This window comes from Pseudonocardia zijingensis, from assembly GCF_042657305.1.
Taxonomy (GTDB): domain Bacteria; phylum Actinomycetota; class Actinomycetes; order Mycobacteriales; family Pseudonocardiaceae; genus Pseudonocardia; species Pseudonocardia zijingensis.
Genome location: NZ_JBHSKO010000006.1, coordinates 115,344 through 171,600, shown reverse-complemented (window position 1 = coordinate 171,600; position 56,257 = coordinate 115,344). Strand labels below are relative to the sequence as shown.

55 protein-coding genes and 2 pseudogenes (2 of these 57 only partly in view) are annotated in these 56,257 nt (G+C 72.3%); 27 read left to right on the top strand and 30 right to left on the bottom strand.

Annotated features, from left to right (window positions below; translation table 11 throughout):
* The 7 genes in view from ACFPL3_RS14995 to ACFPL3_RS14965 are tightly spaced (at most 53 nt apart) and all read right to left on the bottom strand, a layout consistent with a single transcriptional unit that may run on beyond the window.
* Window positions 1–434 carry the beginning of an ABC transporter permease gene (locus ACFPL3_RS14995; RefSeq protein ID WP_343941744.1) on the bottom strand. The gene continues 574 nt to the left of window position 1, outside the view, so only the first 434 of its 1,008 coding nucleotides appear in the window; it begins with the start codon at window positions 432–434; its stop codon lies off the left edge, out of view.
* On the bottom strand, window positions 431–1,969 hold the full coding sequence (locus ACFPL3_RS14990) for a sugar ABC transporter ATP-binding protein (protein ID WP_343941745.1): 1,539 nt from the start codon (window positions 1,967–1,969) through the stop codon (window positions 431–433). Before ACFPL3_RS14990 ends, ACFPL3_RS14995 begins: the two co-directional genes overlap by 4 nt.
* Window positions 1,970–2,022: 53 nt before the next feature.
* Entirely contained in the window at window positions 2,023–2,895 is an 873-nt protein-coding gene (locus ACFPL3_RS14985) for an SIS domain-containing protein (RefSeq protein ID WP_343941746.1), read from the bottom strand.
* A complete protein-coding gene (locus ACFPL3_RS14980) occupies window positions 2,892–3,830 on the bottom strand; it encodes an NAD(P)-dependent oxidoreductase (RefSeq protein WP_343941747.1) in 939 nt (312 codons plus the stop codon). Before ACFPL3_RS14980 ends, ACFPL3_RS14985 begins: the two co-directional genes overlap by 4 nt.
* The gene (locus ACFPL3_RS14975; protein ID WP_343941748.1) at window positions 3,827–4,801 is read right to left on the bottom strand and encodes a shikimate dehydrogenase family protein; all 975 of its coding nucleotides are present in this window, start codon (window positions 4,799–4,801) and stop codon (window positions 3,827–3,829) included. The genes ACFPL3_RS14980 and ACFPL3_RS14975 overlap by 4 nt, the downstream gene beginning before the upstream one ends.
* The gene (eda, locus tag ACFPL3_RS14970) at window positions 4,798–5,439 is read right to left on the bottom strand and encodes a bifunctional 4-hydroxy-2-oxoglutarate aldolase/2-dehydro-3-deoxy-phosphogluconate aldolase (RefSeq protein ID WP_343941749.1); all 642 of its coding nucleotides are present in this window, start codon (window positions 5,437–5,439) and stop codon (window positions 4,798–4,800) included. Before eda ends, ACFPL3_RS14975 begins: the two co-directional genes overlap by 4 nt.
* Complete coding sequence (locus tag ACFPL3_RS14965) at window positions 5,439–5,993, bottom strand: glucose-6-phosphate isomerase family protein (RefSeq protein WP_343941750.1); 555 nt, start codon at window positions 5,991–5,993, stop codon at window positions 5,439–5,441. Before ACFPL3_RS14965 ends, eda begins: the two co-directional genes overlap by 1 nt.
* Before the next feature lie 193 nt (window positions 5,994–6,186).
* Between ACFPL3_RS14965 and ACFPL3_RS14960 the strand changes: the two genes are divergently transcribed.
* The 3 genes from ACFPL3_RS14960 to ACFPL3_RS14950 are packed head-to-tail and all read left to right on the top strand — an operon-like array spanning window position 6,187 to window position 9,370.
* Window positions 6,187–6,918: an SDR family NAD(P)-dependent oxidoreductase gene (locus tag ACFPL3_RS14960; protein ID WP_343941751.1), complete on the top strand. Its 732-nt coding sequence runs from the start codon at window positions 6,187–6,189 to the stop codon at window positions 6,916–6,918.
* Window positions 6,915–8,411 carry a xylulokinase gene (gene xylB / locus ACFPL3_RS14955; protein ID WP_343941752.1) on the top strand — a complete coding sequence of 499 codons (1,497 nt, stop codon included), beginning with the start codon at window positions 6,915–6,917 and terminating at the stop codon, window positions 8,409–8,411. Before ACFPL3_RS14960 ends, xylB begins: the two co-directional genes overlap by 4 nt.
* Window positions 8,408–9,370, top strand: a complete 963-nt coding sequence (locus ACFPL3_RS14950) for a phosphotriesterase family protein (protein WP_343941753.1) — start codon at window positions 8,408–8,410, stop codon at window positions 9,368–9,370. Before xylB ends, ACFPL3_RS14950 begins: the two co-directional genes overlap by 4 nt.
* On the opposite strand, the gene ACFPL3_RS14945 is transcribed toward ACFPL3_RS14950, so the two are convergent.
* From ACFPL3_RS14945 to ACFPL3_RS14925, 5 genes and pseudogenes are all read right to left on the bottom strand, one after another.
* On the bottom strand, window positions 9,357–10,148 hold the full coding sequence (locus tag ACFPL3_RS14945; protein WP_343941754.1) for a GntR family transcriptional regulator: 792 nt from the start codon (window positions 10,146–10,148) through the stop codon (window positions 9,357–9,359). The two genes, ACFPL3_RS14950 and ACFPL3_RS14945, sit on opposite strands and share 14 nt — an antisense overlap.
* Window positions 10,149–10,165: 17 nt before the next feature.
* Window positions 10,166–11,182: a zinc-dependent alcohol dehydrogenase family protein gene (locus ACFPL3_RS14940; protein WP_343941755.1), complete on the bottom strand. Its 1,017-nt coding sequence runs from the start codon at window positions 11,180–11,182 to the stop codon at window positions 10,166–10,168.
* A 203-nt stretch (window positions 11,183–11,385) separates the two neighbouring features.
* A pseudogene (locus ACFPL3_RS14935) lies at window positions 11,386–11,562 on the bottom strand (3,4-dihydroxy-2-butanone-4-phosphate synthase); the annotation flags it as partial.
* Window positions 11,563–11,583: 21 nt separating this feature from the next.
* Entirely contained in the window at window positions 11,584–12,804 is a 1,221-nt protein-coding gene (locus ACFPL3_RS14930; RefSeq protein WP_343941756.1) for an MFS transporter, read from the bottom strand.
* Window positions 12,801–12,977 carry a hypothetical protein gene (locus ACFPL3_RS14925; protein WP_343941757.1) on the bottom strand — a complete coding sequence of 59 codons (177 nt, stop codon included), beginning with the start codon at window positions 12,975–12,977 and terminating at the stop codon, window positions 12,801–12,803. Before ACFPL3_RS14925 ends, ACFPL3_RS14930 begins: the two co-directional genes overlap by 4 nt.
* A 306-nt stretch (window positions 12,978–13,283) precedes the next feature.
* Between ACFPL3_RS14925 and ACFPL3_RS14920 the strand changes: the two genes are divergently transcribed.
* Entirely contained in the window at window positions 13,284–13,748 is a 465-nt protein-coding gene (locus tag ACFPL3_RS14920) for an ABC transporter substrate-binding protein (protein ID WP_343941758.1), read from the top strand.
* Here ACFPL3_RS14920 and ACFPL3_RS14915 read toward each other — a convergent pair.
* The gene (locus ACFPL3_RS14915; protein ID WP_343941759.1) at window positions 13,682–14,329 is read right to left on the bottom strand and encodes a TetR/AcrR family transcriptional regulator; all 648 of its coding nucleotides are present in this window, start codon (window positions 14,327–14,329) and stop codon (window positions 13,682–13,684) included. The two genes, ACFPL3_RS14920 and ACFPL3_RS14915, sit on opposite strands and share 67 nt — an antisense overlap.
* 197 nt (window positions 14,330–14,526) lie before the next feature.
* Here ACFPL3_RS14915 and ACFPL3_RS14910 point away from each other — a divergent pair, with 197 nt between their 5' ends.
* The 10 genes from ACFPL3_RS14910 (at window position 14,527) to ACFPL3_RS14865 (ending at window position 26,117) form a co-directional block, all read left to right on the top strand.
* Complete coding sequence (locus ACFPL3_RS14910; RefSeq protein WP_343941760.1) at window positions 14,527–15,474, top strand: cyclase family protein; 948 nt, start codon at window positions 14,527–14,529, stop codon at window positions 15,472–15,474.
* A 13-nt stretch (window positions 15,475–15,487) separates the two neighbouring features.
* Window positions 15,488–16,522 carry an LLM class flavin-dependent oxidoreductase gene (locus ACFPL3_RS14905; protein WP_343941761.1) on the top strand — a complete coding sequence of 345 codons (1,035 nt, stop codon included), beginning with the start codon at window positions 15,488–15,490 and terminating at the stop codon, window positions 16,520–16,522.
* Window positions 16,523–16,544: 22 nt separating this feature from the next.
* A complete protein-coding gene (locus tag ACFPL3_RS14900; protein WP_343941762.1) occupies window positions 16,545–17,417 on the top strand; it encodes an enoyl-CoA hydratase-related protein in 873 nt (290 codons plus the stop codon).
* A 20-nt stretch (window positions 17,418–17,437) separates the two neighbouring features.
* Window positions 17,438–19,780, top strand: coding sequence for a CaiB/BaiF CoA transferase family protein (locus ACFPL3_RS14895; RefSeq protein ID WP_343941763.1), 2,343 nt, complete (start codon window positions 17,438–17,440; stop codon window positions 19,778–19,780).
* Between the two features lie 5 nt (window positions 19,781–19,785).
* Window positions 19,786–20,937 (top strand): CapA family protein, encoded by a 1,152-nt coding sequence (locus ACFPL3_RS14890; protein WP_343941764.1) that lies wholly within the window; start codon window positions 19,786–19,788, stop codon window positions 20,935–20,937.
* Between the two features lie 33 nt (window positions 20,938–20,970).
* Window positions 20,971–22,095, top strand: a complete 1,125-nt coding sequence (locus ACFPL3_RS14885) for a 2-hydroxyacyl-CoA dehydratase family protein (RefSeq protein ID WP_343941765.1) — start codon at window positions 20,971–20,973, stop codon at window positions 22,093–22,095.
* Window positions 22,092–23,381 (top strand): 2-hydroxyacyl-CoA dehydratase family protein, encoded by a 1,290-nt coding sequence (locus ACFPL3_RS14880; RefSeq protein WP_343941766.1) that lies wholly within the window; start codon window positions 22,092–22,094, stop codon window positions 23,379–23,381. Before ACFPL3_RS14885 ends, ACFPL3_RS14880 begins: the two co-directional genes overlap by 4 nt.
* A complete protein-coding gene (locus tag ACFPL3_RS14875; protein ID WP_343941767.1) occupies window positions 23,378–24,319 on the top strand; it encodes an amino acid ABC transporter permease in 942 nt (313 codons plus the stop codon). Before ACFPL3_RS14880 ends, ACFPL3_RS14875 begins: the two co-directional genes overlap by 4 nt.
* Window positions 24,320–24,381: 62 nt before the next feature.
* Window positions 24,382–25,164, top strand: coding sequence for an amino acid ABC transporter ATP-binding protein (locus ACFPL3_RS14870; protein ID WP_379589203.1), 783 nt, complete (start codon window positions 24,382–24,384; stop codon window positions 25,162–25,164).
* 38 nt (window positions 25,165–25,202) lie between these two features.
* Window positions 25,203–26,117: a transporter substrate-binding domain-containing protein gene (locus ACFPL3_RS14865; RefSeq protein WP_343941769.1), complete on the top strand. Its 915-nt coding sequence runs from the start codon at window positions 25,203–25,205 to the stop codon at window positions 26,115–26,117.
* A gap of 50 nt (window positions 26,118–26,167) precedes the next feature.
* Here the strand turns inward: ACFPL3_RS14865 and ACFPL3_RS14860 are convergent, their stop codons facing one another.
* Window positions 26,168–27,304, bottom strand: a complete 1,137-nt coding sequence (locus ACFPL3_RS14860; protein WP_343941770.1) for a CapA family protein — start codon at window positions 27,302–27,304, stop codon at window positions 26,168–26,170.
* A gap of 48 nt (window positions 27,305–27,352) precedes the next feature.
* Between ACFPL3_RS14860 and ACFPL3_RS14855 the strand changes: the two genes are divergently transcribed.
* Together ACFPL3_RS14855 and ACFPL3_RS14850 are read left to right on the top strand one after the other, a co-directional pair.
* Window positions 27,353–28,552 carry a 2-hydroxyacyl-CoA dehydratase subunit D gene (locus ACFPL3_RS14855; protein WP_379589202.1) on the top strand — a complete coding sequence of 400 codons (1,200 nt, stop codon included), beginning with the start codon at window positions 27,353–27,355 and terminating at the stop codon, window positions 28,550–28,552.
* Window positions 28,549–29,748, top strand: a complete 1,200-nt coding sequence (locus ACFPL3_RS14850; RefSeq protein WP_343941771.1) for a 2-hydroxyacyl-CoA dehydratase family protein — start codon at window positions 28,549–28,551, stop codon at window positions 29,746–29,748. Before ACFPL3_RS14855 ends, ACFPL3_RS14850 begins: the two co-directional genes overlap by 4 nt.
* A gap of 39 nt (window positions 29,749–29,787) precedes the next feature.
* On the opposite strand, the gene ACFPL3_RS14845 is transcribed toward ACFPL3_RS14850, so the two are convergent.
* A complete protein-coding gene (locus ACFPL3_RS14845; protein WP_343941772.1) occupies window positions 29,788–30,369 on the bottom strand; it encodes a TetR/AcrR family transcriptional regulator in 582 nt (193 codons plus the stop codon).
* Window positions 30,370–30,443: 74 nt separating this feature from the next.
* Between ACFPL3_RS14845 and ACFPL3_RS14840 the strand changes: the two genes are divergently transcribed.
* A complete protein-coding gene (locus ACFPL3_RS14840; RefSeq protein WP_343941773.1) occupies window positions 30,444–31,139 on the top strand; it encodes an alpha/beta hydrolase in 696 nt (231 codons plus the stop codon).
* Window positions 31,140–31,175: 36 nt separating this feature from the next.
* Here the strand turns inward: ACFPL3_RS14840 and ACFPL3_RS14835 are convergent, their stop codons facing one another.
* The 6 genes from ACFPL3_RS14835 to ACFPL3_RS14810 are packed head-to-tail and all read right to left on the bottom strand — an operon-like array spanning window position 31,176 to window position 36,993.
* Window positions 31,176–32,093, bottom strand: a complete 918-nt coding sequence (locus ACFPL3_RS14835; protein WP_343941774.1) for an LLM class flavin-dependent oxidoreductase — start codon at window positions 32,091–32,093, stop codon at window positions 31,176–31,178.
* Window positions 32,093–33,079, bottom strand: coding sequence for a cyclase family protein (locus ACFPL3_RS14830; RefSeq protein ID WP_343941775.1), 987 nt, complete (start codon window positions 33,077–33,079; stop codon window positions 32,093–32,095). Before ACFPL3_RS14830 ends, ACFPL3_RS14835 begins: the two co-directional genes overlap by 1 nt.
* A complete protein-coding gene (locus ACFPL3_RS14825; RefSeq protein ID WP_343941776.1) occupies window positions 33,079–34,434 on the bottom strand; it encodes an MFS transporter in 1,356 nt (451 codons plus the stop codon). Before ACFPL3_RS14825 ends, ACFPL3_RS14830 begins: the two co-directional genes overlap by 1 nt.
* Window positions 34,435–34,463: 29 nt before the next feature.
* Window positions 34,464–35,207 (bottom strand): HpcH/HpaI aldolase family protein, encoded by a 744-nt coding sequence (locus tag ACFPL3_RS14820; RefSeq protein WP_343941777.1) that lies wholly within the window; start codon window positions 35,205–35,207, stop codon window positions 34,464–34,466.
* Window positions 35,204–36,109: a cupin domain-containing protein gene (locus ACFPL3_RS14815; RefSeq protein WP_343941778.1), complete on the bottom strand. Its 906-nt coding sequence runs from the start codon at window positions 36,107–36,109 to the stop codon at window positions 35,204–35,206. Before ACFPL3_RS14815 ends, ACFPL3_RS14820 begins: the two co-directional genes overlap by 4 nt.
* Window positions 36,109–36,993 carry a DUF6282 family protein gene (locus tag ACFPL3_RS14810; protein ID WP_343941779.1) on the bottom strand — a complete coding sequence of 295 codons (885 nt, stop codon included), beginning with the start codon at window positions 36,991–36,993 and terminating at the stop codon, window positions 36,109–36,111. The genes ACFPL3_RS14815 and ACFPL3_RS14810 overlap by 1 nt, the downstream gene beginning before the upstream one ends.
* A gap of 150 nt (window positions 36,994–37,143) precedes the next feature.
* On the opposite strand from ACFPL3_RS14810, the gene ACFPL3_RS14805 reads away from it, so the two are divergent.
* A complete protein-coding gene (locus ACFPL3_RS14805) occupies window positions 37,144–37,926 on the top strand; it encodes an IclR family transcriptional regulator (protein WP_343941875.1) in 783 nt (260 codons plus the stop codon).
* Window positions 37,927–38,131: 205 nt separating this feature from the next.
* Here the strand turns inward: ACFPL3_RS14805 and ACFPL3_RS14800 are convergent, their stop codons facing one another.
* Together ACFPL3_RS14800 and ACFPL3_RS14795 are read right to left on the bottom strand one after the other, a co-directional pair.
* Window positions 38,132–38,863 carry an IclR family transcriptional regulator gene (locus ACFPL3_RS14800; RefSeq protein ID WP_343941876.1) on the bottom strand — a complete coding sequence of 244 codons (732 nt, stop codon included), beginning with the start codon at window positions 38,861–38,863 and terminating at the stop codon, window positions 38,132–38,134.
* Between the two features lie 156 nt (window positions 38,864–39,019).
* Window positions 39,020–39,976, bottom strand: coding sequence for a phosphoglycerate dehydrogenase (locus ACFPL3_RS14795; RefSeq protein ID WP_379589199.1), 957 nt, complete (start codon window positions 39,974–39,976; stop codon window positions 39,020–39,022).
* A 369-nt stretch (window positions 39,977–40,345) separates the two neighbouring features.
* Between ACFPL3_RS14795 and ACFPL3_RS14790 the strand changes: the two genes are divergently transcribed.
* The 5 genes from ACFPL3_RS14790 to ACFPL3_RS14770 all read left to right on the top strand — a co-directional run bounded on the left by ACFPL3_RS14790 (window position 40,346) and on the right by ACFPL3_RS14770 (window position 45,441).
* Window positions 40,346–40,954, top strand: coding sequence for a tripartite tricarboxylate transporter TctB family protein (locus ACFPL3_RS14790; RefSeq protein WP_343941781.1), 609 nt, complete (start codon window positions 40,346–40,348; stop codon window positions 40,952–40,954).
* Between the two features lie 69 nt (window positions 40,955–41,023).
* Window positions 41,024–42,475 carry a tripartite tricarboxylate transporter permease gene (locus ACFPL3_RS14785; RefSeq protein WP_343941782.1) on the top strand — a complete coding sequence of 484 codons (1,452 nt, stop codon included), beginning with the start codon at window positions 41,024–41,026 and terminating at the stop codon, window positions 42,473–42,475.
* A gap of 55 nt (window positions 42,476–42,530) precedes the next feature.
* Window positions 42,531–43,538 carry a tripartite tricarboxylate transporter substrate binding protein gene (locus tag ACFPL3_RS14780; RefSeq protein ID WP_343941783.1) on the top strand — a complete coding sequence of 336 codons (1,008 nt, stop codon included), beginning with the start codon at window positions 42,531–42,533 and terminating at the stop codon, window positions 43,536–43,538.
* Window positions 43,539–43,561: 23 nt separating this feature from the next.
* A complete protein-coding gene (locus tag ACFPL3_RS14775) occupies window positions 43,562–44,230 on the top strand; it encodes an RraA family protein (protein WP_343941784.1) in 669 nt (222 codons plus the stop codon).
* Window positions 44,227–45,441 (top strand): Ldh family oxidoreductase, encoded by a 1,215-nt coding sequence (locus tag ACFPL3_RS14770; RefSeq protein WP_343941785.1) that lies wholly within the window; start codon window positions 44,227–44,229, stop codon window positions 45,439–45,441. Before ACFPL3_RS14775 ends, ACFPL3_RS14770 begins: the two co-directional genes overlap by 4 nt.
* 271 nt (window positions 45,442–45,712) lie before the next feature.
* On the opposite strand, the gene ACFPL3_RS14765 is transcribed toward ACFPL3_RS14770, so the two are convergent.
* Window positions 45,713–46,612: a LysR family transcriptional regulator gene (locus ACFPL3_RS14765; RefSeq protein ID WP_343941786.1), complete on the bottom strand. Its 900-nt coding sequence runs from the start codon at window positions 46,610–46,612 to the stop codon at window positions 45,713–45,715.
* Window positions 46,613–46,735: 123 nt separating this feature from the next.
* Between ACFPL3_RS14765 and ACFPL3_RS14760 the strand changes: the two genes are divergently transcribed.
* The 3 genes from ACFPL3_RS14760 (at window position 46,736) to ACFPL3_RS14750 (ending at window position 50,150) form a co-directional block, all read left to right on the top strand.
* Complete coding sequence (locus ACFPL3_RS14760; protein ID WP_343941787.1) at window positions 46,736–47,614, top strand: NAD-dependent epimerase/dehydratase family protein; 879 nt, start codon at window positions 46,736–46,738, stop codon at window positions 47,612–47,614.
* A gap of 201 nt (window positions 47,615–47,815) precedes the next feature.
* Window positions 47,816–48,742 (top strand): DMT family transporter, encoded by a 927-nt coding sequence (locus ACFPL3_RS14755; RefSeq protein WP_343941788.1) that lies wholly within the window; start codon window positions 47,816–47,818, stop codon window positions 48,740–48,742.
* A gap of 37 nt (window positions 48,743–48,779) precedes the next feature.
* Window positions 48,780–50,150, top strand: a complete 1,371-nt coding sequence (locus ACFPL3_RS14750; protein WP_343941789.1) for an amidohydrolase family protein — start codon at window positions 48,780–48,782, stop codon at window positions 50,148–50,150.
* 187 nt (window positions 50,151–50,337) lie between these two features.
* On the opposite strand, the pseudogene ACFPL3_RS14745 reads toward ACFPL3_RS14750, so the two are convergent.
* From ACFPL3_RS14745 to ACFPL3_RS14730, 4 genes and pseudogenes are all read right to left on the bottom strand, one after another.
* Window positions 50,338–50,496 (bottom strand): annotated as a pseudogene (locus ACFPL3_RS14745) (SAM-dependent methyltransferase); the annotation flags it as partial.
* 136 nt (window positions 50,497–50,632) lie between these two features.
* Complete coding sequence (locus ACFPL3_RS14740) at window positions 50,633–51,448, bottom strand: citryl-CoA lyase (RefSeq protein WP_343941790.1); 816 nt, start codon at window positions 51,446–51,448, stop codon at window positions 50,633–50,635.
* 27 nt (window positions 51,449–51,475) lie between these two features.
* On the bottom strand, window positions 51,476–53,008 hold the full coding sequence (locus ACFPL3_RS14735; RefSeq protein ID WP_343941791.1) for a class I adenylate-forming enzyme family protein: 1,533 nt from the start codon (window positions 53,006–53,008) through the stop codon (window positions 51,476–51,478).
* Window positions 53,005–54,345: an MFS transporter gene (locus ACFPL3_RS14730; protein ID WP_343941792.1), complete on the bottom strand. Its 1,341-nt coding sequence runs from the start codon at window positions 54,343–54,345 to the stop codon at window positions 53,005–53,007. The genes ACFPL3_RS14735 and ACFPL3_RS14730 overlap by 4 nt, the downstream gene beginning before the upstream one ends.
* A 90-nt stretch (window positions 54,346–54,435) precedes the next feature.
* Here ACFPL3_RS14730 and ACFPL3_RS14725 point away from each other — a divergent pair, with 90 nt between their 5' ends.
* On the top strand, window positions 54,436–55,251 hold the full coding sequence (locus ACFPL3_RS14725) for an IclR family transcriptional regulator domain-containing protein (RefSeq protein WP_343941793.1): 816 nt from the start codon (window positions 54,436–54,438) through the stop codon (window positions 55,249–55,251).
* Window positions 55,252–55,289: 38 nt separating this feature from the next.
* Here the strand turns inward: ACFPL3_RS14725 and ACFPL3_RS14720 are convergent, their stop codons facing one another.
* Both ACFPL3_RS14720 and ACFPL3_RS14715 read right to left on the bottom strand, forming a co-directional pair.
* The gene (locus ACFPL3_RS14720) at window positions 55,290–56,096 is read right to left on the bottom strand and encodes a TIGR03084 family metal-binding protein (protein ID WP_343941794.1); all 807 of its coding nucleotides are present in this window, start codon (window positions 56,094–56,096) and stop codon (window positions 55,290–55,292) included.
* Window positions 56,093–56,257 carry the end of a CaiB/BaiF CoA-transferase family protein gene (locus tag ACFPL3_RS14715; protein WP_343941795.1) on the bottom strand. Its footprint extends 2,367 nt past the window's final position, so the window shows 165 of its 2,532 coding nt (coding positions 2,368–2,532); its start codon lies beyond the right edge, outside the window; it ends in the stop codon at window positions 56,093–56,095. Before ACFPL3_RS14715 ends, ACFPL3_RS14720 begins: the two co-directional genes overlap by 4 nt.

Sequence of the window (56,257 nt, the reverse complement as noted above, 5' to 3'; positions counted from 1 at the left end):
AGCATGCCGAGCGTGACGATGAACGGCTCCAGGTCGCGGAACGCGACGAGGAACCCGTTGACGGCCCCCAGCAGCGCTCCGACGCCCAGCGCCACCAGCACCGACACGAACACCGACGACCCGCCGAACAGGCCGGCCGACAGCACGCAGGCCAACCCCAGCACCGAACCGACGCTGATGTCGATCCCGCCTGACACCACGACGATGAACTGCGCCAGCGCGACGATGCCGATCACGGACATCTGCAGCACGAGGTTCTCGAGGTTGCGCGTGGACAGGAACGCGTCGGAGAGCATCGCCGCGACCACCACCAGCGCGACGAGGATGAGCAGCGGGTACTGGCTGCGCAGCCACACCCCGCCCCGGCCCGCCCACGCCCGCGGCACCGCGCCGGCGGCGGGGTCGCTGCGGGCGGTCTTCTCGGTGACGGTCATGCGGCGTCCCCTCCCTGGGCGGCGTCTTCTCCCGGCGCCCCGCCCAGTGCGGCGCGGATGAGGTCCTCGGTGGTGGCCTGCGCGGCATCGAGCTCGGCGACCAGCCGGCCGTCGCGCAGGACGAGGACGCGGTGGCACAGCAGCAGGGCCTCCTCGGCCTCGCTGGTGACCACGAGGACGGCTTTGTCCTGCTGGGAGAGGCTGTGGATGATCTCGTAGATGTTCAGGCGGGCACCGACGTCGATGCCCTTGGTCGGCTCGTCGAGCACGATCACGTCCGGGTCGGCGGCGAGCCACTTGGCGAGGCAGACCTTCTGCTGGTTGCCGCCCGACAGCGCACGCGTCGGCGTCTGCGGGCCTCCCTTGACCTGGAACCGCTCGATCAGGTCCCGCACCTGCGCCCGCTCGTCGCGGCGGCGCACCACGCCGGCCGTCGCGAGCCGCGGCAGCGTGACGAGGCTGAGGTTCTCGGCGTTGCTGAACTCGGCGACGAATCCCTCGCGGCGCCGGTCCTCGGTGAGGTACGCGACGCCGTACCGCAGCGCGGCGCCGGGACTGCGCATCGTCACCGGCCGGCCGGCGATCTCGACGGTGCCGGCGCGGGGCTGCTGCCGGCCCGACACCGAGCGCGCGACCGAGGAGCGGCCGCTGCCGACCAGCCCGTAGATCCCGACGACCTCGCCGCCCCGGACCGCGAACGACACGTCCGTCGCCGAGCCCGCGTGCAGGCCACGCACGGCCAGCGCCGGCGGACGGCCCGCGGCGCGGTGCGCGGGCGGGCGCTCCAGCGCCCGCACCCCCTCGCCGATCATCAGTGTCGTGACCTCGGCCGGGTCGGTGTCGGCGGTGCGCAGCACCGTGACGAGCCGGCCGCCGCGCAGCACGGCGATGCGGTCCGAGAGCGCGAACACCTCGGGCATCCGGTGCGAGACGAACACGATGGCCGTGCCCGCGGCCTTCTCCGCGGCCACCATCTCCTGCACGTCGGCGAAGTGCTCCTCGGTCGTGGAGGCCGTGGTCTCGTCGAGGATCAACACCTTGTGCGGCGTGACCCGGGCGCGGGCGAGGGCGAGCATCTGCCGCTGCCCCGGTGCGAGGGAGCCGGCGAGCCGACCGGGGGCGACGTCGCCGAGGCCGACGTCGCGCAGGGCCTGCCGGGTGAGCTCGTCGTCGCCGCGGCGGGCGAGCGACCACGGCCGGATGTCACGCCCGGAACGCAGCCGGTAGAGCCACACGTTCTCGCCCACGCTGAAGTCGTCGACGATCAGCGGCTCCTGGTGCATCAGCAGGATCCCGGCGCGGTCGGCCTCCGCGGGGTCGGCGACGGGCTCGGGGTGGCCGGCAACCCGGATCTCGCCGGCGGTGGGCGCCTCCTGACCGGCCAGCAGCCGGGCGAAGGTGGACTTGCCCGCGCCGTTCGCTCCGCAGATCGCGAGGACCTCGCCCGCGCGGCCGTCGAGGTCCAACCCGGTCAGCGCCTGGACGCCCGGGTAGCTCTTGCTCACGCCGCGGGCCGAGAAAACGACGTCGTCCACTCCCTGCACCTCCTCATGCCCCTCGGCCATCGCATACCTGTAATGACAGGATGTCAAGTCACGTTCCGGCTGCCATCAGCGCTTCCCCGGAAGACCGACAGGGCCTCCTTCATCTCCCGCAGCCGCTCCAGGTGCGCCGGACCGCGGCGCACCGCCACGGCCGTGGCCAGGACGTCGACGAGCACGAGTCCGGCGAGCCTGCTGACCGTCGGCGTGTAGATGTCGGTGTCCTCGAAGGTGCGCAGGACGATCGCGACGTCGGCGAGGTCGGCGAGCGGGCCCGGCCCGCCGGTGACGGCGATGACCGCCGCACCGGCCCGCTTCGCGCGCTCGGTGACCTCCAGCACCGACGTCGTGCGCCCGGTGTTGGAGATCGCCACCACCACCTCGCCCGGCCCGCACATCGCCGCGGCCATGTACTGCTGGTGCAGGTCGACGGGAGCCGTGCACGGAACGCCGAACAGGACGGCGTGCTGCAGGGCGTCCTGGGCGATGATCCCCGAGGCCCCGAGGCCCACGAAGTGCACCGACGTGGCCCGCACCAGGGTCTCGACGGCGGCGGCGACGGCCGCGGTGTCCAGCGAGCGCCGGGTGCGGTCGAGGCTGCTCAGCGTGTGGTCGAAGATCTTGCCGGCCATCGCCTCGACCGGGTCGTCCGGCTCGATCGCGGAGTGCGTGACCGGTATGCCCACCGCCAGCGACTGCGCCAGCCCCAGCCGGAACGCCTGGAACCCGCTGAAGCCCAGGCCGGTGCAGAACCGCATGACCGTCGGCTCGCTCACGCCTGCGGTGTCGGCGAGCCCGGCCATGCTCATGTGCACGACCGCGGCGGGATCGGCGAGCACCGCCGCGGCGACCTTGCGCTCCGAGGGGCGCATCCGGTCCTGCCGACCGGTGATGAGCTCGAGCACGGACTCGTCCGTCATGCCGGCACCTCCGTGAGCGCGGCGAGGAGGTTCTCCACGGCCTGCGCGGTCGCACGCCGCACGCTCGCCCCGGTGAACCCGCCGACGTGCGGCGTCGCCACGACGCGCTCGTGGCGCAGGAGCGGGGTGAGCTCGGGGGGTTCGGTGTCGAACGCGTCGACGGCGTAGGCGGCCAGCCGCCCGTCGTCCAGTGCGGCGAGCACGGCGACGTCGTCGACGAGGGCCGAGCGGGCCGTGTTGACCAGCACCGTCCCCCTGCGCACGCCGGCCAGCCGGTCCGCGTCGAGCAGCGGGCTGCCGTCGGCGGCGGGCGGGGCGTGCAGCGTGATGACGTCGCAGGACGTCAGCAGCGCGTCGAGCGCCACGACCGGGACGGGTGCGGTGGCCGGGTCCACGGCCGGGTCGACGCCCACGACGTCGGCACCCAACCCCTGGAACAGCCGCGCCACGCGCCCACCGATCGAGCCGAGCCCGACCACGCCCACGCGGCACTCGTCCAGCTCGCGGCCCCGGTGGCGGTCCCAGCCGCCCGCCCGCAGGGCGGCGGCCGACCACGGGACGTGCCGGAGCCCTGCCAGTGCGAGCGCCAGCGCCAGCTCAGCAACGCCCTGCGCGTTCGCGCCCTCCGCGCGCACCACCCGGATCCCCGCGCGGGCCGCGGCGGCCGCGTCGATCGCGTCGGTGCCCGATCCGTTGCGGCTGATCACGCGCAGGTCGGTGGCCGCGGCCAGCACCCGCTCCCCGATCGGCTCCACCCCGGCGAGCCAGCCGACGCAGCCGGGCACGAGCGCGAGCTGCTCGGCCTCGCTCGGCGTGCGGCCGGCAGGCCCCGGCACGAGGGCGAACCCGGCGGCCCGCAACGGCGCCAGCTCCGCGACCCCGTCGAGCCCGACCGAGGTGAGCGACCGCGGGGTCACGAGCACGCGCGCGGTCACCGCCGGACCTCCGCCGCCAGGCGCCCCAGCTCGGCGAAACGCGGTCCCGAGGTCGGGATCTCCACCTGGAGGACCTCGGCGATCACCCGGGTCCAGCCGTGCAGGAAGTACTCCCAGCCGTCGTGCACGCGGACCCCGGCGCGCCGCGCCTGGTCGAGGAAGACCAGCTCGCCGCGGTAGTTGAGGTCCCAGGCGACAGCACCGGCCGGGAACCGCGCGGCATCCGTCAGCGGTGATCCGGGCGCATCCTTGCCCAGCCCGGTCGCGTTGACGACGAGCGAACCCGGGGCGAGGCCGGCGAGCAGTGCGTCGTTCTCCGGTGCTCCGTCGACCGGCACACACTCCACGGGCACGTCGGTGCCGAGCTCGTCGTGCACCCGGCGCAGCGCGGCGAGCCGGCCGCGGTCCGGGTCGGTCACGACGATCCGCGCCGGCCGGTCGGCCCCGCGTTCGGGGCGGGTGAGGTACCAGCTGATCGCGATCGCCGAGCCGCCCGCGCCCATGACGAACGCGTCGGCCGGGCCGGCCACCGAGCGACGCTCCAGGAGGATCGACTCCAGCGCGAGCCCGGCCGTGATCGGGTCCGTCGCCGACGCCACGAGCGCGCCGTCCGGTTTGGCCAGGCAGCTCACCTCGCCCATGAGCCGCGCGAGCGGGTCGACCTCGGCGAACAGGTCGGTGCACGCCGCGTACAGGTCGATCTTGTGCGTGGTGACGAGGGCGCCCGCGCTCAGCGGGTCGGTGGCGAGGAACTCCACGATCCGCCGGTAGGCCTCGCGCGGCGCGTGCAACGGCAGGTCCACCCCGACCAGTGGCACGTCCCCGAGTCCGAGCGCCCGCGCCCAGCGCGGGAACACCGTGCGGATCGACGAACGCCCGGTCGTGACGCCGATGAAGTACAGCGTGGGCCGCTCGGCCGGGCGCGGCAGCTCGCCCGGAGCGGGGTCGAGCGCCGTGGGGTCCGCCGTCACGGCCGCAGCTCCGCGGCCGCGCGGGCTCGCTCGGCGATCGCGTCCCAGCGGCCGGCCGAGATGTCCGCCCGCGGGGCGATCCAGGTGCCGCCGACGGCGAAGACACCAGGCAACGCGAGGTACTCGGCGGCGTTCTCCGGTCGCACCCCACCCGTCGGCATGAACCGGGCACCCGTCCACCCGAACGGCCCGTCGAGCGCCTTCAACGTCGCGATGCCGCCGTAGGCGCCGGCCGGGAAGAACTTGATGTGCGTGGCCCCCGCCTCCAGGCAGGCCCCGACCTCGCTCGGGGTGACCGCACCCGGCACGAACGGCAGCCCGGCCTTCTCCGCCGCGGCGACGCAGGCGCTCGAGAACCCGGGCGACACGCCGAACCGCGCGCCCGCCTCGGCAGCCGAGGTGACCATGTCCGGCGTCAGCAGGGTGCCCGCACCCAGCAGGAAATCCGGAAGCTCCGCGGCGATCGCGGCCACTGCTTCGCGGGCCGCCGTCGTGCGGAAGGTGACCTCCACGACCGGTAGGCCGGCGTCGGCGAGGGTGCGGGCGAGCGGCACGGCGTCCGCGGCGTCGTCGATCTCGACGACAGGGACGACCGCCAGCGCCTCGATCGCGGCGAGCACGTCGGGTTCGGGCGCCATCAGGCCGCTTCCTTCCGGTAGCCGATGTGGTCGGGGTTGGAGCGGGTGGTCCAACCCCCGGCCCCGTCGTCGACGACGAGCTGGGCCATCCCGCCCGCCTCGGCGATGAGGGCGTAGTCCTGACCCGCGTCGGCGGGGTAGCAGAACAGCGTCACGAACGGCTCGTCGCCGGTGTTCACGCTGCGGTGCACCCAGTGCCCGGGCACGTGCACGGCCTGGCCGGGAGCGAGCGGGACGGCGCGACTGCGGCCGTCCAGTGCCTCCATCAGCAGCACGCCCCGGCCGGACAGGCAGTGGTAGAGCTCGGCGCGGTCGGCGCGCGCGTGCAGGTGACCGCGGGTCACCGCGAACTCGTCGCCGTAGCGCCCCGGCAGGAGGGTGCTCGTGCCGACGATCAGGGCGCCCGGTCCGTCACCGCTGCGGTGCTCCTCGACGCGGTAGACGAGGTGGTCGGCGCCGCGCTCGGCCACGGCGTCGCCGAACATGCGCTCGTCGCGGTAGACGCCGACCATGTCGCCGAGCCGCTTCTCGTAGAAGCCGGTGCGGCCGGTCATGGCTCCACCTGGATCAATCGTCAGCGCACCGGGCTCGGGCACCTGGGACGTCATCGGGTCGCTCTCCTTCATCGTCGTGTAGTTCTACTACACAGATTCGCCCATCGGAACCCTCGATTCCACGCCGTCTTGCGCATTCGGCACCTGTTGGGCTAGTACTACTACATCACACGGCCGTGAGGGAGATCGAGCGATGACCAACCGCTTCGAGGGACGGCGGATCGCCGTCACCGGGGCCGCCGGGGGTATCGGCCTGGCGATCTGCGAGAGCCTCGCCGCGCAGGGTGCGCAGGTGCACGGGCTCGACCTGAAGGGGCTCGACGCCCTGCCCGCAGGCGCCACGGGCCACGAGACCGACCTGACCTCCGAGGAGTCCGTCGCCACCACCGTGCGCGCGCTCTACGCCGACGACGAGCGCCCCGTCGACCTGGTGAACTGCGCCGGGATCGTCGAGGACAACGTCGCGGCCGAGGACATGCCGATGGCCGAGTTCGACCGGATCATGGCCGTGAACCTGCGCGGTGTGTTCCTCACCTGCCGCGAGTTCGGCCGCGAACTGCTCGCCCGCGGCGGCGGCGCGATCGTCAACATCGCCTCGATGTCGGGCAACGCGATCGTCAACTTCCCCCAGCGCCAGAGCGTCTACAACACCTCGAAAGCCGGCGTCAGCGCGCTGGGCCGCTCCCTCGCCGTCGAGTGGGGCCCGCGAGGCGTCCGGGTCAACACCGTCTCCCCCGGCTACGTCGACACCCCGCTCAACGCCCTCAAGACCGACATGCACCCGCAGTGGCGGCGCGAGACCGTGCTCGGCCGGTTCGCCCAGCCCGCCGAGATCGCCAAGGCCGTGGAGTACTTCCTGAGCGAGGAATCGGCCTTCTGCTGCGGGGCCGAACTCCTGATCGACGGGGGCTTCTCGCTCCGATGAGCAGCTTCATCCTCTCCCACGACCTGGGCACCACCGGTGACAAGGCGACGCTGGTCGACGCCGAAGGGCAGGTCGTCGCGGCGGTCACCGCGACCTACGACACCGACTTCGGCCCCCGCGGCAAGGCCGAGCAGGACGCCGAGGCGTGGTGGGGGGCGGTCTGCACCGCCACCCGACAGCTGCTCGAGCAGGTGCCCGGCGCCCGCGACGGTGTGGCCGGCGTGAGCTTCTCCGGCCAGATGATGGGTGCGGTGCTGCTCGACGCCGCCGGCGAGCCGGTGCGCCCGGCGGTCATCTGGGCCGACACCCGCTCGACGGCCCAGACCGACCGGCTGCTCGAGCGCGTCGGCATGGAGGCGGGCTACCGGATCACCGGGCACCGGCTCAATCCCACGTACTCGCTCACCAAGGTCATGTGGGTGCGCGACACCGAGCCGGAGGCGTTCGCGCGCGTCCGCCACGTCGTGCTCGCCAAGGACTTCGTGGTGCGCCGCCTCACCGGAGCCCTGGTCACGGACCCTTCGGACGCGAGCAGCACCAACGCATACGACCAGTCCGCCGGTACCTGGTCGGCGGAGCTGATCGAGGCGGCAGGCCTGGACCGGGCGCTGTTCCCCGAGGTGGTGCCGTCCACCACGGTGGTCGGCACCGTGACGACCGACGCCGCCACGGCCACCGGCCTGCGCGCGGGGACGCCGGTCGTGCTCGGCGGCGGTGACGGCCCGATGGCGGCCCTCGGCGCGGGCATCATCGACGCCGCGTCCGGCGCCTACGCCTATCTCGGCTCGTCGTCGTGGGTGTCGCTCGCCGCCGACGCACCGCTGCACGACCCCGGGATGCGCTCCATGACGTTCAACCACGTGATCCCCGGCCGGTACGTGCCGACGGCCACCATGCAGGCCGGCGGGGCCTCGCTGCAGTGGATCATGGACGTGCTGGCACCCGGCGAGGACGGGCGCTACGAGCGGCTGCTCGCGGCCGCCGACGGTGTCACCGCGTCCGAGGACGGGCTGTACTTCCTGCCGCACCTGCTCGGCGAGCGCTCGCCGTACTGGAACCCGCGCGCCCGCGCGGTGTTCGCCGGGCTCGCCCGCCACCACGGCCCCGAGCACATGGCCCGCGCCGTGGTGGAGGGGGTGGCGTTCAACCTCTACACGGGGCTGCTGGCGTTCGTGGAGAACGGCGCCACCATCGAGCGGATGGACGCCATCGGCGGCGCCGCCAACAGCGCGCAGCTGCTGCAGGTCTTCGCCGACGTCTGGGGAGTGCGGGTCCGCAGGCGCACCCTCGTGGACGAGGCCACCGCCCTGGGTGCCGCCGTGGTCGGCGGGGTCGGGGTCGGGCTCTACGACGACTTCTCCGTGGCCCGGCGGATGTCGGAGCAGGCGGCGCCGCGTGAACCTGACGCCGCGGCGCACGAGCGCTACCTCCGCACGCACGCGGTGTTCCTCGACGCCTACCGGCGGCTGGAGCCGTGGTTCGAGAGCCTGTGATCCGCACCGTTCTCGGCGACGTCCCCGCCGCGCACCTGGGCCGGTGCGACTACCACGAGCACCTGTTCCAGGTCTCGCCGCTGCTGCCCGGCGACGAGCTGGACGACGAGACCGCGAGCGGCGCCGAGGCCGCGGCGCTGCGGGCCGCAGGCGTCGACGCGATGGTCGAGGCCACCCCCACCGGCCTGGGCCGCCACCCGGCGGGTGTCGCCCGGATCAGCGCCGCGACCGGCCTGCACGTCGTGCACACCACCGGCGCCCACCGCACCGAGCACTACGGGGGCGGGCACTGGCTCACCGGGTGCCCGGAGGCCGAGCTCGTACGGCGGTTCACCACGGACGTCCGCCACGGGCTGCCCGCGGTGGACGCACGGGACCGCGGCCCCACGGCGATCGGCCCCGGCGGCACGCCGGTGCGGGCCGGGCTGGTCAAGGCGGGCGTCGGCTACTGGCGCATCGACGCGTTCGAGCGGCGGGTGCTCGCCGCGGCGGCCGCCACCGCCGCCACCACCGGGGTGGCGGTGATGGTGCACCTGGAGCACGGTTCGGCCGCGCACGAGGTGCTCGCCGCGTTGGCCGCCGACGGGCTACCCGCCCACCGCGTGGTGCTCGCCCACGCCGACCGCAACCTCGATCCCGGCCTGCACGCCGAACTCGCCGCCGCAGGCGCCTACCTCGGCTACGACGGCGTGGCCCGCCACCGCGAGGCCCCGGACTCGGCGATCCTCGGCTGCCTGGAACGCGTGGCCGCGGACGGGGGCGCCGACCGGGTGCTGCTGGGCGGCGACGTCGCCCGCCGCACCCGCTACCGCGCCTACGGCGGTCTTCCAGGCCTGGACTACCTGCCGAGCCGTTTCCTCCCCCGCGTGCGCGACCGGCTCGGCGAGGAGTTGCTGCACCGGCTGCTCGTGGAGAACCCGGCGAGGGTGCTGACCCTGAACCCGCTCAGCGCCGCGTGACGATCATCGAGGGCTTCGCGCGTGCCGTCGGCTCGCGCACCAGGTCCACCTCGAACCGGCTGCGGTCGCCGCGGTGGTAGGCGACGAAGCTCTCGACCGGACGCTCGCCGGCGTCGAAGCTCAGGCTGCGCAGCACGAGCACCGGCGCGCCCGGGTCCACACCCAGCGCCTGCGCGAGCGGCTGTGGCGCCACGCTCGCCTCCACCGACCGTCGTCCGTGGGCCAGCCGCACGCCGTAGGTCTCCTCCAGAACGGCGTAGAGCGAGCGGTCGCTGAGGTCCTCGTGCTCCAGACCGGGGACGAGGACATGCGGGAGGTAGGTCACCGTCAGGACCCACGGCTGGTCCTCCACGAACCGCAACCGTTCGAGGTGGACCACCGGGTCACCGGGATCGAGCTCCAGCTCGGCGGCCACGTGATCGTCGGCCGGGACGACCGCGAGCGTGCGCACCTCGCTGCGCAGGTGCCCGCCGCGGGCCGCGACGTCCTCGAACAGGCCGGTGAGCGACTGGACGAGGCCCTCTGCGGTCTTCGGGCGGGCGACGAAGGTGCCCTTGCCCTTCCGGCGCTCGATGACGCCCTCGAACTCCAGCTCGGTGAGCGCCTGCCGCACCACCGTCCGCGAGACGTCGTAGGTCTCGCACAGGGCGTTGTCGCCGGGCAGCAGGTCGCCCGGCTGCAGGCCACGGCGCGCGATCTCCTGCACCAGCAGCTGCTTGAGCTGGTGGTAGTAGGGCAGCGGGGAGGACCGGTCGATGCGCCCGTGCCCGCCCGCCACTGTTCCTCCGCCTCCGCTCAGGGCCGGACCACCGCCTTGACGCACGTGCGGTCCTGCAGCGCCGCCAACGCGCCGGCGTAGTCGTCGAGGGCGAAGGTGTGGGTGACGATCCCCTCCGTGGCCACCCGGCCGGTGCGCAGCGCCTGCAGCGCCCGGTCGAAACTGTACGCCTGGCTGAACGACCCCTTGATCACCAGCTCCCGGCGGAACACCTCGTACGGCGACACGGTGAGCTGGTCGGACTCATCGGTCATGCCGTAGACGAACACCGTGCCGCCGTCGCGAGTGAGCGGCAGGCACTGCTCGAGCACGCCGACGGCACCGGTCGCGTCGACGACGACGTCGAATCCCTCCGGGGCGAGCTTCCGCAGCCGCGCGGCGCCCGCCCCCGGGTCGGCTCGGTCGAGCTGAACGGTCTCGTCCGCGCCGTGCCGGGCGGCGAGCTCCAGCTTCGCGGCGGTCGGCGCAGCGACGGTGACCCGGTGCGCGCCGGAGTGGCGCAGCAGCTGCGCGAGCAGCAGCCCGGTCGGGCCGGCGCCGAAGACCAGCACGTCGCTGCCGGGCTGGAGCCCGAGCACGTCGAGGCCGTGCAGCACGCACGCCGTGGGCTCGGTGAGCACGGCGACCTCGGGCTCCAGGTCGTCGGCGGGATGGCACTTCCCGGCCGGCGTCACGATGTACTGCGCGAACCCGCCCGGCGCGTTGACGCCCTGGGCCACGAGCTCGCTGCAGAACGCGGGCCGGGCCCGCCGGCAGCTGCTGCACACCCCGCAGGACTGCATGTTGTCCAGCACCACGCGCTGACCCACCCGCAACTGCGTGACGCCCTCGCCCACCTCGTCGACCTCGCCGACGATCTCGTGCCCGGGCGTCAGCGGGTAGACCGGGTCGAACTGGCCGTCGTGCAGGTGCGCATCGGTTCCGCAGACGCCCGCCAGCACCACGCGCAGCCGGACCTGGCCCGGTCCGGGATGCGGATCGGGCACCTCGGTGACGGTGAAGCTGCGTGGCTGGTCATAGACGACGGCCTTCACGACACGGGACGGTAGCACTTGTGCTGACAGGATCACAGGTGCCGAGCCCGGCGGAAGGGGCGGAGCCGTGGATCGTCGTCAGAAGTCCAGCCAGAACGCCACCGAGCCACATCAGCTGAGCGCGCAGGGCGGCCGCCATGCGACACGTCTGGTATCGGTTGTCCATCGCTGTCGCCGCAACCATGAACAACCGAAACTGCGGATCATGCGCTCGCCACCACCGAAGATCGGCCAGCCGGGCCCGGTCGGGCCCGGTCGGGCGCTGCCGGGCGCGCCGGCACGCCGCGGTGCCAGGCCCGCAGAGGGAACACGTCGCCGGGGCGGACGAGGTCGCCCGGACCGTTCGTCGGGTCGGCGAGCAGCCGGGTCGTGCGGGTGCGCTCCGCGGCGGTCCGTCGCCGTCACGGCGCGACCGCCGCCGGTCGCCGCCCGGCCGTCAGGCGCTCAGCCAGCCCGACGAGCGCGGCCGCGACCGCGCACGCGAAGGTGCCGACGGTCACCCCGCTCCAGCCGAAGGCGCCGTGGACGAGTGCGGCGACGGCCGACGCGGCGGCGCCGCCGATGAAGATGCCGGTCATGTAGAGCGTGTTGATCCGGCTGCGCGCCTCCGGGCGCAGCGCGAGGATGCGGGTCTGGTTGGCGATCTGGCTGCTCTGCTGCCCGATGGTGAGCAGCACGATCGCCACGCAGACGAACACCATGCCGTGCTCGGAGGCGAGCATCAGCGCGGCGCCGACCACCTGGACCGCGAGCCCTCCGGCGAGGACCACCGCACTCCCCCGGGCGTCGAGCAGCCGCCCGACCAGCGGTGCGCTCAGGAGCGTGACCAGCGAGAAGAGCCCGAACAGGCCGGCCGTGCCGACCGACAGCCCGTAGACCGGACCGGTGAGCAGCAGCACGAGCATGACCCACACGAAGTTGAACGCCGCGAACACCGGGATCTGGATCGCGATCGCCCAGCGCACACCCGGCTCGGTGCGCAGGAACCGCAGGGTCGAGGCGACGAGGCGGTCGAACCTGGGCCGCTCGCGCACCGGCTCGGCGGGCAGCACGAACGCCGTGAGGAGCCCGACCACCACCGTCGCGACGGCCGCGACGAGGTAGACGGCGCGCCACCCGAGCAGATCCCCGACCGCCCCGCCGATCACGCGCGATCCGACGATCCCCGCCGTCATGCCCGCGTTGATCAGGGCGAGCGACCTCCCGCGCCGGTCCGGGTCGACGGCCGCGACCGTGAACGGGATGAGCACGTGCGGCACCACGGTGAGCAGGCTGAGCACGACCGTGGCGCCGACGAGCACCGGCAGGGCGCCGGCCGCCGCCGCGAGCAGCAGCGCCGCACCCGTCCCGCTCACGAGCACGGCGACCAGTCGGCGGCGCCGCACCACGTCGCCGAGCGGGACGAGGAAGAACAGGCCGAGCGCGTAGCCGACCTGCGCGACTGTGACGACGAAGCCGGTCGCCGACTCGGGCACGCCGAACGCTTCGGCGAGCAGTGTGAGGATCGGGTGCGCCAGGTAGATGTTGGCGACCGTCACCCCGGCGCAGAGGGCGACGAGCGGGACCGTCCCGCGCGCGAGCCCGCCCTGCGCCGCCGTGCCGGTCGGCGTATCCGCCCTCACGCCGGTTGCGGGGCGGACCAGCGGCTGCCCGGCACGGGCACGCCGAGTTCCGCGCGCAGGGTCGCGCCCGTGCCGTCCGCAACCTCGGCCGCAGTGCCGGTGAACAGCGGGGTCCTCTCGGAAGGCAGCAGCAGGTAGGTATCGCGGATGGTGAGTCCCTCCTTCTGCGTCATCTCCGAGACGCTGCGCCGGATGCCGGTCACGCCCTCGACATCGGGCCGTCGGGTCCTCCTTGACCTGGCCGGCAGGCACTCGCCGCCAAGCGCGGGGCCGGCGAGCACGTCGAGATCACGGTAGTGCGCCGGCGCCTGCTCCCGGGTCTCGGCCGGCTTCTCGTAGCGGGTGGCGACGCTGGGGTCTTGTTCGTGCAGGTTGATGCTGTACTCGACTCACAACAGGTAGCGCCGGCTCGAGCGACTGCACTGCGCGTCGGTGAGGTCATGACGAGCACCCGCGGGTACGGTGCCCGAGGTCGTCCTGTGAGCCGAACCCGCGACAACGCACCGATCACCGCCGCCCTGACCCTCAGCTTCACCGGCCCGTATGCCCGACAAGGCCGGGACGCGGCCGAGGGCGTGCGGCTGTGGGCCGAGGACACCGCGGTTCAGCTGAACCTCGTCGACGCCGCCGGTTCCCGATCAACAGCCGTCCACACCTACTCGACGTGGCTGGAGCGCGGCGACATCGACCTCCTGCTCGGCCCCTACGGCAGCGGCCTGACACGAGCGGTCTCACCACCGGCCCGCCAGACCGGACACCTCCTCTGGAACCACGGCGGCTCAGCCGACGACCTCCTCCAACCCGGAATCGCCTCCCTCCTGACACCCGACGGACAAAGATCAGGTTGTCCGGCTGTACCGGTAGCCGCGGGCGGACCTCATGCGCCGGGCGACGACCAGTCGCTTCCCGGTGCCAACACGCCGCGCACGACCTGCTCGCCGTAGAGGTCGCCGATCTCCTCCGGCGACAGCGGGCCGTTCTCCCGGTACCACGTCGCCGCCCCGCGGCCGATCGCGAGCGCCCCGAACACCGTCACCGCGATGTTGACCGGCCGCGCCACGCCCTCGGCGACGGCCGCCTCGAGGGCCGAACGGAAGAGGTTCTCGATCTCCCGGCGCAAGGCGACGATCTTCGCGCGCTGGTCGTCGGAGAGCTCACGGATCTCGGTGAACACCACCGTCGTCTGGTCGCTGTGGCGGCAGTGGGAGATCACGTTCTCGCGGACGAGCAGGTACAGCCGGTCCAGCGGTCGGTCGTCCGGCACCGCGGCGACGGAGCGCGCGAGCCGGTCCAGGAGATCCCGGTTGCCGAACTCCATGAGGTCGTAGAGCAGCTCGCGCTTGGAGCGGATGTGGGTGTAGAGGCTCGGCACCTCGAGCCCGACGGCTTCGGCGATCTCCCGCAGGCTGGTGCCGGCGTAGCCGTGCCGGGCGAACAGCCGCAACGCGTGGCGGTAGATCAGCGACTTCGTCTCGCGGCGCGGCGATCTCGCCGCGACGAGCCGGTCGGCGAAGTCGTTCGACACGGGTCCTCCTCCAGCGTGGCGGCCCACCGGGCGCGGGCATCGAGCCGACGACTTCCTAGCAGTCGCCACGACACCGCTCTTGCCCTCCCCGGCACGCCTTGTTAACGTCCATCCTAACAGTCGCTAGGAAACACCTAGCGCTCACTAGGCGAGGGCGCCCGGTACGGGCGCTCGAACGCCCGAAACGGATGGTGCCGATGGATGACAGCGGCATGCCCAAGTACGCCGAACTCCCCCGCCTGGGGGCCGTGCACGCCCGGCACTCCTGGGACGTGTTCGGTCCGGAGGACGGCTTGGGCGCGCTGAACCTGCTGACCCCGGAGCGGGTCGTCCGCGCTGCGACCGAGATCAGGACGGGGACGCGGATCTCCCTGCAGCTGCCCGCCGAGCTGCCCGACCCACCCTTCTACGGGCGCGAGGCCCTGCGGCACAGCGTGTTCCGGACCGGCCGCAACTCCTGGGACGACCGCATCGACGCCTACCACCCGCAGGGCTCGACGCAGTGGGACGGGTTCCGGCACCTGCGCTACCGGGAGTTCGGCTTCTTCGGCGGCCGCCGTGCCGATCCGCCCGAGCTCGGCGACGAGCTGGGGGTGCAGCACTGGGCGCGCGGGATCGTCGGGCGCGGCGTGCTCCTCGACGCACGCCGCTGGCTCGATGAGCACGAGCCGGGCACATCCGCCTTCGGGGGGAGGAGCCTGTCGGCGGAGGACCTGCGCAGGATCGCGGATGCGCAGGACGTCCGGATCGGCGCCGGTGACGTGCTGTGCGTCCGCACCGGCTGGGTCACCGAGTACCGCGCACTCGACGCCGACGGCCGCGCGGAGGTGGCGGCGGGCGGACGCCCGCCCGCCACCGGGCTGGCAGCCGACGAGTCCATGGCCGAGCAGCTGTGGGACTGGCACGTCGCCGCGGTCGCCTGCGACAACCCGGCGGTCGAGGTCGCACCCGGCGACGCCGCGGTCGGGAGCCTCCACCGGCGCGCGCTCGCCGCGTTGGGCATCCCGCTCGGGGAGCTGTTCGACTTCGACGAGCTGGCCACCGCCTGCGCCGCCGACGAGCGCTGGAGCTTCTTCTTCGTGTCCGTCCCGCTGGCGATCTCCGGCGGCGTCGGCTCCCCCGCCGCACCGGTGGCCGTCCGATGAGGGGGAACGGGTCGTGAAGCGATCACTCGTCCTTGCCACCGACGCCTTCCGGCCGCTGGTCGAGGTGGCCCGGCACGCCGAGGCGGCGGGGTTCCACCGGGTCTGGACGACCGAGTCGACGCCGCGCGACGCGCTCGTGCGCGCCGTCACGCTGGGCCTGCACACCGAGCGGATCCAGGTCGCGACCGGGATCGCGTACGCCTTCACCCGCGCGCCGCTGGCGATGGCGGCGGCCGCGTCGGACGCGCACATCGCCACGGGCGGCCGGTTCGCGCTCGGCATCGGCGCCGGCACCAAGGGCATGCGGACCCGCCGCTACGGCATCCACGACTTCGACCACCCGGCCGCGCGCCTCGCCGACTACGCCCGCCTGCTGCGGGCGGCCTGGTCGGCGGGCGACGGCCTGCTGTACGAGGGCCCGTTCTACCGGGCGAAGATGCGCACACCGCCGGTGTCGGCCGAGCTCGCCGAGCTCCCGCCGCTGCAGGTGTTCGGGTCCGGCGTCAACCGCCGCATGGTGCAGGAGGCCGCCGCGGGCTGTGACGGCGTCGCCCTGCACCCCCTCGTGTCCTACCTGCCCTACCTCGACCGGGTCGCCGTGCCGGCGATCCGGGACGGTGGTGGCACGTCGCAGGTGGCGGCGTGGCGGATCACGTCCGTCCACGACGACGCGGCGCAGGCCCGTGCGCTGGCCCGCCGCAACCTCGCGTTCTACTTCACCACCCCCAGCTACGCCCCGGTCGTCGACGGCAGCCGCTGGGAGAAGCCGGTCACGATCGTCCGGGAGTCCTTCCGCGCCGACCCGACGCTGTCCTGGACGCAGCTCGCCGAGCACGTCCCCGACGAGATGGTCGAGGATTTCTGCCTCACCGGCACGCCCGCCGACGTCGCGGGTGCCGCCCGCGTGCTCGAAGGGGAACTGGCCGAGCGCGGGGTCGACGAGCTGGTCATCCAGCTGGCTGGGATCGGCCTGGACGCGGACGCGTTCGTCGCCGCGTGCCGGACCGTCGTCGACGCCCTGTCCCCCCACGCGCATCCCCCGGCCTGACCACCACGACGAGGAGACCAAGATGTCGTTGATCGAGCTCGTGCGGGGTGCGGACGGAGTCGCGGAGCTGGTGCTCAACCGGCCCGAGAAGCTCAACGCCTTCAACACCGAGATGCTCGACGCGTTCTCCGACGCCGTCGACGACCTCACCGGTGACGACTCGGTGCGCTGCGTCCTGCTGCGCGGCGAGGGCCGGGCCTTCAGCGTCGGCTACGACGTCCAGCGAGCCGGGAGCACGGGCTCCGGGACCGGCGAGCCCCGGCCCGCGCACCCCTCCGCGTACACCGACTGGTCCCGGCTCAAGCGCAACCTCGACCGCTGGCTCGCGGTGTGGGACCTCGACAAGCCCGTGGTCGCGGCGGTGCACGGGCACTGCATCGGCGGCGCCACGATGCTGTGCGTCTGCGCCGACCTCACCATCGTCGCCGAGGACGCGTCGATCGCCTGGCCCAGCGTGCCGCTCGGCGGCGGACTGCTGAGCCCGGTCAGCCTCTGGCTCACGGGCATGAAACGGGCGCGGGAGCTGTCCTACATCGCCGGGAGCGCGATGAGCGGGTCCGAGGCAGCCGACCTGGGGTGGGCCAACCGGGCCGTGCCCGCCGCCGACGTCCTCGCCGACGCCCGCGCCACGGCCCGTCAGATCGCCCGGATGCCCGCGTCGCTGCTGCGGCTGAAGAAGCTCGCCCTGAACCGCGTCATGGAGGCGCAGGGCTTCCGCACCGCCTTCCAGTTCGGTGCCGAGTGGGACGCGATCGCCCACACGACGCCCGAGCACGAGGTGATGGCCGCACAGATCCGGGACCACGGCCTCAAGGACGCGATCGCCTGGTTCCAGGACGGCGGCTCGATCGACGTCACCCCGACCGCGACCGCGGCCACCGACCGCTACCTCTGAGCACAGGGAGGTCATCACCGATGGCAGTAGAGAACCCCACGCCCCTGCGCGGTCTGCGCGTCGTCGAGCTGACCGACGGGGTCGCCGGCGCCCTGACCGGGGAGCTGCTCGCCCTGCTCGGCGCGGACGTCGTGAAGGTGGAGCCGCCCGCGGGCGGCCGCGAGCGCACCCTGCCCGACGGCCGCACGAACCCCCGCTTCCTCGTGGCCAACCTGGGCAAGCGCTCCGTCGTGGCCGACGGCGCCACCCCCGCCGGTCGCGCCGCCGTCGTCCGCCTGATCCAGGAGGCCGACGTCCTCGTCGACAACCTCGAGCAGGACCTCCCCAGCCGCTACGGGCTGCACGCCGCCGACGTGGCCGAGCGCTACCCGACGCTGATCCACCTGTCGATCATCGGCTTCGACCCCGACCTGCCGTTCGCGGACGTGCCTCCCACCGAGGCCGTCCTCCAGTGCCTGTCCGGCATCGCCAGCATCACCGGCGAACCCGACCGGCCCCCGCAGCGGGTCGGACCCGATGCCGCGTTCCAGGCCACCGCGCTCTACGGCGCGATCGGGGTGCTCGCTGCCGTCCTCCAGCGTGCGCGCACCGGCCGTGGTCAGCGGCTCGAGCTCTCGATGCTCGACGCCGCCATCAACCTCAGCCGGACGCACTTCTCCCGGTCCACGGAGTCCGGCCGGTTCCACGAACGCCCGGGGAACCGGCAACCCGCCGCCCAGGCGGAACCGACCGGGGTCTTCCCCGCGGCGGGTGGCGGCCGCGACGACTTCGTGTTCGCCCACGCCAGCCCCGAGCACCTGTGGCGGCGGCTCCTGCGGCTGATCGAGCGGGAGGACCTGCTCGACGACCCGCGGTTCGCCGACGGACCCACCCGGCTGCGCCACCGCGACGAGACCCACCGGGTCGTGGACGACTGGACCGCCCGGCACGCCCCCGACGAGATCCTGCAGGCCTGGGGCCCGGCCGGTATCCCGGTCGGCACGACGATGACCACACAGGATCTCCTCGACGACCCCACCCTGGTCGCCAACGGCCAGTTCGCCGACGTCGACGCCCCGGACTGGGGGGTGGTGCGGGTGCCGACCCTTCCCTACGCGTTCGGCGACCGGGGCGTGCCCGTGCCGAGCCCGGCACCCCGGCTCGGGCAGCACACGACGGACACCACGGCGCGGCCGTGGTCGTCGCCGCGGCTGCCGATCCCCGCCCCGGCCGCACCGGACGGGCTACCCGCGCTCGCCGGGATCCGGGTCCTCGACTTCACCCAGGCGTTGGCCGGACCCACCGCCACCCAGGTGCTCGCGCTGCTGGGCGCCGACGTCGTGCGCATCCAACGACCGGGGGCGCCCTCGCTCGGGATCGAGCGACCGTGGCTCAAGCTGCAGCAGCTGTCCATGAACAAGAAGTCGGTGCTGCTCGACCTCAAGTCACCCGAAGGGCAGGCCGCGGTGCGCGGACTTGTCCCGCTGTTCGACGTCGTCATGGAGAACTTCGCGCCGGGCACCATGGCACGCCTCGGGTTCGACTGGCCCGACCTGGTCGCCCTGAACCCGTCCGTCGTGTTCGGCCAGATCAAGGGCTTCGGCCCGGGCTCGCCGTTCAGCGACTTCCTGGCCTTCGACAACATCGCCGAGGCCATGGGCACCGCGTGCTCGCTCACCGGCGACGCCGACGGCGAGCCGATGCTGCCCGGGCCGCACCTCGGCGACATCGGGACCGGGCTGGCCGCCGCCCTCGGCGTGCTCGCGATGCTCTGCGCGCGCCTGTCCACCGGTACGGGCGGGCGGATCGCCGCGTCGATGCAGGGCACGGTGGCGACGATCTTCTCGCGCCTCGCGTTCGCCGAGAACGTGCGCACCGGCGCCGCCCCGACCCGCAACGGTTTCGGTGACCTCGGCGCGCAGCTGGCCCCGGCCGACGTCTTCCCGTGCGCGGGCGGCGGCCCGAACGACCACTGCTACGTCTCGGCGGCGGACGAGCCGCAGTGGCGCGCCCTCGTCGCCGCGATGGGGCGGCCCGACCTCGCCGTGGACGACCGGTTCGCGAGCCCCGCAGCGCGTTGGGCCCACCGCGCCGAACTCGCCACCGAGATCGCGCGCTGGACGGTCGGGTTCGACAAGCACACGCTCATGCGCCGCCTCACCGAGGCAGGGGTCACCGCGGCGGCCGTGCTCGACACCGCCGAGCTGATCGACGATCCCGTCCTGCGGCGGCGCGGCGTCTTCGCCCCGGTTCCGCACCCCGACCGGGGCGTCGTCTTCCACGTCCACTGGCCGATCCGGATGCCGGACTCGTTCGTGCCGATGCGCCCGGCGCCCCGACTCGGCGAGCACAGCACCGAGGTCCTCGCCGCGGTGGGTGGGTAGTAGCGATGCCCAGCGCTCGCCTGATGGTCGTCGGCGACCTCATCCTGGAGGAGCCGGAGCCCGGCGCCTGCTTCGCGCCGAGCGCCGGTCTGCTGCGCACCGCCGACCTGCTCGTCGGCAACGTCGAGGTGCCCCACACCACCCGGGGCGAGCCGCAGCGCACCGCGGTGCCCGCGTTGCCCGCGGCGCCCGCCCACCTCGCCGCGCTGCGGGACGCCGGATTCCACGTCGGCACGCTCGCCGCCAACCACGTCTACGACCTGGGCGAGGAGGGTGTGGCCGACACCCGCGACGGCCTGCTCGCGCACGGCGTCCGACCGGTCGGCGCGGGCGCCACCCTCGCCGAGGCGCGCGAGCCCGCTGTGCTGACCACGGCCGGGGTGCGGTGGGGTGTCCTCGCCTACAACTGCGTCGGCCCGGAGCTGTCCTGGGCGTCGCCGACCAAGGGCGGGTGCGCCCACATCCGCATGCTCACCGCCGACGGTCGCATCCACGACGTCCGCGTGGCCGGGCACGACGACGCCGCCGCCGCGGTCGCGGCGGCGGGTGCGGCGCGGCCGCACCCGGAGGACCTCGCCGCGCTGAGGACCGACGTGGAGGCCCTGCGGGACCGGGTCGACGTCCTCGTCGTCGCCTTCCACAAGGGGATGGTCCACACGCCGGCGGTGGTGCTCGAGTACGAGCGGACCGTCGCGCACGCGGCGATCGACGCGGGCGCCGACGTCGTCGTCGGCCACCACGCGCACATCCTGCGCGGGATCGAGGTCCACCGCGGACGGCCGATCTTCCACGGCCTCGGCAACTGGGTCACGGTCACGCGGGCGCTCGACGTCGCGGACAACGACGACCCCGGGCGGCTGGCCTGGTCCCGCCGCCGGCGGGAGCTCTTCGGCTTCGACCCGGACCCGGCGATGCCGACGTACCCGTTCCACCCGGAGAGCAGGCACACCATGATCGGCACGGTCGACCTCCACGAGGACGGATCCCTGCGGGCGGGGTTCGTGCCCTGCTGGATCGACGACGCGGCCCGGCCCGTCCCGTGCTCGCCCACCGGGGACGGGCGGGCCACGGCCGACTACGTGCGCGACATCAGCGCCCGCGCGGGCTTCTCCACCACCTTCACCCCCGACGAGTCAGAGGTCACCGTGCACCTCTGACCGCATGCACCGAGCACCGAGAGGAAGGCGATCGTGGGAGCGACGACGCTCGAAACACGCTACGGCGAAGCCCAGGCATGGCCTGCGGACCTCGGGGTCGACGCCTCGTGCGTCGTCTGCGTCGGGACGAACATTCCCATCGAGCTGATCACGGCGAGCGGGTTCCGGGCGGTGCCGCTCGTCGCCCGCCCGGTGGCCGCGACCCCGCGCGCCGACGACCTGCTCGAGTCCGGCTACGGCGCGGAGTTCCGGTCGGTGCTGGAGCAGCTGCTCAGCGGCGCGGCCGACTCCGCGGCGCTGGTGGTCTTCGACCGCAGGTTCCGCGATCTCTACTACTACCTGAAGGAGACGGTGCGCCTCGGTTGGACGCCGAGCCTCCCACCGCTGCACGTGTTCGACCTCCTCCTGTCGCGGTCGGTGGACTGCTCCGCCTACAACCGGGAGCAACTGCGCCTCCTGGCCGCGCAGCTCGAGCGCTCGGGCGGCGCCGCGGGCCCGGCTCGGCTCACGGGCGCGATCGAGGCGGCCAACGCGTGGCGGGCCTCCGTCCGCACGGTGCTGGCGCAGCGGCGCCGCGGGGCCGGGAGCGGCACGGCCGTGTTCCGGGCCCTCGGCGCCGCCCGCGTGCTGGACCGCGAGAGCCACCGGGTCCAGCTCGACGCGCTGCACACCGTGATGGCCGGTACGCCGGCCGCTGCGTCGTCGGGCCGTCCCAGGATCGCGCTGTTCGCCGCCGAGACGCTCTACCACGACCGGCTCCACACGGCCGTCGAGTCCGCGGGCACGGTCGTCGTCGACGAGGACAGCGAGTGGGGTTCCCGGCTGGCGGGTTCCGACGTCGATCCAGGCACCGATCCCGCCGCGGCGCTCCTGGCCAAGTACTGGGCGGACGCCACCGGGCGCGAGTTGCGCCCGTTCGATGCGCGGTCGGCGTTCCTGCGCTCGGTGGTGGACGACGCCGCAGCACCCGACCTCGTCGTCGTGCACGTCCCACCGAGCGACACCCGGTTCGGCTGGGACGTCCCCGCGATGGTGCGCATGTGCGACGCGGCGGGCGTCCCGGTGGCGATCGTGCGGTCCGACGTGCTCATCGACGACGGCCACGCCGAGGCCACCACGACCGTCGCCCGTGCGCTGGACCGGAGGGCCGCGGGATGACCACCACGACCGGCGGCGCGGTCGGGACACCGCGCGAAGACCTCGCCCAGCTCGACGTCACCCACTCGCTGCGGCGCCACCAGCGCGAGTGGTGGGCGCAGCTCAAGGCGCGGACCGGGGAGAACGGCGAGCCGTTCGTGCTGGCCGGCGCCAACATCCCGCACGAGATCTTCGAGGCGATGGACATCCCGTTCGTCACCGACGTCTGGTACTCCGGGCTGGTCGCGGCGAAGCGGCGGTCGGGGCACTACTCGCGCGTCCTCGACGACCACGGCTACCACCGCAGGCTGGACCGGTACGCGGGCCTGGTCCTCGGGGTCTACCTGGACGAGGACGAGGACCAGGAGAAGCCGTGGGGCGGGCTGCCCGACCCGGCGCTCGTGGTGACGATGCCCGACCACGGGGCCGCCGAGAACATCGCGGCCCGGACCGGCGCGACCTACCTCGGCCTGGAACGCCCGATCGCCACCCGGCCGGTGCCGGGCTGGTGGGAGCTGGGCCGCCACGCCTGGGAGGACCTCGAGGGCAGCGACCGCGTGGACGCCCTGCTCGCGCAGTTCCGCGAGCTGGTGGCGCACTGCGAGCGCATCACCGGCCGGAGGCTCGACGTCGACCGGCTCCGCAGCGTCGTCGCGCTCGCCAACCGGCAACAGGAGCTCTTCACCGAGGTGCGGACGCTGCTGAGCACCTCGCCCAAGCTCCCGGTCCGGCTCGGCGAGGTGATGTCCCAGGTGATGGGCATCCAATGGCACCGCGGCACCGAATGGGCCGTCCAGCAGGCCGAGCGGTTCCGCGACGAGGTCCGCGAGCGCGTCGAGCGGGAGCAGTGGGTCTGCCCGGACGAGCGGTACCGGCTGATGTACCTGGGGCTGGGGCTGTGGCAGCAGCTGGAGTTCTTCAGCAGGTTCGAGCGGTCGCACGGTGTGGTCTTCGCCCGGTCGAACTACCTGTCGATCGCGTGCGACGCCTACCCGCGCTACGGCGACCGCGACCCGCTGCGCACCCTCGCGGGGCGCTACGTCACGTTCAACGACTACCTGCACTACCCGCCGTGGGCTGGTGCGTGGGCCGAGTGGGAGAGCCGCACCCACCGGCTCCAGGGCGCGGTGCAGCTGGACAACGGCGGCCACGGGACGAGGTTCATCACGGCGGCGCTCGAGACCGCCGGCGTGCCCGTCCTGCAGCTCCCCACCGACGCGGTCGACTCCCGAGCGTGGGACGAGGACCGGCTGTCCGCCCTCGTCCTGCGGTTCATCGAGCAGCGATTGGCAGGCACCGGGACATGACGACACCACAATCCGTCGAGAAGGCCGTGGAGGGCGCTCCGGTGGGCTCCGCACCCGAGCACGTCGACGTGGAGCACGCGCGGCGGCGGCACCGGCCGGGGCACTGGGTGCTCGGCGCGGTCATCTTCGGCGCGGCGGCCTGGATCGCGCACTTCGCCATCACCAACGAGAACCTGGAGTGGCCCGTCGTCGGGCAGTACCTGTTCAGCGCACAGGTGCTCCAGGGCCTGCTGACGACCCTGGTCGTGTCGGTGGTCACCCAGTTGATCGGGATGGCCATCGGCACCGTCATGGCCCTGCTGCGCCTGAGCGCGTTCGCGCCGGCCCGCTGGACCGCCACCGCCTACGTCACGCTGTTCCGCAGCGTGCCCGTGCTGCTCCAGCTGGTCTTCTGGTTCAACCTGGCCTACCTGGTGCCGACGATGGGGATCGGGATCCCGCTCGGCCCCACCTTCTTCTCCGCGTCGACGAACGACGTGATCACCCCGCCGGCCGCCGCGGTGCTCGGCCTCTCGCTGGCCCACGGCGCGTACATGACCGAGATCGTCCGTGGCAGCCTCACCTCCGTCGGTGTCGGTCAGCGGGACGCCGCCCGCGCACTCGGCTACACGCCGGCACAGACCTTCCTGCGCGTCGTGCTGCCCCAGGCGGTGCGCGTCAGCATCCCGCCCACGGGGAGCCAGTTCATCATCGCCATCCACGGCTCGTCGCTCGTCAGCGTGATCGCCGTGTCCGACCTGCTGTTCTCGGTGCAGAACATCTACGAACGGACCTACCAGATCGTGCCGCTGCTGCTGGTCGCGGTGATCTGGTACCTGGTCGTGGTCCTCGTCCTGACCTTCTTCCAGCAGCGGCTCGAACGCCGCTTCTCCCGCGGGCACCTGCGGGACGCGGTCGCCCGTACGAAGTCCCGCCGACCGGAGGCAGCGTTGCGATGACACCGACCGAGACCCCCCGGACCGGGACCCCCGACGTCCCCGTCCGCGGCCGCAAGTCCCACCTGCCGGTCGTGCTCGACGTGCGGGGCGTGCGCAAGCAGTTCGGCGACTTCCGCGCATTGGACGGCGTCGACCTGCAGGTGCACGAGACCGAGGTGGTGGCCGTCATCGGACCGTCCGGCTCGGGGAAGTCCACCCTCGTCCGCTGCGTGAACCAGCTCGAACGGATCGACGGCGGCTCCATCCACCTCGACGGCGAGCTGCTCGGGTACGAGCACCAGAAGGGGCACCTGCGCGAGCTGAGCGAGGTCCGCATCGCCGAGCAGCGTCGGCGCACCGGGATGGTGTTCCAGTCCTTCAACCTGTTCCCGCACATGACGGTGCTGCGCAACGTCGTGCAGCCGCAGGTGCTCGCGCACGGCGCCGACCCCGGCGAGGCGGAGCGGCGTGCGCGCCACCTGCTGGACCGGGTGGGCCTGTCGAGCAAGGTCGACAACTACCCGATCACCCTGTCCGGCGGCGAGCAGCAGCGCGTGGCCATCGCGCGGGCGCTCGGACCCAACCCGCGCATCATGCTGTTCGACGAACCCACCAGCGCCCTCGATCCCGAGCTGATCGAGGAGGTCATGGCCGTGCTGCGGGACCTGGCCGCCGGCGGCCGCACGATGGTCGTCGTCACCCACGACCTCAACTTCGCGCACGGCGCGGCCGACTGGTGCCTGTTCATGGAGCGCGGACAGGTCGTCGAGCAGGGCGATCCGCGGACGATGTTCGCCGAACCGCGCACCACCCGCCTGCGGGCCTTCCTCGCCCGCACCTTCGGCCCGGAACGGGCGAGCGCATGACCGAGTGCACGACACCGACGAGTGGGAGGTCGACAAGGATGCCCGGACGTCACAGGGCGAGGGCGCTCGCGGCGCTGACCGGGCTGGTCGCAGCCACGGCGCTCACCGCGTGCGGCGGCGCGCCCGCCCCGGAGACCGACCCGGCCGTCAGCGCCGTCACCGCCGACCCCGCGCTGCACGACCGGCTGCCCGAGCGGATCAAGACCAGCGGGAAGATCGTCTTCGCGATCCAGCAGCACCCGCCCTACACCGTGCTCACCGGCGACCAGGGCAGCGGACCGAACGAGGACCTGCAGAACGCGATCGCCGCGAAGCTGGGCGTGGAGGCGGAGACCGCCGTCGTGGGCGGCGGCCTCGGGCCCGTGCTGACCGGCCTGTCCGCGAACCGGTACGACGCCGCGATGGGCCCGGTCGAGGTCACCGAGGAGCGCGGCGCACAGTACGACCTCGTCGGTTACCTGAAAGCCGGCCAGGGCTACGTCGTGGACAAGGCGAAGACACCCGGTTCGGACATCCTCGCGCTCTGCGGGCAGCCGGTCAGCTTCATCCAGGGCGGAACGATCGAGGGGTTCGTGGCCAACCTCGCCGAGTACTGCACCGCCAACGGGAAGCAGCCGGTCACCCCGCTCCCCCTCGCCGACACCAGCAAGGCGATCCTGGCCGTGAAATCCGGGCGCGCCGTGGCCGCCGGCATGGGGTCGGCGGCCGCGCAGTACACGGTCACGCAGGACGACTCGCTGAACATGATCCCGCAGTCGGTCGAGGCCGGCGGCAACTACCACAACTCGGCGATCGTGCTGCCGAAGGACAGCGGCCTCGCGCCGCTCGTGGTCGAGGCGCTGAAGGACCTGATGGACGACGGGACCTACAAGGACATCATCACGAAGTACGGCCTCGGCGACAGCATGGTCGACGAGCCGACGCTCAACCCCCCGCCGGAAGCGGAGGCCTAGCAGTACCGACGCGGCCGGGGTGCCCGCCGCGCGGGCACCCCGGCACCCGCTCAGCCGGCTCCGACCACGACGACGTCGCCGTCCCAGTCGAACGTGGTGGACAGGCCGGCCTCCTCGCCGATCTGCCGGATGTAGTCGACCACGGCGTCGCCGGCGCCGGGGCCGAGCGGCTCGGGGCGGAGGTGGTCGTCGATGTAGCAGGGAACGAACCCGGCGACAATGTTCCCGGAGCGGTCGAACCGACAATGCGCGATGGCGGTGTTCCGGCTCTCCGGGTGCCAGGGATAAGCGGGCATCGCGGGATCGAGGTCGAAGCCGAACAACTGCTTGCGCCGCCGCGCCCATTCCTGCGTCGCCGCGCTCGCCCCGCTCGTCCGATCGGCGAGCGTGCGGGACGCCGTCGCGAAATTGCCGAGACCGTGATAGATGGGTTTTCCGTGGTAGATCTCGATTCCGCGCATGATGTGCGCGTGGTGCCCCAGCACCACGTCCGCACCCGCGTCGATCGCGGCCCGCGAGACCTGCGGCTCGTACATCGCGATGTGGGCCCGCCAGTGGCCGACGCCCTTGTGCAGCGCCACGACCACGACGTCCACCTCCTCCCGCAGGGAGCGGATGTCGCTCTCCATCCGTTCCAGGCTGGGCGGCACGCACGCGGTGTACGCCGTGGGCGGCCCACCGGGGCTCGGGTGGTCCAGCTCGTAGTGCGACAGCACGTGCACGTACGCGCACCCGGCCTTCGTCGCGCTCGCCCAGGACTCCCGCGGCCCGACCGTGTTGTAGCTGAGCACGCCCACCCGCGCACCCCTGCGCTCCACGACAGCGGGCTGACGTGCGGCGTCGAGGTCGACGCCCGCGCCGCACGTGGAGATCCCGAGCGCACGCAGACCCTCGACCGTGTCGACGACGCCGGGCTCGCCCGCGTCGTAGGTGTGGTTGCCGGCGAGCGTGGCCACCGTCAGCCCCATCTCGACGAAAGCCGACAGGTGCGCGACCGGCGCGGGTGGCGTCGGGATGTTCACGAGCTGCTCGACGCCGCGATCGGTGTGCGGGATCTCGACCTGCCCGACCACCACGTCGGCGGCGTGCAGCGTGTCGCGGCACAGCGCGAACAACGCCGCCGGATCCGGTTCGCGGACGATGAGGTCACCGACCCCCATGATCGTCAAATTTTCGGGTTCATTCACGAACCCGACGCTAGACACGCCCCGCCGCACTCGTCAACAATTCTCTGAATCCCGCGAAAGACCTCGGAGGCCACCCTGACACCGCTCGAGAAACTACGATTCCACTACGCCAACCGGGACGTTTCCGCGCGCGCGTGGCGCGAATCCGGCGGCTCGGTCGTCGGCTATTTCTGCGACTCGGTCCCCGTTGAGCTGATCATGGCCGCCGGCCTCCTGCCGTACCGGATCAGCGGCGTCCCCGACCGCGCCACCGACCTCGTGGCCGAGCACGTCACGACCATCCGCCCGCCCTTCACGCGGCGAGCGGCCACCATCGGCTTCGTCGAGACGGCGCTCGACGCCGTCCTCGGCGGCGCGCTCGACTTCGTCGACCACCTCGTCGTCCCGCACACGCGCAAGATGGTCCAGGCCGCGTACCGGCAGCTGCTCCTCGCGCAGGAGGCGCGCCCCGACCTCCGACTGCCCTCCGTGCACTACCTCGACAAGGCCTACATCCCCTCCCCCGCGGCGTCCCGGTTCAACCGGGCCGCCCTCGAGGGCCTCGCGGACGCAGTGGCCTCGTGGTCGGGCACACCGCTCACGACCCACGCGCTGGAGCGCGCCGTGGACGTGATGAACACCAGCAGGGCCCTGCTGGCACGGGTCGCCGCGCTGCGCAAGGCGAACCCGCCCCGGATCACCGGCCCGGACGCGCTGGCCGTGTTCGGCTCCGCGGCCGTCATGCCCAGGGAGGCCCACAACGACCTGCTCGCGGCGTTCCTGGAAGACACCCCACCGCCCGTGGCGCCCACCGACCCCGTGCGCATCCACCTCGCCGGCAGCCCCCAGGACCACCCGGCGGTGTACCGGGCCATCGAGACGTGCGGGGCCGTCGTCGTGGGCGACGACCACTGCTGGGGCGACCGCTGCGCGTGGTGGCCGGTGCGTTCGGGCGGCGCTCCGCTCGACGGCATCGCCGCCCGCTACGACGCCATGCCCGCCTGCTCGGTGGAGTTCCCCCTCGCCCGCACGGTCGAGCGCTGCGTCGACGCCGCGGTCGGATCCCGCCCGGACGGTGTGATCTTCTTCGACCTCGACGGCGACGAGGCCCAGCTGTGGGAGACGCCGGACGAGATCGCGGCCCTGCGCGCGGCCGGGATCCCGACCCTGCACCTGCCCCGCCAGCCCTACACCGCCCACCTGCCCGAGGACGTGACCGCCCAGATCGCGGCGTTCGTGACCTCCCTGCACACCGCGGGGGTCCGGTGACGAGCGTTCCGGACCGGCTCCCCGCGGTCCGGCGGATCCGGGAGCACCAACGCAGGTGGCTCGACGACGTGCGCGCCGGAGCGAGCCGGGGGCACCCGTTCCTGGTGTGCACGAGCGACGAGGCCGAGGAGATGGCGAACGCGCTGGGCATCGCCGTCCTCGTGATCAACTACTGGAACTTCGTGATCAGCGCGGGTGGTCGGGCCCCGGCCCTGACCGAGGCGCTGCACCGTCGCGGCTACGCCGGACCCCACTTCTTCGGCCTCGGGCTCGCCGCCGGCCTGGAGCCCGAGCACGCACCGTGGGGCGGGCTGCCGACGCCGACCCTCGTCGTCGGCAGCACCCGCAACGAGTCGGAGCTGAGGGTCACCGAGCTGTGGGCCCGCGCGCTCGGGTGCGACTGCTACCCCCTCGACTTCAACTTCTCCTCGCCGGAGCGGCGGATACCGCCGGACAACTGGTGGGAGCTCATCCGCGACCACGGCGAGGACCTCGTCGACCCCGGCCGGCTCGAGCTGCGCCTCGACCAGAACCGCCGCTTCCTCGCCGAGCTCGAGGCCCGCACCGGCCGCGCGCTCACCCCCGGCGCGCTCGCGCACACGATGGACCTGGTCAACCAGCAGATGGACGTCATGACCCGGGCCGCCGACCTCGTCGCCGCAGCCCCGCGCTGCCCGGTCTCCCTGCGCGACCAGGTCGCCGCGTACCAGGCGACGTGGCACCGCGGAACCTCAACAGGACTGGCCCTCGCCCGCGACTACCTCGCCGACGTCGAGGCGCGGGTGGCCGACGGCGTCGGCGCGTACCCGCGGGAGCGACGGCGGCTGCTGTTCTGGAGCATGACGGGCGAGCCGCGGTTCCACGCGCACCTCCGGGAGGCCCACGACGCCGTGCTCGTCGGGAGCCCGTACGCGGCTATGCCGGCCACCTACGCACGCACCGTCCACGGCGACCCGCTGCGCACGCTGACGGCCCGCCAGCTGTTCCTGTTCGACATGCGGAGCACGAGCTGGATGATCGCCCAGGCCCGCCGCCACCGCGTCGACGGCGTCATCGCCGTGGAGCGCCCGTCCCCGCACCCGTCCCGGTTCGCCGAGGCCTGCCGGGCGGAGGGGCTCCCCTACCTCGCCCTGCCCCACGAGAGCGACGACGAGGCGAATCGAACCGCGCTCGCCAGGTTCGTCGCGCGGTTGTGAGCCCCGGCTGGTCAGATCTGCCGCCGTTCCGCGTCCGCGTCAGCGCTCCGGGAGGTCGACCCCGGTCTCGACGGGTCCGACCGTCATCGTGGCGAGGAAGTCGCGGAACGCCTGGTCGGTCCGGGCGGTGTCACCGGTGGCGTCGAGGTCCATGATGAGGCCGCGGATCACGGCGAGGACCAGGGTCGCGAGGCCGGGCCGCCCGATGCTGCGCAGGCCGTGTTCCAGCGGCGCGAGCCAGTCGGTGGTGGCCTCGCGCCGGAAGCCGGGCCACAGCTGCTGCTCCGCGCTCTCCCGCAGCTGCCCGAACATCCGCAGGTAGGGCCGACCCCGCGGTCCGGTCATCTCGGTCCAGGCGCGGTACAACGTGGCGGGGTAGGGCTCGTCCGACCGCGCCTGCAGGAGGTCGCTGAACATCTCGAGCTGCCGCCGGCGGGCCTGGCCGAGGACGGCGCGCAGCAACCCGTCCCGAGTGCCGAAGTGGTAGATCAACATGCGGGCCGACGTCCCGGCGGCGGCTGCCAGCGGCTCGAGCCGGTCCGGGAGGCCGTGGGCGAGGGCGTGGTCGGTGCACGCCTCGAGGAGCCGCTGCCTGATCTGCGGCTGCTTGTGCCGTCCCACCCGGTCAGATTTTCACGTAATAGCCGTTACGTCTAGCGTTGGTGACACGCACCGGCGGCGGAAGGGGCGATGGGATGAGGGTTGTGTTCGTGCACGGGGCCTGCGTGCGGGACGGGTCGTGGTGGTGGCACCGCACAGCGGACCTGCTGCAGGACCGCGGGGTGCCGAGCACCGCTGCGGCCCTGCCCAGCTGCGGTGAGGCGGGCGTGCCGGCAGGCGCAGGCGGTCCCGGGCTGCCCGAGGACGTCGCCGCCGTCCGGCAGGTGCTGCAGGACGGCGACGAACCGACCGTCGTGGTCGCCCACAGCTACGGCGGCATCGTCACCGCGGAAGCCGCCGCGGGCGTCGCGTCGGTGCGCCACCTGCTGCTGATCTCGAGCTACCTCCCCGAGGTCGGGCAGAGCCTGTCCGACTTCGGCGACGGCAACCCCGCACCGTTCCTCGACGTCGACCCGGACACCGGCACGTTCGGGGTCCGCCCCGAGCTGCTCGTCGACACGTTCCTGCAGGACTGCGACCCCGACGTGCAGGCGCAGGCGTCGCAGCACCTCTCCCGGCAGAGCGTGCACGTGACCGCACAGCCGGTCGGCGCATCGGCCTGGCAGCAGGTGCCCTCGACCTACCTCGTCTGCGCCCGGGACGAGGGCACCCCACCCCGGCTGCAGCGCGAGTTCGGCCGCAAGGCCGGAAACGTCGTCGAACTCGACGCCGGCCACCACCCGTTCCTCTCCCAGCCGGCGGCGGTCCGCGACCTGCTGCTCAGCCTGTGACGTCGCCGCCACAGGCCCAATGCCAGCATGGTGGCTCTACTGGCACATTCCGCCAGTAAAGCCACCATGCTGGCCCGCGATCGCCTCGACCGTCCGCAACGCCGCGTCCGCGGGGACGCCGAGCGGGGCGACGCGCAGCTGCACGCTGCTCACCCCCGCGTCGCGGAGGCGTTCCAGCCCGGCCCGCACGGCGTCGGGGCCGCCGACCAGGACCGGTTCCGGGTCCCCCGCCTCCCGGCCGATGTCCCACGCGGCCCGGTCGCGGTAGTAGGCGCGGACCCGGTCGAGGTGCCGGTCGACCCGCCCGCCGTCCGCGTCGACGACGCAGATCCGGTTCACCGCGACCTCGCCCGTGCCACCTGCGGCCCGGTACGCCGCGGCCTGTGCCATCACCAGCCGGTCCGAGTAGTTCGTCGCGCCGTACCAGCCCTCACCGAGCTCGAGCGCCCGCCGGACCGCCGCCGGACCGCGCCCGCCGACCAGCACCGGTGGGCCGCCCGGTCGGTGCGGACCCGGAACGACCTCGGGGCGCCGCCAGAGCTCGCGCAGCCGGGCCAGCAGCTCGTCCAGCATCCTGCCGCCCGGCAGGTCCGGGCCGCCGAACCGCCCGCGCAGCACGTCGCCGCCCAACCCGATCCCGAGCGTGAGCCTGCCGTCGCTGAGCTGGTCGAGCAACGCGGCCTCCACGGCCAGCCGATCCGGGTGCTGCGCACGGGCGAGCAGCACCCCGGTCCCGAGCCCGAGCGTGGTGCGGGCCGCCAGGTGCGCGAGCACCATCAGCGGCGACGGCAGGTGGAACGCCTCCGGTCGCGGGTGGTAGCTCTCACCGAGCCACACCGAGTCGAACCCGGCCGCCTCGGCGGCCCGCAGCAACGGCTGCGCCGCCTGGATCTGCGTGGCGACCGGTCCCGCTGCCCCGTCGCTGCCCAGGTCCAGGGCCAACCCGACGCGCATCACTTGATCGCGATCGCGTTGCTCGGCGAGCCGGCGCCGCCGGTCAGGTTGAGCGGGGACGCGGTGAGCAGGAACTCGTAGCGCGCGTCCGCGGCGCAGTCGGCCGCCAGCTCGTCGAGTGCCCACAGCTCGCCCATCGCCATGCCGAGCAGGGCGATCAGCGGGCGGTGGATCATCCCGTTGTGGTCGGGGCCGCGTTCCGGCTTCGGGAGCCCGTCGACGACGAAATCGGAGTCCTGCGCGGGGAACCGTTCGACGCCGGTGTTGTCGGCCGCGACCATCGCGACCCGGTGGTCCCACAACCATCGCACCACCGCCTCGGTCTGGGCGAGCCCGGGCGTGGAGCGGGCGGAGTTGAGCGCTGCGCGCTCCTGCTCCGTCAGCGCCAGGTAGCGCCCGGCCCAGCCGGTGCGGATCAGCAGCAGGTCCCCCTCCTCGACCCGGACGCCCTGGGCGTCGGCGACGGCGCCGAGGAGGTCGGCGTCGAACGCCGTCGGGTCGTTGAGCTGCAGCGGCCTGCCCTGCGCGGCGAGGTACCGGTCGACGTCGAGCAGCACGCCGCGGCCCACGATTCCCGTCTGCGCGTAGTTCTGGATGCCCAGGGTGTCGCCGTCGTCGGTGATCTCCTCCTTCGCCCGGCCGCCGTAGAAGCCGTGCTCGGGGTGCCCGACGTGGCGCAGGGAGTCGATCTGGGACGACGACTGCATGTAGAACGAGTCCACCCAGTCGTCGCGGTGCCACGGGTTGTTCGCGAAGGTGTGGTGCCGCGCGGGGTGGCGGGTGCCGGAGGGGTAGGGGTCGAAGGCGTTCACCGGGAAGTCCAGGTTGAACCGCGTCCCGGTGCGGACCAGCCCGGCGGCGCGCACCACGCGCTCCGGGGTGAGGAAGTTGAGTGTTCCCAGCTGGTCGTCGGCGCCCCACAGACCCCACGCCGAGCCCGCGGGGGCATCGGTACGAGCGAGCAGCTCGTCGTACGTCGGGATCATCACGGCACCTTCCCTCCTGCGCGTTCCGCTGCGAGTGCTGCCGCGTCGTCGGTGTCTGCGGCCAGCATGTCCTTGCCCCTGGTCTCGGGGAGGAAGTACGCGGCGGCGAATGCGGCCAGGCTGAGCACCGACATGAAGGCCGCCAGCAGCCACGGCCGTCCACCCGCCGCGGTGATCAGGCCCAGGGCCGTGACGGGGGCGATCGAGGCGAGGAGTGCGGTGCTGAGCTCACGCGACAGCGCCACACCGGTGTAGCGGTGCCGCGGCTCGAAGAGCTCGGCCAGGAACGCGGCCTGCGCACCGGTCAGCGCCTGGGTGAACGGCGCCATGATCAGCACGTGGGCGGCCCAGAAGGAGACGTCGGTGCCTGCCAGGATCAACATGAAGTACGGGAAGCTCCCGACGGCCCCGAGGGCAGTCATGATCATGTAGATCGGACGGCGCCCGAACCGGTCCGACAGCCGCCCGGCCACCGGCACCAGGCAGAACGCGGCGATCGCGCCCAGCAGCGAGCCGAGCAGGACACCGGTGCGGCTCACCCCCTGCTCGACCCCGAACGTGAGCGAGTACGTGGAGCTGACGTGGGCGTTGAAGGCGATCGGCGCGGTGAGCAGGATCGCGAGGAGCAGGGTCCTCGGCGACTTCCGGAAGATCGCGACGAACGGGATGCTGTGCGCTTCCTTGCGTTGCTTCAGGTCCTTGAACACCGGCGACTCGGCCAGCCGCAACCGCAGGACCAGGCCGATGATGATCAGCACGAAGCTGACCAGGAAGGGCAGCCGCCAGCCCCAGCTGTAGAGCTGCTCGTCGGGCAGCTGGAACACCGTCAGGCCGACGATCGTGGCCAGGATGATGCCGCCGTACACGCCGGTGCCGGGCAACGACGCCCAGTACCCGCGCCGATTCGCCGGGGCGAACTCCGCGACCATCACGAACGAGCCGGCGAACTCCGCGCCCGAGCCGAGGCCCTGCAGCAGGCGGAGCGCGACCAGCAGGGTCGGCGCGAGGATCCCGACCGACTCGTAGGTCGGCAGCACGCCGATCAGCGTGCTGCACAGGCCCATCATGATCAGAGTGAGGCTCAGGGCCGTCTTGCGGCCGAGCTTGTCGCCGATGTGGCCGAACACGATCGCACCCACCGGCCGGGCGATGTACCCGGCGCCGAAGGTCGCGAGCGCGGCCAGCGTGCCCGCGGAACCGGAGAACGAGGGGAAGAAGATCGTCGCGAAGATCAGCGACGCCGCCTGCGCGTAGACGAACATGTCGTACCACTCGAGGACGGTGCCGACGACGGTCGCGGGGATCAGGGTCCGACGCTGCTGGTTCCACGACGACGTCGTCGAGGAGGCGCTCATGGAGTTGCTCCAGTCTGCTCGAGGAAGGGCTAGGAGGAGGCCGCGGACGCGCGGCGGACGGCGGCGACGGTGTCGACCGCGGCGGCGGCCAGCATCGACGTGTCGTTGGAGCAGACGACGAAGGTGTCGCCCGCGTCGAGGGCCGCGCGCGCCGCCGAGGCGGATGCGGCGGCGGAACCGACCGGCGCGCCCGCGTCCCGGGCGGCGGCGCGCACTGCGGCCAGCAGGTCGGCCACGTCGCTGGTGCCGACGTCCATCGCCAGGTCGGCGGCGCCCAGGAACACCGCGTCGACGCCCGGCACGGCGGCGATCCGACCGGCCTCCCGGACGGCGCGGCCGCTCTCGAGCTGCGGGATGCAGAGCACCTCGTCGTTGCCGTGCCGCACGTACTCCGCCCGGGACAGCCGGCCCCACCGGCCCGCGGGGCCGGTCGAACCCGCACCGCGGGTGCCGTGCGGCGGGAACCGGCACGCGCGGGCCACGGCGCCGGCCTGCTCCGCGGTGTCCACGTGCGGCACGAGGACACCCGCGGCGCCCGCGTCGAGCACCCGCTGGATCGTCGACGCGGTGTGGTCGGGCACCCGCACCAACGGCAGCATCCCGGACGCGCGGGCCAGCGAGATCATCGTCTGGGTGGTCCCGAGGTCGAGCAGGGTGTGCTCGAGGTCGACCACCACGAAGTCGAAGCCCGCGTAGGCCATGATCTCGACGGTGGTCGGGGAGCTCAGCTTCACCCACGTCCCGAGCGCCGGCGCCCGCAGCACGTCGCTCACGGCGCGGGGTACTCGTCGGCGTTGATCACCCAGCCGGGCTTGGCCGAGAAGTCGCGCCGCGGCGGGGCGAAGATGTCGAGCAGCTGGTTCTGCCCGGAGCCCACCGCCTCGCTGGTGTGCACCGTCGGGGGCGGGATCACCGCGACCGACGGGCTGGGGAGCGTCTCGTGGACGTCCTCGCGCCAGCGGGAGCGGGCCGTCGTCCACGGCGTGCGGATGTGGTGGGTGAACTCGCCGCGCACCGCGAGCGAGACCTGCTCGAAGTCGTCGTGGTGGTGGGGCGAGAGCTTCTCGGGGTCACGCGGGCCCTGGTGCGGGTAGAGGAAGTTGACCATGAACGAACGGGTTCGGAAGATCCGGCCGAAGCGGTCCGGGCTGCGCTCGATCCCGCCGACCGGGTAGACCCGCAGCCGGTCGCCGTCCACCGGGGCGGGCCAGCGGTCCTCGATCGCCACCCGCGGGTGCGGCTCGGCGTACGACGCGGCGTTGACGGCGCGCTCCGCCACGCCCGGGGCGTCCGGCCGGAACAGCCGCACCAGGTGCGTGGCGGCCTCCGCCACGACCTCGCTCTCCCCTGGCGGCACGACCATCACGCCCTGGCCGGAGAGCTCCACCTCCGCCCCGCCGGCACGCGCGCGGGCGGCGGACGTCTCGTGCGGCAGCACCACCACGTACTCGTCGGGGTCGCCGGTGCGACGGAGGACCTCGCCCGCCACCGCGTCGGTGTAGGCGAGCACGACGTTCTGCGCCCGCACGATCCAGGTGCGCGAGCCGAGGTCGCTCACCTCGGTGGGCTCGGTGGCCGTGAAGTCCGCGAACTCCGGGGCGGCGATGCCCTCGTCCCCCACCGGCCGTTCGGCGGTGGCGAGCTGGGAGCGCGGATCGGTGGACGCGTAGGCCATCAGTTCTCCAACCCGAGCAGGAAGGCGGGGTTGTCCCGGGTCATGCGCTGCAGGTCCTTCTCCTCGACGCCGAGGTCGAGCAGGATCTCGCCGACCCGCAGGAACGCGTCGACGGGCAGCTCCCGGTTCGCCTGCCCGAGGTCGGACGCCAGCACCGTGTGCTCGGGGCCGATCGCGTCGATCCAGTCCTTGAGGATCTTCGGGTCCCACTTCTTGGTGCCCTCGGGGTCGTACATGGACACCTCGTGCTCCACGTACGACCCGAGCTCCACGAGCCGGCGCGCCTGCTCCGGTTGCGCCCCGATCACGAAGTTCGGGTGGCTGACGATCAGCCGGCGGACGCCGCGCGCCTTCGCCTCGGTGAAGACTTCCTCGATGCTGTCCGGGTCCATGTGCCCGCCGGAGAGCAGCGCACCGCTCTCGGCGACGAGACCGAGGACGTCGTGCAGCTCGTCGAGCAGGGTGCCGTCCTCCTTGCGGATGGACACCTCCACGTTGCGCAGCTCGACCGTGGCGGTGGGGAACCCGGTGCCCTCGGGGTGGCAGTCGATGTGCCTGCCCGAGGAGAAGGTCGGCAGCCAGACCGCCTTGCCGCCCATGCGCAGCGACATCTCGACGGCGAACGGGTTCACGCCGCCGACCTGGTTGTTCATCGCGATCCCGCCGAAGGCGCGGCAGCTCAACCCGTCGAGCTGGTCCTTCATCGACAGGAGGTCCATCACCGTGTTGTGGTGGTGCGACTTGCACAGGATGCCCCGCATCCCGAGACGCTCGCCCGCATCGCGGGCGGCCTCGGCGTGGGTGAAGCGGCGAGGGAACGGGCTCGGCCCGGAGTGCACGTGGAGGTCGACCGACCCCCAGAGGATGTCGCTGATCGCCGTCATCGGCAGGCTCCTCACTCTGCGGCATTGCAGAGAAGGTTGTATCGCTCATCGAACGCGATGACCACGATGCGACGCCCAGATCACAGGAAGCGGGGCCTGATCGAGCTCGGTCGCCCTCATCGTGGACAATATGCGCGCTGCGTGACCGTGATGCGGAACAGTGAGCACGACGAGGACGGGAGCGACATGACCGAGGCGATCGAGACCGGTGGCACCGACATCCAGGTGGTCGCCCGCTGTGCCCAGGTGGTCCGGATGTTCTCCTCCGAGCACCGCACCGTGCGGGTGGCGCAGGTGGCCTCCGAACTCGGGGTCGGGCGCACCACCGCCCACCGGTACCTGGCGTCGCTCGCGAACGCCGGCTTCCTCGAGCGGGACGGCACCGGCTACGGCCTGGGCCCCCTTCTCGCGCACGTGGGGACGTTGGCGCTCAACGGGTTCGGGGTGGTCGAGATCGCCGACCCCTACCTGCGCGACCTGGCGGACGTGGCGGAGGAGACCGCCGTCCTCAGCGTGTGGGCCGGACGCAGCCCGGTGGTCGTGCGCTGCCACGAACCCGAGAACCGGGTGCTCAACATCTCGATCCGGGTCGGTCGCACCCTGAACCTCGACGCCGCACAGGCGGCCGTCTTCCTCGCCCACCGGACCGACCGCGTCGACGCGCTCCTCGACCAGCTCGACGAGCCCCAGGCCGACCGCATCCGCCGGCGGATCGACGACGCGCGGCGGACGGGCGTGGCCGTCAGCGACACGATCAACGTCGGTGTGCGCGTCATCGCGGCGCCGGTCCTCGACCGTGAGGGCGTGATCGTGGCCACCGTGGCGATCATCGGCACCGTGCACACGCTGTCCCCCGACCTGGACTCCGGCAAGGTCCTCGCGCTCCGCGACACCGCCGCCCGGCTCTCCTCGGCGCTGGGCTTCGCCCCCTGACGCGACGCGGGCGCTCGGGTGCCGCCCGCGGACGGACAGGCGTCCGGGCTACGGAAGGCGAGGGAGAAGGACGTCGTGAACGACGCCACGACCAGGTTGTTGATCGAAGTGAGCGCGATGAAGAGGCGGTCGTCCGTGACGCATCGAGCACCCCCACGTCGATACGGCCCTCGGCGGGCAGCGAGCCAGGGGAACCGCGCGGCGGTCAGGGCAGTCGTTGGGAGACCGCGGCAGCAGCGCGGCGGACCTCGACGCTGAGCAACTCCAGCTCCTGGCTCTTCAGATCCTCCGCGAGCGCCGAGACCTGCACCGCCGCGGCGTAGTGCCCGTCGGAACGGAGCACCGGCGCGGCCACGGAAGCCATACCGAGCACCCGTTCGCTGTAGGCGACCCCGAACCCCTGCTGCCGGATTTTGGCGAGCTCGGCCATGAAGGCCTTCCGTGTGATGCGTCGGCCGTCGGCGGCCACGATCGGACCGGTCTGGTCCAGGAGCTGCTTGATCTCGTCCCGGGCCATGTCCGCGGTGAGGACCTTGCCGGCCCCCAGCTGCAGCGGTAGACGCTCCCCGATGGGAAGTTCGTACCGCAGCGGCCGAGTTCCCTCGACCCGGGCGATCACCGCCCGGGACCAGCCGGTGCGGACGAAGATGGACGTGGTCAGGCCCGTACTGCTCGCCAGTTCCTGCAGGACCGGGTGCGCCGACTGGGCCAGCGCACTCGTGGCGAGGTAAGAGTGTGCGCCGAACAACATGGCCACACCGGTCCGGTATGTCATGCCGTCGTGCTCGACGCGTTCGCGCCGCTCCAACACCGCGAGGATCCGCTGGGTCGTCGCCACGTGCAGGCCTGCCCGGCGAGCGATCTCACTCAGCCGGAGCGGGGCACGCGCATTCTCGAGAACTTCGAGTACGTCGATGGCACGCTCCAGAGATCGCATCGTCGAGAGCCCCTCCGATGGCACAACTTCCTCCTCGGGGGTAGATAGCCGGGGCCGATGTGACGGGTAACGATTGCACGTACGGGTATCGCCGCCTGGGCTGCCGTCTGTCTCGTCACCGCTCAGCCGGCCTCGGGTCACGACACCCTGCCGCGGTCAGCCACTTCCCGCCGTCGCCCTGTCGCCGTTCCGTCGCACGGCGAGCGCCTCGGGATTGACGACATCGGTCAGCTCATGCCCGTCGAGGATGTTGAGCACGTTGTGCGCCGCACCCCAACCCGACCGCTGTCGTGCCTCACGGGTCACTCCGCCGAGGTGCGGGGTGATGTACACGTTGCTCAGGCGCCGCAGCGGACTGTCGGTCGGCAGCGGTTCGACCTCGGTGACGTCGAGCGCGGCGCCGGCAATCGCACCATTGGTCAGCGCGCGGTAGAGCGCTGCCTCGTCCACGATGACCCCTCGTGAGGTGTTGATCAAGTAAGCGGTCGGTTTCATCATCGCCAGCTTGGCTTCGTCGATCCAGTGTCGGGTGCTGCTGTCGAGGAACATGTGCAGGCTCACGTAGTCGGACTCGCCGAGCAGCTCCTCGGTTCCCACGTACCGCACACCGTGCCGCGCCGCGTACTCCGGGTCCTCGGCGCGGTCGTGGGCGAGGATCGTCATCCCGAAGCTGCGCGCCAGTGCGGCGACCGCCTTCCCGATGGCGCCCAGCCCGACGAGCCCGAGGGTCGCCCCGCGCAGCTCACGTCCCTCCAGCCGCTGCCATGAACCGGCGCGGACGTCGTCGATGTTGGTCGGGATGCGTCGCGCGCAGAGGAGCAGCAGGGCGATCGTGAGTTCGGAAACCGCGGTCCGGTTGATCCCCGGCATGTTGCACACCGCGATGCCCCGTTCAGTCGCTGCTGCGACGTCGACGGAGTCGTAACCGACGCCGGGGCGGGCGATCACCCGCAGCCTCGGTGCGGCATCCATGACGGCCGCGGAGATCCGGTCACTGGCGATGATCGCGGCGTCCACGTCGTGGAACAGCTCGACGAGCTCCTCGTGAGTTCGGGGCCCCTGGTACGCGCGGTGGACCGTCTCGCACCCGTGCTCCCGCAGCCACTGGTCCACCGGATCGCCCGGGACGAGGAACTGGGGAGTGATGAGCACGCGCTTGTGAGTCACTTCGGGCTCCCTGACGACGTCGAGGTCCCCGCGCAGGCGACACCTGCATCTTCGGGCGACCTACCACAAACTTCTCATTGTATGAGAGATCTTCTCAACGAACGTATCGTCCATCGGCGGAGCAGCAACGTCAAGTGGACGTCGCCGCGCCTCCCGAAGGCATGCACTTGACATCACTCAGCCATCGCCCGATAGTTGCGCGGCAGGAGTGATTCGAGAAGTCTTCTCACTCTATGAGAAGACAGTCGATCGTGCGACGTCCCGGCGCCCCACAGAGCCCCCAGACGGTTCCTCGTACGGGCCGGGGAGATGCCAGTGACCGAAAGTCAGGTGAGTCAGGTGGCCAGGCCGACAACCCCGCCCCCCGAGGCGGGCGACCTCACTCAGGACGGCGCACGCACCCAGCCCCGGGAGTTGGCAGCGGCGGTGGCGGTGCCGGTGTTGCTGCTGCTCTTGTCGGTTTGCGTCGTCATCGCGTCGGCCGAGCTCGGCTACTGGACGCCGATAGGGCCGGGGCCGGGCTTCTTGCCCCTTTGGCTGGCAGTACTGCTGGGCGCGATGTCAGCCGTCTGGCTGGCTCAGCGTCTCCGGGCGCGGCCGGCGCCCCCCGAACCGGCCGAGGTGGCCGGCATCTCCGAGGACCGAGCCGTGGAGCCCCACGACGAGCCGCTACGGCTCAAGCAGGTGTTCCTGGTGCTGGGCAGCCTGACCGCGGTCACAGCCCTGCTGGAAGTCCTCGGGTTCCAGCTCGCCATGCTCCTGTTCCTGCTCTTCCAGCTGAAGGTGCTGGCCCGCCGTGGCTGGGTGCTGACCCTCACCCTCTCGGCGCTGGGCAGCTTCGGCGTCTACACCGTGTTCGCCGGACTGCTGTCCGTGCACCTGCCCACATCCTCGATCCCGCTGCTCCGGTCGATGGGGTTCTGAGGGACAGCCGTGGACACGTTCTCCGACCTGCTCGCCGGTTTCGCTGCGGCCCTCACCCCGCAGAACCTGGTGCTCGCCCTGATCGGGTGCGTCATCGGAACCCTTCTCGGGCTGCTGCCCGGCATCGGCTCCACCGCGGGCATAGCCATCCTGATCCCGCTGACGTTCACGCTCGACACCGCCTCAGCGATCATCATGCTCGCGGCGATCTTCTACGGCACCGCCTACGGCGGCACGATCACCAGCGTTCTGCTCAACATCCCGGGTGAGGGCGAATCGGCCATCACGTGCATCGACGGCTACGAGATGACCAAGAAGGGGCGCGCAGGCGTTGCTCTCACCATCGCGGGGGTCGGTTCGTTCATCGGCGGCACCATCGCGACGATCGGCCTGGTACTCGCCGCCGAACCGCTGGCCGACCTCGGCCTGCGCATCGGGCCTCCGGAGTTCTTCTCCCTGGTCATCGTCGGCATCGCCCTGCTCGTCGGCCTGATAGGTGAGTCGGTCGTCACCGGCCTGATCTCCGCCTCGGTCGGCATGCTCATCGCGATGGTCGGCATCGACCCGATCGCCGGCCTGCCCCGGTTCACGTTCGGTAGCGCGCACCTCTTCGACGGCGTCAGCTTCGTGCCGGTCCTGGTGGGTGTGTTCGGGCTGGGCGAGCTGCTCGCCAACGCCGGCGGCACCGCCCGGCGCCCCTCGGCACCGACGCTGCGCGAGCTGCTCCCGACCAGGACGGACCTGCGCCGGGCCGCTCCCGCGATCGGGCGGGGGACGGGCATCGGGTTCCTCATCGGCCTCGTCCCCGGCGTCACGAACGCGATCTCCTCGCTTCTGGCCTACAGCAGCGAACGCAAGATCAGCCGCTATCGATCCGAGTTGGGAAGCGGCGCCGTCGAGGGGGTTGCCGCGCCGGAGACGGCGAACAACGCTCACGCCAACGCGGCGCTGGTCCCGCTGTTCACACTGGGAATCCCTACCTCACCGGCCATCGCCGTCCTGATGGGGGCGTTCCTCATGAACGGCCTGACACCCGGTCCCCGGCTCTTCGTGGAAGAACCCCTCCTGGTCTGGACGGTCATCGCCAGCCTCTTCATCGGCAACGCGATCCTGCTGCTGCTCAACGTCCCGCTGGTCGGGCTGTGGACCAGGCTCCTCGCCATCCCCTACCCGGTGCTCTCCGCACTGATCCTCGTATTCATCATCATCGGCTCGTACGCCATCAACAACAGCATTATCGACGTCTACCTGATGCTCTTCTTCGGCGTCGTCGGGCTGGTATTTCGGCGGCTCAACGTGCCCCTGGCCCCACTGGTTCTCACACTGATCCTCGGCCCGCTCATCGAATCAGCTCTGAGGCAGTCGCTGCAGATCTCCCGCGGTGACTTCTCCATCTTCCTCACCCGGCCGATCTCGTTGACACTGCTGATCGTCGCCGCCGTCATCGTCGTCAGTTCTGTCCTCGGCTCGCGCCTGAAACCGCAGGGCAAGGCCGACCTACCCACCGACGCAACAGTATGAGCGGTTCCCGTTCTCGCCCTACACCCACAACGCCCAGCGATCGAAGGAGATCCCCATGCGTCGGCTCACAGTCTTCAGCGCCGCGCTGGCACTCGCGGCCGTCACGGCCGGCTGCGCCGACACGAGTGAAGGGGGCGGCGCCACGACGCCCGGTGACCCGGCCGACTGCTTCTCGCAGAGGCCCATCGAACTCGTCGTCGGCTACGACGCCGGCGGCAGCACCGACGTCGGTGCCCGCATGATGGCCACGGCACTGGAGAGCAAGCTCGACGCCACCATCAACGTGGTGAACCGCCCGGGCGCCGGCGGCCAGGTCGGGCTCACCGCCCTCGCCAACGCCCAGCCCGACGGGCAGACGATGGGCACGGTCAACTTCCCCTCCGCCATCGTCTCCGTGCTCGACGAGAGCCGCCAGGCGGCCTACGACCGCAACAGCTTCGCACCGATCGGCCTGCAGGTCATCGACCCCAGCGCGGTCGCGGTCCGACCCGACAGCCCGATCCGGACGCCGACCGACCTCGTCGAGGCCGCACTCGCCGCACCCGGCCGGCTCCAGGCGACGACGACCGGTCCGGCGAGCAACGAGCACTTCGTCCTGCTCGAGCTGGAGCGGGTGACCGGCGCAACGATCTCCCCCGTTCACTTCTCCGAAGGCGGCGCACCGGCAACGACCGCCTTCCTGGGCGGGAACGTCGACCTCCTCCTGGCCAACGTCAGCGACCTCACCCCGATGGCCGCCAACGGTGAGGTCCGCGTCATCGGCGTTTTCGGCGACGAGCGCAGCCCGTTCCTGCCCGACGTGCCCACCTTCGCCGAAGAGGGTCACGACGTCGAGGTCGCCTCGTCGCGCGGCTACGCGTTCCCGGCTGGGACCCCACAGGAGTGCGTCACCGCCATGTCCGAGGCCATGGGTGAGGTCATGAGCGACCAGGAGTTCATCCGCAAGATGCAGGACCTCGGGCTGGCGCCCAGCCACAAGGACGCCGAGGCGTACGCACAGTACTGGACCGAGAGCACCGAGGTGTTCGAGACGCTGCTCCCGCTCGTTCGCGCAGAACGCTGACCCTCCCATTCCACGGAGCACACATGACGACACCCAGCGCCCCCGAACCCGACGTGGACTTCCCCCGGGTCGACCCCGCCCTGCTCGATCGGTTTTCTGCCCTGCCGGCAGCGAACATCGGCGACGCGATGCTGCGAATGGGGTGCGTAGACTCCCGAATCCGTGCGGTGTGGTCCGGCGCCACCGTCCACGGCAGCGCCTTCACCGTGTGGACCCGCGAAGGCGACAACCTATTCATCCACAAGGCCCTCGAGCTCGCCCGCCCGGGCGACGTCATCGTCGTCAATGGATGCGGCGACGAGTCTCGTGCGCTGATCGGCGAGCTGATCGGCGGCCGGGCCAAGGCCAAAGGCCTCGCGGGATTCGTCATCGACGGCGCCATCCGCGACGCGAGCGGCTTGGCCGAGTACGGGATGCCGGTCTTCGCCCGCGCCGTCACCCCGGCCGGGCCGTACAAGAACGGACCCGGCATCCTCGCCGAGCCGGTCGCCATCGGCGGGGTTGTCGTCCGCCCCGGCGACGTCATCGTCGGCGACGCCGATGGTGTCGTGGTCGTCCCGCTCGATCGCGCGGCCGCCATCGCCGAGCAGGCCGAGGCGAAGCGGGACAGCGAGGACGCCAGCCGCGCGGCCATCGAAGAAGCCCTGCGGCAGCGAAATGGAGCGACGGCGGCCCGGCGAGTGCCTTCGTGAGCCGGACTCGCGGCGCGACCGCTCCCGCAACCCAGCCGGCGGGCGACAGTCGGGCCACGGCCGCGCGGTTCCCCGCGGAGCTGCTCCGGGAGCAGATCGTCCGGATCTTCGCCGCGTGGGGCATGCCCCGTGACCTGGCCGAGACGACTGCCGGCGTGATGGTCGACACCGATCTCGCCGGTGTCGAATCGCACGGCATCCAGATGCTGTCGTCCTACGAGGCGCTGCTCCGCGACGGGCACCTGCAACCCGCGGCCCGCCCCGAGGTCGTCCGGGAGACCTCGATCTCCGCTCTCATCGACGGGCGGGGCGGCCTCGGTCACCCCGCCGCGCTGCTGGGTATGCGCCGTGCGGTCGACAAGGCCCGAGAAGCGGGGGCGGGATTCGTGGCCGTGCGCAACTCCCACCACTTCGGCGCCGCAGGCCACTACGCGGCGATCGCCGCCCAGCGGGGCATGATCGGCCTGGTCACCACCACGACCCGCAAGACCGTCATGGTGCCCACCCGCGGGGCGCGGCCCCGCTTGGGCACCAACCCCCTCGCTTTCGCCGCACCTACCGGGCCCGACCGGCCTCCATTCCTGCTCGACATGTCGACGACCACAGCCGCCGTCAACAAGCTCAAGGTCCACGAACTCGATGATCGCCCCTTGCCCCCGGGCTGGGTCATAGATCGCGATGGGCGAGAGCTCACCGACCCTGCAACCGCCCTACGCCAGCTCGATCACGGGCTGGGCGGTCTCACTCCTCTGGGGGGCGAACCGGAGCAGGCGGGCCACAAGGGTTACGGCCTCGCAATGCTCGTTCAGATCCTCGCCGGGACACTCACCGGATCGTCGTTCGGGCCGCTGCGAGACCCAGCCGACGGCCGAGCCGACATCGGCCACTTCTTCATGGCGTTGGACCCCGGGCTCTTCCGGGACCGGGACGACTTCAGGCGCGACCTCGACGGGGTCATCGACATCTTGCACGAAACGCCGCCGACCAACCCCGACTTGCCAGTTCTCGTGGCCGGCGATCCGGAAGCGAACAGTCGCGCAGAACGGGTTCGCACCGGAGTCCCGATTCCACAGAACTTGATCAACAGGCTGCGAGGGGTGTGCGAACGCAGTGGCGTCCCGCTGCTCCTCGAGTCTTCAGCAGCGTCGCCCGGCACCGAGAAGGACACCGGGCCGGTCAGCACCCCGCCGACACCTCGTGACGTGCGGTAGCCGACGTATTGGCAGACCGCCTGCGTCGAGCTCAGGCTGACGCCGTCATCCCGTCGGTTGCGGGGCGACTGTCCGGTGGGCCACGCGCACGGCGGTGTTCGGTGGGCTTGATCAGCGGATTGGCGCGTTTCCCGACGCCAGGTTTCGGGTTTCGCTCCAGGCCCGTGATCATGGGGTCGGTACCGCAAGTGTCGCGGAACGAGGCCAGCGGGTGTTGGTCACAGCTACCATTTCTCAGGAAACCGCTTCTCAGATATACGGATCACTCGGGTCAGAACACCCGGTCATGTCGGATGTGGTGCGGGATCAGGTCGAGGAAGGCGTGCAGCGCACGCGTGGGCGGGCGGTTCGCCGAAGCAACCACGCTGAGCGTCCAGGAGAGCTGGACGTCGGCGAGCGGTACGACCTTCACCCGGTCGCCGACCGCGTCGGCGAAGTCCGGCGGCAGGAGAGCGACTCCGAGGCCATGGGCCACGTAGTCCGCGATCGTGGTGATGTCGGAGACCTCGATCAGCACCCTGCGGGACAAGCCCGCCCTCGCGAACGCGTCGTCGACGAGCCGGCGCTGGCCGAAACCCGCCGGCATGTCGACGAACACCTCCCCGGTGGTGTCCGGCAACCCGACGGCCCTCCGGTCGGCCAGCGGGTGATCGGACGGAACGAGCAACGCGATCCCGAACCTCTTGATGGGGCGTGCTCTGAGCTGCTCGTCCCGGACCTCGGCTCCGACGAAGGCCACGTCCACGTCGCTGGCCTTGATCCTCTCGATCAGGCCGGCGGTCCCCCGCTGGGACGTCTCGGTGCGCAGGTGGACCTCCGGGTGACGCCGGTGGAAGTCGCCTACCAGAGCGGGGACGTCGATCACGGTCAGCCCGCTGAGGAGACCGACGGTGAGACGGCCGCGCACTCCCGTGGACAAGGGTTCCACCGCGGCACGAGCCCGGTCGAGCGCCTCGATGGCGGCGTGCGCCTCGGGCAGGAACGCCGCACCGGCTTCCGTGAGCCGCACCGACCGCGTGGATCGAGCGAGCAGCTCCACCCTCAGGTCGCTCTCCAGCGCCTTGATGCCCGCGGAGAGCGTCGACTGCGTGACGTGCTGCTGCTGGGCCGCCCGCGTGAAGTTCAGCTCTTCGGCGACCGCGACGAAGTACTCCAGTCTCCTCTGGTCCACCGCTCTCCCATCGATCGATGATCTCGATCGCGCCTTCGGAAACATTCGTTGGACACGATAGCTGCGTGCGGATGACCCTTGTCGTGCGAGCTCACCGAACCCACCTCACGGAAGCGGAAGACCATGCGCGTACTGCTCACAGGAGCCACCGGCTACATCGGAGTCGCGGTGCTCGACCGGCTCGTTTCCACGGGGCACCAGGTGACCGCCGTGGTCCGCTCCGCCGACAAGGCCGAGGCGGTTCGGGCCGGGGGCGCGGAGCCTGCGCTCGGCGACCTGTCCGACGGCGACGCCCTCCAGGAACTCGCGAAGGCGTCCGACGGCGTGATCCACGTCGCGTCGCCCGGCGACGAGACCAGCGCGACCGTCGACGAGATCGCAGTCACCGCCGTCCTCCGCGGGCTGCGGAACACGAACCGGCCGTTCGTGCACACCGCCGGCGTCTGGGTGCACGGCAGCAGCTCGCAGATCACCGAGTCGACCCCCATGAACGCCCCGCGGCTGGCCGCCTGGCGCGTGCCGCTCGCGCATCTCGTGCGCGAGGCGATCGGGGTCCGCACGTCGGTGATCTCGCCGGCGCTGGTCCACGGTCACGGCGGCGGTCTGCTGAACCTCGTCGCCGCCGGACCGCGGACCGCGGGCGGCTCCCCCGCCCTCACCATGATCGGGCCCGGCGACCAGCACTGGACCACCGTGCACGTGGACGACCTGGCCGAGCTGTACGTGCTCGCGCTGGAGAAGGCCCCGGCCGGCTCGTACCTCATCGGCGCCGGCGGGGTGAACCCGACCGTGCGGGAGATCACCGAGGCGGTGAGCCGCTCCGTCGGCCTGTCCGGGAAGGTCGAGCCCGAGCCCGTGGTCCAGACGCTCGGCCGGCTCGGCCTGCTCGGCGAGGCGCTCCTGCTCGACCAGCAGGCGTCCGGTGCCACCGCCCGGCGGGTGCTCGGCTGGTCACCGCAACGGCCGTCGATCCTCGAGGACATCGCCCGTACGACGTTCTGAGCGTCTCCGCAGGAGGCGTGCGCCGACGCATCCCCGACGGCTGGGACAGCCGGCCTCTGCCCAGCCACTCCGTCTTCCGAAGGGATCATCATGAGCACTCCCTCCGCACCGCCGGGGGCAGGTCGACGTCGTGCCCGCTGCGGTCCGCGACACACGATGCGCGCGCACCCCCCGGCCTCATGGGGCGCTTCCCCGGCCGTCGTGGCGGCCATCGCCGCCGGCATGGTGGTGCCCGCACAGGCCAGGCTGAACGGGGAGCTGAGCCACCGCATCGACGACGGCATCGCCGCAGCGGCGATCAGCTTCTCGGGCGGCCTCGTACTGCTGACCGTTCTGGCTGTCTTCTCCCGCACGCTTCGTGGCGCGCTGCGCGCGCTCGGCGGCGCGGCCCGCGACAGCCGGCTCCCCCGGCGGTACCTGCTGGCCGGCGTGCTCGGCGGCACGTTCGCACTGGCGCAGTCGACCGTCGCCCTGCTGACCGGCATCGCCGTGTTCACCGTGTCCGCCATCGCGGGCCAGACCGTCGGTGGCCTGATCGTGGACGCGCGGGGCATCGGCGGCGTCGTGCGGCAACGCCCGGGTGCGGCCCGGCTCGCGGGAGCGGCCGTCATCCTGGCGGCCGCTGTCGTGTCGGCCGCGCCCGGTTTCACCGGCACACCCGCACAGGCCGCCATCGTCCTGCCGTCCCTCGCGGCCGTGGCCGCCGGCTTCCTGCTCGGCGTGCAGCAGGCCCTGAACGGGGCGTCGACCGCGGTGTCGGGTTCACCCCTCGCTGCGACCTGGCTCAACTTCTGCGTCGGAGCGGTCTTCCTCGGCGCGGCCTGGGGGGTGACGACCCTCGTCCGCGGGACGTCGGGGCACCCCCTGCCCACCACCTGGTGGGTCTACCTCGGCGGTCTGTGCGGCGTCGTCTTCATCGGCACCTCGGCGTTCCTCGTGCGCCGGATCGGTGTCCTCCTGCTGGGCATGGCCTCGATCTCGGGTCAGCTGGCCGGTTCGATCACGCTCGACCTCCTGGCCCCCACCGGCGGTCGCCCCCTCTCCGGCATCACCGTCCTCGGCGCGGTGCTCACCTTCGCCGCCGTCTGGATCGCCTCCCGGCGCCCGCGCGGCGCCACCGCGCAGTGATCCGCTTCCCCCACCGTCCCGACAGAAGGAACTACCGGTGTCCCACAACCCCCCGCAGAACGAGCAGCGCATCCTGATCAAGGGCGCGTACCTGGTGACCCAGGACGCCGAGCTCGGCAACTTCGTGGGTGACATCCTCGTCACCGACGGCCGGATCAGCGCGGTCGGCCAGGACCTCGCCGACGATCGGGCCCGGATCGTCGACGGCACGGGGAAGGCCGTGCTGCCCGGCTTCATCGACACCCACCGGCACAACTGGCAGGGAGCGCTGCGCAACCTGGGTCCGGCCTGGACGTACCAGGAGTACCGCAGTCAGGTGCAGATCGGCCTCGGCCAGTACTTCGACCCGGAGGACGTCCACATCGGGAACCTGGCGGCGGACCTGATGTCGCTCGACTCCGGCGTGACGACCGTCCGGGACGAGTCCCACATCAGCAACAGCCCGGAACACTCGGACGCGGCGATCGCGGCCCACTGGGAGTCGGGCATCCGAGCCGTCTTCGACCACGGCTGGCCGTCGACGGAAGCCGAACAGTGGCAGTTCGGCAGCGCCCGGACGCATCCCGTCGACATCCGCCGCATCCGCAACGAGGTGCTGTCCGACGACTCCGCGCGGGTCACGCTGAACGCGATGCTGCGGGGACCGGAGCTGTCCACCCCCGAGGTGTCCGGGAAGGACATCCAGCTGGCCCGCGAGCTGGATCTGCGGATCAGCATGCACGTCGGACTCGGCGAATGGGGCGCGGAGCAGCAGGCCATCCGGCAGCTCGAGGAGACCGGACTCCTGGCCTCCGACATGACGTTCATCCACTGCTGCACGTCGACCGACGAGGAGCTGAGGATGCTGGCCGCCCGCGGAGCCACCGCTTCGGTTGCCGGCGCCCTGGAGGTCTTCATGCCGGGGCTGGGCCAGCCCGCGACCAACCGCCTGCTCGCCGCCGGTGTCCGGCCCAGCCTCAGCGTCGACACCGAGACCATCGTGAGCGGTGACATGTTCGGCGTCATGCGGGCGACGCTCGCCTACCAGCAACTGGTCCTCGCCGGTGCCGCCGGGCCCATGGACCGCGTCCCCGACCTGCCGACCTTCGACGCCGCCGACCTGCTCTCGTTCGCCACCATCGAGGGCGCGCGCGCCGCGGGGATCGACGACCGCACCGGCAGCCTCACCCCGGGCAAGGAGGCCGATCTGATCATGATCTGCCTCGACCACGCCAACCTCCTCCCCGCAACGGACGTGGCGGCCTCGATCGTCGCGGGAGGCCACGCCGGGAACGTCGACCTGGTCCTGGTGGCCGGCGTGGTCCTCAAGGAGGACGGCGCGCTGAAGGGGGGCGACACCGTCTTCGCGGAAGCCGCGGCCTCCCGCGACCGGCTGTTCCGCGCCGCGAGCCTGCCGCTTCCCACCTGACCGACTGCCCCGACCCGCCGGTGTCCATCACTGCCGGGTCGACAGCCGCCTCGGACAGCGAGAGCACCGGTGTGGTGCAGGCGCCGACGTCGGCGAACCGCGCGCTCCACTCCTCGCGCGCGTGTTGCGGGATGGTCGTCCAGCGGGACCCGAGGTAGCGCGCCCACCTCGACTCGAGGTGTCCCGGCTACGGCTTGCGCCCGATTCCGCCGTAGGCGTCCACGCTCCGCGGCTCTCCGGAAGGGGTGTCCTCGGGTCGCCACAGGGGGCAGCTGACGATCCCCGGCTCGACGAGATCCAGCCCGTCGAAGAAACCCCTGATCTCGTCCGGGGTGCGCAGCGGCCCCGCGGTCGTTGTGCTGCTGCTGTGCGGCGTTCAGCTCCTCGTTGGTGCTGGAGCCGTCGCAGATGAGCAGATGGCTACCCGGGGGAACGGCGTCGAGCAGACGCCCGACGATCGCACCCGCCCCGGACGGCGAGGGTCAGCGGGCCGGCCAGGCCTCGATGCCGAGGTGGCGCGTCGCGGCGGCATCGGTCGTGCGCCACAGAGTGGTGGCCATCGGCTGCGCGAGCTCTTCGCGCAGGTGCCCGACCAGCCCGACCGTCCGCGAGATGACGCCCAGCCCCCGCGCGATACGCCAGTCGAGGTCCAGCAGCGCGACGACGGTGCCGATGGCCCCGGTGACGTTGACCGGCAGCGCGCGTCCCGACGCCTCGCTGCCCGCGGCCGCGACGGCCCGCACGAGCCGGATCGGCAGCGTCGGGAACCCCTCGGACTCCGCGATCTCGAAGAGCCGCTCGGCGCGGGGGTCGACCGGATCGTGGATGGGGTGCCCGATCCCGGGGACGTGCTCGCGGCGCTCGCGGAACCCGGCGACGATGCGCTCGGCCTCGGCGCGGACCGCCGCATCCGAGTCGTCGCCCGCCGCCGTCAGCCGCCCGGCACCCTCGGTGACGAACTGCGCCGCCCCTTCGATCGTGCCCACGAACCTGCTGCCCAACCCCAGCAGGCCCGCCGCGACGGCGCTCTGCAGCGACTCCGGCGCCCCGAGGTGGGTCAGGCGGGTGGCCATCGCATTCGGGGTGATGCCGTGCTCGACGAGGCTCACGAGCGCCGCGTTGAACAGCGTGCCCTCGGCAGCACTCGGCATCCGCTCGGTGAGCAGCAGGAACGCGAAGCTCCCGAAGTCGAGCTCCCCGATGATGTCGGTGCACAGGTCGCGGCCGAGGACGGTGATGCTCGTGGCGTCGCTCCAGCAGATGTCGCTGCGGACGTCGAGTGCGGGTGCGTCGGACAAACCGGTTCTCCTGTCGTGGTTGAGACGTCAGCGCTCGGCGAGCAGCTGCTCCAGATCGCGGCGGACGAGCTTGCCGGAGGGGTTGCGGGGCAGCGAGCCCGGCGCGACGAACACGATCTCCTTGGGCACCTTGAACGACGGCAGGTGCTGCCGGCAGGCCTGCTGCAGCGCGTCGGCGGACGTCTCGCCCGCGTGCGCGACGACGGCGACCGGCACCTCGCCCCACGTCGGGTCGGGACGGCGCACGACGCCGGCCTCGAGGACGCCCGGCAGGCGCAGGAGGACGCGCTCGATCTCGGCCGGGTAGATGTTCTCCCCACCGCTTTTGATCATGTACTTGACGCGGTCGACGAAACTGAGCCGGCCGTCCGTCTCCCGGACGAGCACGTCGCCCATGTGGAACCAGCCGTCCCGGAAGTCGGCGGCCGTCGCCTCGGCGTTGTTCCAGTAGCCGCTGAAGAGCGTGGGGCCGCGCATGCAGAGCTCGCCGGGCACGCCGTCGGGCACGTCCCGGCCGTCGGGGTCGACGAGGCGGACCTCGCAGTACCCGCTCTGCTCCTTGGGGAAGGTCGTGGGCGCCTCCCCGACCGGGATCACGCCCGCCGAGCACGGCGGACAGCCGGTCTCGGTGGCGCCGAAGGTGTTGGCGAACGGGGCGTCCAGCAGCGTCGTGATCTCGGCGATCTCCTCGGGCCGGACGAGGTCGGGCATCACACCGCACAACCGCACACCCGCGGGCCGCGTGCCGCGCTCCCGCAGCGCCCGGGCGAGCCGGGCCACGGTGCCGGGCATGACGAGCAGCCACCCGATCCGCTCCGCGGCGACGACGTCGGCCAGCTCGTCGGGCCGGAACCCGTCGACGACGACGACCTTGCCCCCGGACACGAGCGTGCTCACGGAGTTGTCGAGCGCGCCCATGTGGTGCAGCGGCGACCACGCGACGAACGTGTCGTCGCCTGCGATGCCGAGCTCGGCCCGGGTGGCCATGCTCCGCACGATCTCCGCGCGGTGGCTGATGCACGCGCCCTTGGGCACGCCGGTGGTGCCGCTCGTGTAGATGATCACGGCGACGTCCTCGGCGTGCGCCGCGGACGGCCGGGTCCACGGCTCGGCCGACGCGAGCCCACGCTCGTAGGCCGCCCCGAGCACGATCCGCTCCCCCGGCCGCGCCCCCAGGTCGTAGCGCGCTGCAGCGCGCTCGGACACGAACGTCACCGCGGGCGCCACGAGGTCGAGGCACGCCGCCAGCTCCTCGTCGGACGCGCGCATGCTCTGACAGGCGACGATCGCACCGAGGCGCCCGGCGGCGAGGAGGATCTCGAGGTACTCGGGCCGGTTCTCCGACAGCAGCGCGACCCGGTCGCCACGGCACACGCCGGCGGCCGCGAGGACGCCCGCGGCCCGCCTGCTGCGCTCCGCGAGCTCGCCGTACGTCGTCCGCGCCTCACCCGCCTGCACCGCGACCTGCGCCGGGTGCAGGCCGGCCCGCGCGTCGAAGAGGCTGACAATCGTGCTGTCGGCTGCCCGGACGACGAAATCCGATCGGGACGGGTCGGTCACCGGGCCGCCCCCGGGGCGTCGAGGGTCCGGCCGGTCGGGGCCGGCTCGACGGGGAGCGGACGCACGAGCAGCACGCCGACGATCCCGAGCAGGCTCGTCAGCAGCATCCAGCCGGAGACCGCCCAGCTCGATCCGCCCTGCCACGCCAGCAGCCCGGCCGCGATCAGCGGCGCCAGCCCACCGCCGATCACGGTGCCGCCCTCGCGCCCGATCGAGACCCCGCTGAACCGGCTCTGCGTCCCGAACATGCCCGTGAAGTAGGCCGGCTGGATGGCGTCGGCCGCGGCCGCGCCCCCGGCGATCGCGACGACGACGGCGACGAGGATCGCGCCGAAGTTCCGCGTGTCGACGAGCAGGAAGAACGGGAAGGCGAACGCGGCCTGCACCGCCAGCGCGACGAGCATGACCCGCCCGAAACCGAAGCGGTCCCCGAGGTGGCCGTACAGCGGGCAGAGCAGCCCCGCGACCAGCGCACCGATCAGGGTGGCCGCCAGGATGGTCGGCCGCGGCAGGTCGAGCGTCGTGGTGGCGTAGGTCAGCACGAACACCGAGACGATGTAGAAGGTCGTGTTCTGGCCGACCCGCATCAGGAAGATCGCGATGACGTTGCGCGGGCGGCGCAACGCGGCGACGATCGGCGCCCGCTCCCGCGCCTCGCTGCGCTTGACCCGTTCGAACTCGGCCGTTTCGGGCAGGTCGCGGCGGATCCAGAGCCCGACGACGACGAGCAGGACGCTCACGAGGAACGGGACGCGCCAGCCCCAGCCGAACAGCTGCTCCTCGGTGAGCACGGAGGCCAGCGCGGTGTAGACGACCGAGCCGAGGATCAGCCCCGCGAAGACCGAGGCGGACAGGAACGAGCCGAAGAACCCGGCGCGCGAGCTGCCGTTCTCCTTCGTCATGAGGGCTGCCCCGCCCCACTCCCCGCCCGTGCCGAGGCCCTGGACGATCCGCAGCGCGACCAGCAGGACCGGTGCGGCCACCCCGACCTGGTCGTAGGTGGGGAGCAGGCCGATGCCGACCGTGGCGACTCCCATCAGGATCAGTGTCGTGACGAGCACGGTCTTGCGGCCGACCCGGTCGCCGAGGTGCCCGAACACGATTCCGCCGATGGGCCGTGCGGCGAAACCCGTCGCGAAGGTCGCGAAGGACAGCAACGCACCGACCGTGCCTTCCTGCGCGGGGAAGAACAGGTGTGGGAAGACCAGCGCCGCCGCGGTGCCGTAGAGGAAGAAGTCGTACCACTCGATGACGGTTCCCAGCGAGACCGCCGTCGTGACCCTCCTGGTGAGCTGGGCCGGCGGTGCCTCGGCACCGGCGGGTGTCGCGCTGCTCATCACGCCTCCTCGTTGGGGCTTGACGGAGTTTCGCTCAGCGAATAATGTTTCGCTCTCCGAGCGAAGGCAGCATGCGGCGGAGGAGGCGGCATGTCAACCCCGGCCCGGCCCGTGCCGGACAAGGAACAGTTCGTGAGCTCGCTGGCTCGCGGCCTCGCCGTACTGCGCGCCTTCGGCCCCACCGGCCCCGAGCTGACCCTGAGCGAGGTCGCCGCGGCCACCGACCTCAGCCCCGCCGTCGCCCGGCGCTTCCTGCTGACGCTCGTACAACTGGGATACGTCAAGAAGGTCGCCCGCAAGTTCGTCCTCACGCCCCAGGTCATGGAGCTGGGCGCCGGCTACCCGGATTCGATGAACCTCGCCGAGGTCGCGCAACCCCACCTGCAGCACCTGCGGGACGAGACCGGCGACAGCGTCTCGCTGACCACCCTCATCGGGGTCGACATCATCCACCTGTGCCACATGCAGACCGAAGGACTGCTCCGCTTCGCGGTGACGCCGGGCAGCCGGGTGCCCGCCTACGTGTCCGCCACGGGCCGGGCCATCCTCGCTTTCCAGCCGGAGGAACGCCTCACCGCCTACTTCGCCGCGGCAGACCTCCTCCCGCGCACCCCGCACACCGTGACCACACAGGCCGGGCTGCGCGAGCGCCTGGACCGCGTCCGGCGCGACGGCTACGCGCTCGTCGCGGACGAGCTCGACTTCGGGATCACGGTGCTGGGCGTCCCGCTGCTCAACGACGGGGTCGCCATCGCAGGCATCAGCTGCGCCACCACGTCCGGCCGCCGGCCCACCGACGAGTTCCTGTGCTCCCGCCTCCCGCTGCTGCAGGCCGCGGCGGCGGCATTGCGGCGCCAGCTCGACAGGTTCCCCGCCCTCGTCCACTCCCTCGACCTCGGCGTGTAGCGACGTCGGACTTTCTCCGCGTTCCGCTTCTGTCCGGGCTACCGCCTCCTGTGCACGGGACCGACGGACCCGGCGGGGCGGCGGCCCTCACCCGGTGGGCCGGCGTAGGCCTGAGCCACCTCGATCCAGCGGCTCGCCACCGGCCCGACGACGTCGAGATCGAGGTCGTCGCGATGGCGACGGCGGGTGACGAGGAGACAGAAGTCCAGGGCCGATGCGCGGACGCGGTCTGGCGCTTCCGGGGCACCCCAGACCCACGTCGTCCCGCCGGGGGACACGAGCTCGACGCGGACCTCTGCCCCGGCGTCGAGCCCGCGCTCACCCCGCAGGCTGTACCCCCGGGCGAGGACGCCCAGGTGCGCGATGTGGCGGAGCCGCTCCGACGGCTCCGGAGCAACGCCGAGAGCGTCGGCGACGTCGCGGCCGTGCGCCCAGGTCTCCATGATCCGGGCGGTGAGCGCCGACGCCGCGCTCATCGACGGGCCGAACCAGGGCACGCGTGTCCGGGGATCGAGCGCTCCGAAGACGTCGAGCAGTCGGGCACGCGAATCGTCGAACCAGCGCAGCACATCAGCGCCCGCCCGGCCGCGGTGCTCCGCCACCCGCTCGTCGACGGTGCGCCGCGGGAGTTGCGCGGCCGCGACGAACGCGTCGGGGTCCGTGGCGGCCAGCACCGCGGCGTCATCGACGTCCGCGAGGTGCACCAGCTGGTCGGCGATCGACCAGCCCGGTGCGGGTGTGGCACACCGCCACTCCCGCTCGGACAGGGGCGCGACCAGCGCACGCAGGTCCTGTGATTCCGCGGCGAGGTCGGCGCACAGCGCTGCCATCGACGGCCGGGTCACCGCAACACCCCCGAGTCGCGGAGTTCGGCGATCCGTTCGGGCGCGAGACCGAGCAGCGTCCGCAGGACGTCGTCGGTGTCCTGCCCGAGCACCGGCGCCGCGCGGCGGACCACGGCCGGGCTGTCCGAGAACCGCCACCGTGGCCCCTCCACGACGACCTC

Excerpts from the sequence above, each read along its gene's own strand:
- ACFPL3_RS14985 (WP_343941746.1), bottom strand. The coding sequence starts at position 2,895 with ATGACGGACGAGTCCGTGCTCGAGCTCATCACCGGTCGGCAGGACCGG.
- eda (WP_343941749.1), bottom strand. The coding sequence starts at position 5,439 with ATGGCGCCCGAACCCGACGTGCTCGCCGCGATCGAGGCGCTGGCGGTC.
- ACFPL3_RS14965 (WP_343941750.1), bottom strand. The coding sequence starts at position 5,993 with ATGACCGGCCGCACCGGCTTCTACGAGAAGCGGCTCGGCGACATGGTC.
- ACFPL3_RS14960 (WP_343941751.1), top strand. The coding sequence starts at position 6,187 with ATGACCAACCGCTTCGAGGGACGGCGGATCGCCGTCACCGGGGCCGCC.
- xylB (WP_343941752.1), top strand. The coding sequence starts at position 6,915 with ATGAGCAGCTTCATCCTCTCCCACGACCTGGGCACCACCGGTGACAAG.
- ACFPL3_RS14925 (WP_343941757.1), bottom strand. The coding sequence starts at position 12,977 with ATGACGCAGAAGGAGGGACTCACCATCCGCGATACCTACCTGCTGCTG.
- ACFPL3_RS14910 (WP_343941760.1), top strand. The coding sequence starts at position 14,527 with ATGGATGACAGCGGCATGCCCAAGTACGCCGAACTCCCCCGCCTGGGG.
- ACFPL3_RS14900 (WP_343941762.1), top strand. The coding sequence starts at position 16,545 with ATGTCGTTGATCGAGCTCGTGCGGGGTGCGGACGGAGTCGCGGAGCTG.
- ACFPL3_RS14895 (WP_343941763.1), top strand. The coding sequence starts at position 17,438 with ATGGCAGTAGAGAACCCCACGCCCCTGCGCGGTCTGCGCGTCGTCGAG.
- ACFPL3_RS14890 (WP_343941764.1), top strand. The coding sequence starts at position 19,786 with ATGCCCAGCGCTCGCCTGATGGTCGTCGGCGACCTCATCCTGGAGGAG.
- ACFPL3_RS14880 (WP_343941766.1), top strand. The coding sequence starts at position 22,092 with ATGACCACCACGACCGGCGGCGCGGTCGGGACACCGCGCGAAGACCTC.
- ACFPL3_RS14875 (WP_343941767.1), top strand. The coding sequence starts at position 23,378 with ATGACGACACCACAATCCGTCGAGAAGGCCGTGGAGGGCGCTCCGGTG.
- ACFPL3_RS14865 (WP_343941769.1), top strand. The coding sequence starts at position 25,203 with ATGCCCGGACGTCACAGGGCGAGGGCGCTCGCGGCGCTGACCGGGCTG.
- ACFPL3_RS14840 (WP_343941773.1), top strand. The coding sequence starts at position 30,444 with ATGAGGGTTGTGTTCGTGCACGGGGCCTGCGTGCGGGACGGGTCGTGG.
- ACFPL3_RS14835 (WP_343941774.1), bottom strand. The coding sequence starts at position 32,093 with ATGCGCGTCGGGTTGGCCCTGGACCTGGGCAGCGACGGGGCAGCGGGA.
- ACFPL3_RS14830 (WP_343941775.1), bottom strand. The coding sequence starts at position 33,079 with ATGATCCCGACGTACGACGAGCTGCTCGCTCGTACCGATGCCCCCGCG.
- ACFPL3_RS14825 (WP_343941776.1), bottom strand. The coding sequence starts at position 34,434 with ATGAGCGCCTCCTCGACGACGTCGTCGTGGAACCAGCAGCGTCGGACC.
- ACFPL3_RS14815 (WP_343941778.1), bottom strand. The coding sequence starts at position 36,109 with ATGGCCTACGCGTCCACCGATCCGCGCTCCCAGCTCGCCACCGCCGAA.
- ACFPL3_RS14810 (WP_343941779.1), bottom strand. The coding sequence starts at position 36,993 with ATGACGGCGATCAGCGACATCCTCTGGGGGTCGGTCGACCTCCACGTG.
- ACFPL3_RS14805 (WP_343941875.1), top strand. The coding sequence starts at position 37,144 with ATGCGGAACAGTGAGCACGACGAGGACGGGAGCGACATGACCGAGGCG.
- ACFPL3_RS14800 (WP_343941876.1), bottom strand. The coding sequence starts at position 38,863 with ATGCGATCTCTGGAGCGTGCCATCGACGTACTCGAAGTTCTCGAGAAT.
- ACFPL3_RS14780 (WP_343941783.1), top strand. The coding sequence starts at position 42,531 with ATGCGTCGGCTCACAGTCTTCAGCGCCGCGCTGGCACTCGCGGCCGTC.
- ACFPL3_RS14775 (WP_343941784.1), top strand. The coding sequence starts at position 43,562 with ATGACGACACCCAGCGCCCCCGAACCCGACGTGGACTTCCCCCGGGTC.
- ACFPL3_RS14760 (WP_343941787.1), top strand. The coding sequence starts at position 46,736 with ATGCGCGTACTGCTCACAGGAGCCACCGGCTACATCGGAGTCGCGGTG.
- ACFPL3_RS14730 (WP_343941792.1), bottom strand. The coding sequence starts at position 54,345 with ATGAGCAGCGCGACACCCGCCGGTGCCGAGGCACCGCCGGCCCAGCTC.
- ACFPL3_RS14725 (WP_343941793.1), top strand. The coding sequence starts at position 54,436 with ATGTCAACCCCGGCCCGGCCCGTGCCGGACAAGGAACAGTTCGTGAGC.